Origin of the sequence: Deinococcus radiotolerans, assembly GCF_014647435.1 — a bacterium.
Taxonomy (GTDB): domain Bacteria; phylum Deinococcota; class Deinococci; order Deinococcales; family Deinococcaceae; genus Deinococcus; species Deinococcus radiotolerans.
The window spans coordinates 1-49,847 of record NZ_BMPE01000021.1 but is presented as its reverse complement, the minus strand read 5'-3'; the positions used below and the strand labels follow the sequence as shown (position 1 = coordinate 49,847).

75 protein-coding genes (1 of these 75 running past the window's edge) are annotated in these 49,847 nt (G+C 68.1%); 25 read left to right on the top strand and 50 right to left on the bottom strand.

Translation table 11 applies throughout. The features are described 5' to 3' along the window. The 9 genes in view from IEY63_RS22525 to IEY63_RS19195 are tightly spaced (at most 52 nt apart) and all read right to left on the bottom strand, a layout consistent with a single transcriptional unit that may run on beyond the window. Positions 1-121 carry the 5' portion of a hypothetical protein gene (locus tag IEY63_RS22525; RefSeq protein WP_268239680.1) on the bottom strand. The gene continues 8 nt to the left of window position 1, outside the view, so only the first 121 of its 129 coding nucleotides appear in the window; the start codon lies at positions 119-121; its stop codon lies beyond the left edge, outside the window. A 52-nt stretch (positions 122-173) separates the two neighbouring features. Next, the gene (locus IEY63_RS19230; protein ID WP_189070617.1) at positions 174-503 is read right to left on the bottom strand and encodes a hypothetical protein; all 330 of its coding nucleotides are present in this window, start codon (positions 501-503) and stop codon (positions 174-176) included. Further along, positions 503-2,578 carry an SGNH/GDSL hydrolase family protein gene (locus IEY63_RS19225; protein WP_189070616.1) on the bottom strand — a complete coding sequence of 692 codons (2,076 nt, stop codon included), beginning with the start codon at positions 2,576-2,578 and terminating at the stop codon, positions 503-505. Before IEY63_RS19225 ends, IEY63_RS19230 begins: the two co-directional genes overlap by 1 nt. Continuing rightward, positions 2,578-3,795: a COG1470 family protein gene (locus IEY63_RS19220; RefSeq protein ID WP_189070615.1), complete on the bottom strand. Its 1,218-nt coding sequence runs from the start codon at positions 3,793-3,795 to the stop codon at positions 2,578-2,580. Before IEY63_RS19220 ends, IEY63_RS19225 begins: the two co-directional genes overlap by 1 nt. After that, the gene (locus tag IEY63_RS19215) at positions 3,788-4,546 is read right to left on the bottom strand and encodes a phage tail protein (RefSeq protein ID WP_229784813.1); all 759 of its coding nucleotides are present in this window, start codon (positions 4,544-4,546) and stop codon (positions 3,788-3,790) included. The genes IEY63_RS19220 and IEY63_RS19215 overlap by 8 nt, the downstream gene beginning before the upstream one ends. After that, entirely contained in the window at positions 4,543-5,643 is a 1,101-nt protein-coding gene (locus IEY63_RS19210; RefSeq protein WP_189070614.1) for a baseplate J/gp47 family protein, read from the bottom strand. The genes IEY63_RS19215 and IEY63_RS19210 overlap by 4 nt, the downstream gene beginning before the upstream one ends. Beyond that, entirely contained in the window at positions 5,630-6,028 is a 399-nt protein-coding gene (locus IEY63_RS19205) for a hypothetical protein (protein ID WP_189070613.1), read from the bottom strand. Before IEY63_RS19205 ends, IEY63_RS19210 begins: the two co-directional genes overlap by 14 nt. Beyond that, the gene (locus IEY63_RS19200; RefSeq protein WP_189070612.1) at positions 6,025-6,699 is read right to left on the bottom strand and encodes a hypothetical protein; all 675 of its coding nucleotides are present in this window, start codon (positions 6,697-6,699) and stop codon (positions 6,025-6,027) included. Before IEY63_RS19200 ends, IEY63_RS19205 begins: the two co-directional genes overlap by 4 nt. Next, positions 6,699-8,114, bottom strand: coding sequence for a hypothetical protein (locus tag IEY63_RS19195; RefSeq protein ID WP_189070611.1), 1,416 nt, complete (start codon positions 8,112-8,114; stop codon positions 6,699-6,701). The genes IEY63_RS19200 and IEY63_RS19195 overlap by 1 nt, the downstream gene beginning before the upstream one ends. Before the next feature lie 87 nt (positions 8,115-8,201). On the opposite strand from IEY63_RS19195, the gene IEY63_RS19190 reads away from it, so the two are divergent. Then, positions 8,202-8,639, top strand: coding sequence for a hypothetical protein (locus IEY63_RS19190; RefSeq protein ID WP_189070610.1), 438 nt, complete (start codon positions 8,202-8,204; stop codon positions 8,637-8,639). On the opposite strand, the gene IEY63_RS19185 is transcribed toward IEY63_RS19190, so the two are convergent. The 29 genes from IEY63_RS19185 to IEY63_RS19045 form a co-directional block, all read right to left on the bottom strand. Further along, positions 8,640-9,692 carry a CHAP domain-containing protein gene (locus IEY63_RS19185; protein WP_189070609.1) on the bottom strand — a complete coding sequence of 351 codons (1,053 nt, stop codon included), beginning with the start codon at positions 9,690-9,692 and terminating at the stop codon, positions 8,640-8,642. It lies immediately after the preceding gene. Then, positions 9,689-12,070, bottom strand: a complete 2,382-nt coding sequence (locus IEY63_RS19180; protein WP_189070608.1) for a tape measure protein — start codon at positions 12,068-12,070, stop codon at positions 9,689-9,691. The genes IEY63_RS19185 and IEY63_RS19180 overlap by 4 nt, the downstream gene beginning before the upstream one ends. Next, complete coding sequence (locus IEY63_RS19175) at positions 12,070-12,309, bottom strand: hypothetical protein (RefSeq protein WP_189070607.1); 240 nt, start codon at positions 12,307-12,309, stop codon at positions 12,070-12,072. The genes IEY63_RS19180 and IEY63_RS19175 overlap by 1 nt, the downstream gene beginning before the upstream one ends. Further along, a complete protein-coding gene (locus IEY63_RS19170; RefSeq protein ID WP_189070606.1) occupies positions 12,275-12,670 on the bottom strand; it encodes a DUF6848 family protein in 396 nt (131 codons plus the stop codon). The genes IEY63_RS19175 and IEY63_RS19170 overlap by 35 nt, the downstream gene beginning before the upstream one ends. Positions 12,671-12,755: 85 nt before the next feature. Beyond that, complete coding sequence (locus tag IEY63_RS19165) at positions 12,756-13,211, bottom strand: hypothetical protein (RefSeq protein WP_189070605.1); 456 nt, start codon at positions 13,209-13,211, stop codon at positions 12,756-12,758. Beyond that, positions 13,211-14,641: a DUF2586 family protein gene (locus IEY63_RS19160; protein WP_189070604.1), complete on the bottom strand. Its 1,431-nt coding sequence runs from the start codon at positions 14,639-14,641 to the stop codon at positions 13,211-13,213. The genes IEY63_RS19165 and IEY63_RS19160 overlap by 1 nt, the downstream gene beginning before the upstream one ends. Further along, the gene (locus IEY63_RS19155) at positions 14,638-14,826 is read right to left on the bottom strand and encodes a hypothetical protein (protein ID WP_189070603.1); all 189 of its coding nucleotides are present in this window, start codon (positions 14,824-14,826) and stop codon (positions 14,638-14,640) included. The genes IEY63_RS19160 and IEY63_RS19155 overlap by 4 nt, the downstream gene beginning before the upstream one ends. Further along, the gene (locus IEY63_RS19150) at positions 14,789-15,232 is read right to left on the bottom strand and encodes a hypothetical protein (RefSeq protein ID WP_189070602.1); all 444 of its coding nucleotides are present in this window, start codon (positions 15,230-15,232) and stop codon (positions 14,789-14,791) included. Before IEY63_RS19150 ends, IEY63_RS19155 begins: the two co-directional genes overlap by 38 nt. A 32-nt stretch (positions 15,233-15,264) precedes the next feature. Beyond that, on the bottom strand, positions 15,265-15,768 hold the full coding sequence (locus IEY63_RS19145; RefSeq protein ID WP_189070601.1) for a phage virion morphogenesis family protein: 504 nt from the start codon (positions 15,766-15,768) through the stop codon (positions 15,265-15,267). Next, positions 15,765-16,301, bottom strand: coding sequence for a hypothetical protein (locus IEY63_RS19140; RefSeq protein ID WP_189070600.1), 537 nt, complete (start codon positions 16,299-16,301; stop codon positions 15,765-15,767). The genes IEY63_RS19145 and IEY63_RS19140 overlap by 4 nt, the downstream gene beginning before the upstream one ends. Positions 16,302-16,324: 23 nt before the next feature. Further along, the gene (locus IEY63_RS19135) at positions 16,325-16,627 is read right to left on the bottom strand and encodes a hypothetical protein (RefSeq protein ID WP_189070599.1); all 303 of its coding nucleotides are present in this window, start codon (positions 16,625-16,627) and stop codon (positions 16,325-16,327) included. 62 nt (positions 16,628-16,689) lie between these two features. Then, positions 16,690-17,832, bottom strand: a complete 1,143-nt coding sequence (locus IEY63_RS19130) for a hypothetical protein (RefSeq protein WP_189070598.1) — start codon at positions 17,830-17,832, stop codon at positions 16,690-16,692. Between the two features lie 41 nt (positions 17,833-17,873). Further along, on the bottom strand, positions 17,874-18,272 hold the full coding sequence (locus IEY63_RS19125) for a hypothetical protein (RefSeq protein WP_189070597.1): 399 nt from the start codon (positions 18,270-18,272) through the stop codon (positions 17,874-17,876). Positions 18,273-18,325: 53 nt separating this feature from the next. Then, positions 18,326-19,090, bottom strand: a complete 765-nt coding sequence (locus IEY63_RS19120; RefSeq protein ID WP_189070596.1) for a hypothetical protein — start codon at positions 19,088-19,090, stop codon at positions 18,326-18,328. A gap of 115 nt (positions 19,091-19,205) precedes the next feature. Beyond that, on the bottom strand, positions 19,206-19,742 hold the full coding sequence (locus tag IEY63_RS19115; RefSeq protein ID WP_189070595.1) for a hypothetical protein: 537 nt from the start codon (positions 19,740-19,742) through the stop codon (positions 19,206-19,208). Next, positions 19,739-20,278 carry a hypothetical protein gene (locus IEY63_RS19110; RefSeq protein ID WP_189070594.1) on the bottom strand — a complete coding sequence of 180 codons (540 nt, stop codon included), beginning with the start codon at positions 20,276-20,278 and terminating at the stop codon, positions 19,739-19,741. Before IEY63_RS19110 ends, IEY63_RS19115 begins: the two co-directional genes overlap by 4 nt. 4 nt (positions 20,279-20,282) lie before the next feature. Beyond that, positions 20,283-20,879 carry a hypothetical protein gene (locus IEY63_RS19105; protein WP_189070593.1) on the bottom strand — a complete coding sequence of 199 codons (597 nt, stop codon included), beginning with the start codon at positions 20,877-20,879 and terminating at the stop codon, positions 20,283-20,285. Next, positions 20,876-22,507 (bottom strand): hypothetical protein, encoded by a 1,632-nt coding sequence (locus tag IEY63_RS19100; protein WP_189070592.1) that lies wholly within the window; start codon positions 22,505-22,507, stop codon positions 20,876-20,878. Before IEY63_RS19100 ends, IEY63_RS19105 begins: the two co-directional genes overlap by 4 nt. An 11-nt stretch (positions 22,508-22,518) precedes the next feature. Further along, complete coding sequence (locus IEY63_RS19095; RefSeq protein WP_189070591.1) at positions 22,519-24,114, bottom strand: hypothetical protein; 1,596 nt, start codon at positions 24,112-24,114, stop codon at positions 22,519-22,521. Beyond that, the gene (locus IEY63_RS19090) at positions 24,041-24,838 is read right to left on the bottom strand and encodes a hypothetical protein (RefSeq protein WP_189070590.1); all 798 of its coding nucleotides are present in this window, start codon (positions 24,836-24,838) and stop codon (positions 24,041-24,043) included. Before IEY63_RS19090 ends, IEY63_RS19095 begins: the two co-directional genes overlap by 74 nt. Positions 24,839-25,035: 197 nt before the next feature. Further along, complete coding sequence (locus IEY63_RS19085) at positions 25,036-26,403, bottom strand: hypothetical protein (RefSeq protein WP_189070589.1); 1,368 nt, start codon at positions 26,401-26,403, stop codon at positions 25,036-25,038. A 38-nt stretch (positions 26,404-26,441) separates the two neighbouring features. Beyond that, entirely contained in the window at positions 26,442-26,771 is a 330-nt protein-coding gene (locus IEY63_RS19080) for a hypothetical protein (protein WP_189070588.1), read from the bottom strand. Continuing rightward, complete coding sequence (locus tag IEY63_RS19075; protein ID WP_189070587.1) at positions 26,768-26,908, bottom strand: hypothetical protein; 141 nt, start codon at positions 26,906-26,908, stop codon at positions 26,768-26,770. The genes IEY63_RS19080 and IEY63_RS19075 overlap by 4 nt, the downstream gene beginning before the upstream one ends. Continuing rightward, positions 26,908-27,294: a hypothetical protein gene (locus IEY63_RS19070; RefSeq protein WP_189070586.1), complete on the bottom strand. Its 387-nt coding sequence runs from the start codon at positions 27,292-27,294 to the stop codon at positions 26,908-26,910. Before IEY63_RS19070 ends, IEY63_RS19075 begins: the two co-directional genes overlap by 1 nt. Positions 27,295-27,296: 2 nt before the next feature. Then, positions 27,297-27,524: a hypothetical protein gene (locus tag IEY63_RS19065; protein ID WP_189070585.1), complete on the bottom strand. Its 228-nt coding sequence runs from the start codon at positions 27,522-27,524 to the stop codon at positions 27,297-27,299. Continuing rightward, positions 27,521-27,778: a hypothetical protein gene (locus IEY63_RS19060; RefSeq protein WP_189070584.1), complete on the bottom strand. Its 258-nt coding sequence runs from the start codon at positions 27,776-27,778 to the stop codon at positions 27,521-27,523. The genes IEY63_RS19065 and IEY63_RS19060 overlap by 4 nt, the downstream gene beginning before the upstream one ends. Then, a complete protein-coding gene (locus tag IEY63_RS19055) occupies positions 27,775-28,056 on the bottom strand; it encodes a hypothetical protein (RefSeq protein WP_189070583.1) in 282 nt (93 codons plus the stop codon). Before IEY63_RS19055 ends, IEY63_RS19060 begins: the two co-directional genes overlap by 4 nt. Further along, positions 28,053-28,247, bottom strand: a complete 195-nt coding sequence (locus tag IEY63_RS19050; protein ID WP_189070582.1) for a hypothetical protein — start codon at positions 28,245-28,247, stop codon at positions 28,053-28,055. Before IEY63_RS19050 ends, IEY63_RS19055 begins: the two co-directional genes overlap by 4 nt. Then, a complete protein-coding gene (locus tag IEY63_RS19045; RefSeq protein WP_189070581.1) occupies positions 28,235-28,714 on the bottom strand; it encodes a VRR-NUC domain-containing protein in 480 nt (159 codons plus the stop codon). Before IEY63_RS19045 ends, IEY63_RS19050 begins: the two co-directional genes overlap by 13 nt. A 92-nt stretch (positions 28,715-28,806) precedes the next feature. On the opposite strand from IEY63_RS19045, the gene IEY63_RS19040 reads away from it, so the two are divergent. From IEY63_RS19040 to IEY63_RS19030, 3 genes are all read left to right on the top strand, one after another. After that, positions 28,807-29,439, top strand: a complete 633-nt coding sequence (locus IEY63_RS19040; protein ID WP_189070580.1) for an AAA family ATPase — start codon at positions 28,807-28,809, stop codon at positions 29,437-29,439. Further along, positions 29,436-29,720: a hypothetical protein gene (locus tag IEY63_RS19035; RefSeq protein ID WP_189070579.1), complete on the top strand. Its 285-nt coding sequence runs from the start codon at positions 29,436-29,438 to the stop codon at positions 29,718-29,720. Before IEY63_RS19040 ends, IEY63_RS19035 begins: the two co-directional genes overlap by 4 nt. 296 nt (positions 29,721-30,016) lie before the next feature. Then, positions 30,017-30,412 (top strand): hypothetical protein, encoded by a 396-nt coding sequence (locus IEY63_RS19030; RefSeq protein WP_189070578.1) that lies wholly within the window; start codon positions 30,017-30,019, stop codon positions 30,410-30,412. Positions 30,413-30,458: 46 nt separating this feature from the next. On the opposite strand, the gene IEY63_RS19025 is transcribed toward IEY63_RS19030, so the two are convergent. From IEY63_RS19025 to IEY63_RS18980, 10 genes are all read right to left on the bottom strand, one after another. Beyond that, positions 30,459-30,695 (bottom strand): hypothetical protein, encoded by a 237-nt coding sequence (locus IEY63_RS19025; RefSeq protein WP_189070577.1) that lies wholly within the window; start codon positions 30,693-30,695, stop codon positions 30,459-30,461. Between the two features lie 3 nt (positions 30,696-30,698). Then, a complete protein-coding gene (locus IEY63_RS19020; RefSeq protein ID WP_189070576.1) occupies positions 30,699-31,199 on the bottom strand; it encodes a hypothetical protein in 501 nt (166 codons plus the stop codon). After that, positions 31,189-32,709 carry a hypothetical protein gene (locus IEY63_RS19015; protein ID WP_189070575.1) on the bottom strand — a complete coding sequence of 507 codons (1,521 nt, stop codon included), beginning with the start codon at positions 32,707-32,709 and terminating at the stop codon, positions 31,189-31,191. Before IEY63_RS19015 ends, IEY63_RS19020 begins: the two co-directional genes overlap by 11 nt. Before the next feature lie 277 nt (positions 32,710-32,986). Further along, the gene (locus tag IEY63_RS19010; RefSeq protein ID WP_189070574.1) at positions 32,987-33,388 is read right to left on the bottom strand and encodes a hypothetical protein; all 402 of its coding nucleotides are present in this window, start codon (positions 33,386-33,388) and stop codon (positions 32,987-32,989) included. After that, a complete protein-coding gene (locus IEY63_RS19005; protein WP_189070573.1) occupies positions 33,385-33,783 on the bottom strand; it encodes a hypothetical protein in 399 nt (132 codons plus the stop codon). The genes IEY63_RS19010 and IEY63_RS19005 overlap by 4 nt, the downstream gene beginning before the upstream one ends. Before the next feature lie 67 nt (positions 33,784-33,850). Further along, complete coding sequence (locus IEY63_RS19000; RefSeq protein ID WP_189070572.1) at positions 33,851-34,579, bottom strand: antA/AntB antirepressor family protein; 729 nt, start codon at positions 34,577-34,579, stop codon at positions 33,851-33,853. Beyond that, positions 34,576-35,361: a hypothetical protein gene (locus IEY63_RS18995; RefSeq protein ID WP_189070571.1), complete on the bottom strand. Its 786-nt coding sequence runs from the start codon at positions 35,359-35,361 to the stop codon at positions 34,576-34,578. Before IEY63_RS18995 ends, IEY63_RS19000 begins: the two co-directional genes overlap by 4 nt. Next, complete coding sequence (locus IEY63_RS18990) at positions 35,358-35,519, bottom strand: hypothetical protein (protein ID WP_189070570.1); 162 nt, start codon at positions 35,517-35,519, stop codon at positions 35,358-35,360. Before IEY63_RS18990 ends, IEY63_RS18995 begins: the two co-directional genes overlap by 4 nt. Continuing rightward, positions 35,516-35,797, bottom strand: a complete 282-nt coding sequence (locus IEY63_RS18985) for a hypothetical protein (RefSeq protein ID WP_189070569.1) — start codon at positions 35,795-35,797, stop codon at positions 35,516-35,518. Before IEY63_RS18985 ends, IEY63_RS18990 begins: the two co-directional genes overlap by 4 nt. 14 nt (positions 35,798-35,811) lie before the next feature. After that, entirely contained in the window at positions 35,812-36,048 is a 237-nt protein-coding gene (locus IEY63_RS18980) for a hypothetical protein (RefSeq protein ID WP_189070568.1), read from the bottom strand. A 78-nt stretch (positions 36,049-36,126) separates the two neighbouring features. Here IEY63_RS18980 and IEY63_RS18975 point away from each other — a divergent pair, with 78 nt between their 5' ends. Further along, positions 36,127-36,783, top strand: a complete 657-nt coding sequence (locus IEY63_RS18975; protein WP_189070567.1) for a hypothetical protein — start codon at positions 36,127-36,129, stop codon at positions 36,781-36,783. Beyond that, positions 36,756-37,106 carry a hypothetical protein gene (locus IEY63_RS18970; RefSeq protein ID WP_189070566.1) on the top strand — a complete coding sequence of 117 codons (351 nt, stop codon included), beginning with the start codon at positions 36,756-36,758 and terminating at the stop codon, positions 37,104-37,106. Before IEY63_RS18975 ends, IEY63_RS18970 begins: the two co-directional genes overlap by 28 nt. A 470-nt stretch (positions 37,107-37,576) precedes the next feature. On the opposite strand, the gene IEY63_RS18965 is transcribed toward IEY63_RS18970, so the two are convergent. Then, positions 37,577-39,013: a hypothetical protein gene (locus IEY63_RS18965; protein ID WP_189070565.1), complete on the bottom strand. Its 1,437-nt coding sequence runs from the start codon at positions 39,011-39,013 to the stop codon at positions 37,577-37,579. Between the two features lie 189 nt (positions 39,014-39,202). On the opposite strand from IEY63_RS18965, the gene IEY63_RS18960 reads away from it, so the two are divergent. From IEY63_RS18960 to IEY63_RS18885, 16 genes are all read left to right on the top strand, one after another. Further along, the gene (locus tag IEY63_RS18960; protein WP_189070564.1) at positions 39,203-39,610 is read left to right on the top strand and encodes a hypothetical protein; all 408 of its coding nucleotides are present in this window, start codon (positions 39,203-39,205) and stop codon (positions 39,608-39,610) included. Beyond that, positions 39,607-39,831, top strand: a complete 225-nt coding sequence (locus IEY63_RS18955) for a hypothetical protein (protein WP_189070563.1) — start codon at positions 39,607-39,609, stop codon at positions 39,829-39,831. Before IEY63_RS18960 ends, IEY63_RS18955 begins: the two co-directional genes overlap by 4 nt. 100 nt (positions 39,832-39,931) lie before the next feature. Continuing rightward, positions 39,932-40,252 carry a hypothetical protein gene (locus IEY63_RS18950; protein WP_189070562.1) on the top strand — a complete coding sequence of 107 codons (321 nt, stop codon included), beginning with the start codon at positions 39,932-39,934 and terminating at the stop codon, positions 40,250-40,252. Then, positions 40,249-40,545: a hypothetical protein gene (locus IEY63_RS18945; RefSeq protein ID WP_189070561.1), complete on the top strand. Its 297-nt coding sequence runs from the start codon at positions 40,249-40,251 to the stop codon at positions 40,543-40,545. Before IEY63_RS18950 ends, IEY63_RS18945 begins: the two co-directional genes overlap by 4 nt. Then, positions 40,542-41,732 carry a phosphoadenosine phosphosulfate reductase domain-containing protein gene (locus tag IEY63_RS18940; protein ID WP_229784812.1) on the top strand — a complete coding sequence of 397 codons (1,191 nt, stop codon included), beginning with the start codon at positions 40,542-40,544 and terminating at the stop codon, positions 41,730-41,732. Before IEY63_RS18945 ends, IEY63_RS18940 begins: the two co-directional genes overlap by 4 nt. Further along, complete coding sequence (locus tag IEY63_RS18935) at positions 41,729-42,460, top strand: 3'-5' exonuclease family protein (RefSeq protein ID WP_189070560.1); 732 nt, start codon at positions 41,729-41,731, stop codon at positions 42,458-42,460. Before IEY63_RS18940 ends, IEY63_RS18935 begins: the two co-directional genes overlap by 4 nt. Further along, entirely contained in the window at positions 42,457-42,888 is a 432-nt protein-coding gene (locus IEY63_RS18930; protein WP_189070559.1) for a hypothetical protein, read from the top strand. The genes IEY63_RS18935 and IEY63_RS18930 overlap by 4 nt, the downstream gene beginning before the upstream one ends. A gap of 30 nt (positions 42,889-42,918) precedes the next feature. Further along, positions 42,919-43,095: a hypothetical protein gene (locus tag IEY63_RS18925; RefSeq protein ID WP_189070558.1), complete on the top strand. Its 177-nt coding sequence runs from the start codon at positions 42,919-42,921 to the stop codon at positions 43,093-43,095. Then, positions 43,092-43,622, top strand: a complete 531-nt coding sequence (locus IEY63_RS18920) for a nucleoside triphosphate pyrophosphohydrolase family protein (protein ID WP_189070557.1) — start codon at positions 43,092-43,094, stop codon at positions 43,620-43,622. The genes IEY63_RS18925 and IEY63_RS18920 overlap by 4 nt, the downstream gene beginning before the upstream one ends. Then, positions 43,619-43,906 carry a hypothetical protein gene (locus IEY63_RS18915; protein ID WP_189070556.1) on the top strand — a complete coding sequence of 96 codons (288 nt, stop codon included), beginning with the start codon at positions 43,619-43,621 and terminating at the stop codon, positions 43,904-43,906. The genes IEY63_RS18920 and IEY63_RS18915 overlap by 4 nt, the downstream gene beginning before the upstream one ends. Further along, positions 43,903-44,379 carry an ASCH domain-containing protein gene (locus IEY63_RS18910; RefSeq protein WP_189070555.1) on the top strand — a complete coding sequence of 159 codons (477 nt, stop codon included), beginning with the start codon at positions 43,903-43,905 and terminating at the stop codon, positions 44,377-44,379. Before IEY63_RS18915 ends, IEY63_RS18910 begins: the two co-directional genes overlap by 4 nt. Before the next feature lies 1 nt (position 44,380). Further along, positions 44,381-44,689, top strand: a complete 309-nt coding sequence (locus IEY63_RS18905) for a hypothetical protein (RefSeq protein ID WP_189070554.1) — start codon at positions 44,381-44,383, stop codon at positions 44,687-44,689. Further along, entirely contained in the window at positions 44,686-45,006 is a 321-nt protein-coding gene (locus tag IEY63_RS18900) for a hypothetical protein (protein ID WP_189070553.1), read from the top strand. Before IEY63_RS18905 ends, IEY63_RS18900 begins: the two co-directional genes overlap by 4 nt. Next, complete coding sequence (locus IEY63_RS18895) at positions 45,003-45,557, top strand: hypothetical protein (protein WP_189070552.1); 555 nt, start codon at positions 45,003-45,005, stop codon at positions 45,555-45,557. Before IEY63_RS18900 ends, IEY63_RS18895 begins: the two co-directional genes overlap by 4 nt. Further along, positions 45,554-46,267, top strand: coding sequence for a hypothetical protein (locus IEY63_RS18890; RefSeq protein WP_189070551.1), 714 nt, complete (start codon positions 45,554-45,556; stop codon positions 46,265-46,267). Before IEY63_RS18895 ends, IEY63_RS18890 begins: the two co-directional genes overlap by 4 nt. Before the next feature lie 485 nt (positions 46,268-46,752). Then, on the top strand, positions 46,753-48,432 hold the full coding sequence (locus IEY63_RS18885; protein ID WP_189070550.1) for a P-loop ATPase, Sll1717 family: 1,680 nt from the start codon (positions 46,753-46,755) through the stop codon (positions 48,430-48,432). Positions 48,433-48,618: 186 nt separating this feature from the next. Here the strand turns inward: IEY63_RS18885 and IEY63_RS18880 are convergent, their stop codons facing one another. Continuing rightward, the gene (locus tag IEY63_RS18880) at positions 48,619-48,891 is read right to left on the bottom strand and encodes a hypothetical protein (RefSeq protein WP_189070549.1); all 273 of its coding nucleotides are present in this window, start codon (positions 48,889-48,891) and stop codon (positions 48,619-48,621) included. A gap of 23 nt (positions 48,892-48,914) precedes the next feature. Between IEY63_RS18880 and IEY63_RS18875 the strand changes: the two genes are divergently transcribed. The 3 genes from IEY63_RS18875 to IEY63_RS22315 all read left to right on the top strand — a co-directional run. Continuing rightward, entirely contained in the window at positions 48,915-49,175 is a 261-nt protein-coding gene (locus IEY63_RS18875) for a hypothetical protein (RefSeq protein WP_189070548.1), read from the top strand. A 69-nt stretch (positions 49,176-49,244) separates the two neighbouring features. Next, positions 49,245-49,556 carry a PadR family transcriptional regulator gene (locus IEY63_RS18870; RefSeq protein WP_189070547.1) on the top strand — a complete coding sequence of 104 codons (312 nt, stop codon included), beginning with the start codon at positions 49,245-49,247 and terminating at the stop codon, positions 49,554-49,556. Next, on the top strand, positions 49,549-49,847 hold a 299-nt coding region (locus tag IEY63_RS22315), incomplete at its 3' end, for a hypothetical protein (protein WP_229784811.1). The genes IEY63_RS18870 and IEY63_RS22315, both read left to right, overlap by 8 nt.

The following is a 49,847-nucleotide window of genomic DNA, read 5'->3' as shown; positions in this document are numbered from 1 at the left end:
TGTCGGTGGGCGCCGGGGCGTCCTGCGTGGTAGCGGGGACCTCTGCGGGTGCAGATTGCGTGTTGGGGTCGGTGCTGTAGCCGTCATACGCGCACTCGTAGTACCCAGTCACGGTGTTCATGGTCAGGCGGCGGCCACAGGTCTGACAGCGTGGGGGTAGGTTCAGGCGCATGTCATTCCTCCAGTCCACGTAGGTACTGCGTAATTTCCTCGATCTCATCGAGCAGGTCGGTCTGTTCTTCAGTGGTGGCGCGAGTCGCCAGCAGGCGGGGGAAGAGCGCGATGCGCCCCTCCAACAGTTGCTTCACCTCGGCGCGCTCGACCTTCACCGGGTCGGGTTCAGGCGGCGGGCTCAGGGTTTCCCCGTCCCACGTCCAACCAGGTTCGGCCGTCTCGCTGGGCTCGATGTGATCCCACCCGTTGCGAATGGCGTCGATGGTGAGGGGCGTCGTGATGAGCACGACGCCCACCGTGCCGGCCCTGATCAGTGCGTACCGTTGCATCAGATGCCCTCCGCGATGATGGTCATGGCATCCACAACCATCGATTGAGTGCCGTCCACCGTCCACCCCTGGAGGCGCGCGGTGTACGTCCCCGCGGGCAGCATCCCGGCGTCCCAGAGCAGACTGTGGACGCACAGGGCGTTCGGAACGTAGCCGACGCGGACTGTTTGGCTGGTCTGTCCGTCAATCCGCAGCCGGGCGTACGCGGACCCCTGCGAGCCGCCGTTCCAGGCGTTCACGGCAGCGGAGATTTTCACGCGACGGGTGCCATCCGTTGTGAACGTGACCGCGTACCCCGCGATGTCTGCCGGTGCTGTCGCTGCGCTGGTCTGCGCGCCACTCACCGCCGCACTGCCGAGGTACGTGCCACCGCCCCCTCCAGCGGCCGGGGTGAGATTGGCCGCCCGGAAGGCCAGTGCGGTGTTGCAGTGGTCGTTGAAATCGGCGCTGCCGATGGCGATGCCGGGCAGACCAGCCGGGCCACTGTCCGCCACGTCGAACACCGTCACGCCGTCCAGCTGCGCGACGATGCGTCCGCCGCTGCGTTCCAGGCTCATGGTGTACTCGCGGCCAAGCGCGTAGGGGGTGACATTCGTCGTGAACTGGTTGTTCTGGGGGTCGAACAGGTACGCGGTGCCGGCCACGATGGTCCACCACCACCCGTTCTTCAGCGGGTCGGCGGGTGTTGCTGTCGCGCCCACCAGCGGCCCGATGTAACCGGCGCCGCTGCCTGCGTACCGGTGCGTGAGTTCGGCCCGCTGCGCGGCGGCCATGCCAGTTGCGTTGTTCACGAACCGCACGCTGCCGTTGGTGTGCCAGCAGATGAACTGCCCGCCCACCGCATAGGCGTAGTACGGGGCGTCCAGGCCCGTCACCTGCCACGCGGCCCCCAGGGTCAGGTCACGGGCGCGGCTGAAATCATCCGTCCAGCCGCGTGAGCCGTCCGCCGTGGCAATACCGTGCGCCATGAGCCCGTGCGCCATGATGGCGCCCAGCATCCGGTAGTCCGCGTCCGTGCCGGGATGCACGTTGTCCGGGAGGCTCTGCGCGAGGCGCCGCCCGCGCCCCTCACTGGTCGGTTGGTAGAGCTGCCCGCTGTCGAGCAGGGGGCAGTTGTACCGCTCGGCGATGCCGCGCAGCAGTTGCCCGTACGCCAGCGCGCCTCGCGTCCCAGCCTCGTTGGTGAGGAACGGCACGGGCGTGGCCAGCGCCACGGCGATGCCGCGCCGGGTGAGTTCGGTGACCATGTACTCCACGTTCTCCGTGAACTGCGCGGGCGGGACGCGCGGGCCGTTGCCGTTGCCCACCTGATCGTTCGTGCCGATGGCGATGATGACCGCCTGCGGCGCGAGGTCGAGGACGTCGGCCCCGAAGCGGTTCAGGAGTTCCGTGGTGCGGTTCCCGCCCACGCCCTTGTTCACGACGGTGATGCCCGCACCGTACACGCCGCGCAGGAGGCCCTGGAGCACGCTGGGCCAGGGCGTTGCGCTGATCTGCCCACTGCTGCCCAGGAAGCCCTGCGTGATGCTGTCCCCGAACGCGATGATCGTGGCGTTCCCGCCCTCCTGAACGGTCGCCCAGATGCGCTCCCACAGTTGGCGGCTGCTGAGCGCCGTGCTGATCTGAGTCGTGACGGTCGCGGTGGTGGCGAGCACGGCGCTCGTGGCCGTCACCGCCGCGCCGTCCCAGCTGACCAGCGTGTCCGCCACGCGGTACGTGCCGGCCGGATCGCCCGCCTGCGGGGCGCGGCCCAGGTTGTACACGCCGGCCAACTGGCGCAGCTCATTTGTGATGCCGTCCAGGCCGAGCAGGGCGCCCTGGACGGCCTGGTGATCACTGGCCGCCTGATCCCGCGCGGCCACCATCTGCGCGTACAGCGCCGGGTCGGCGTACTGCACGAGCGCATGCAGCCGCCCGAACGCGTCATTGATGGCGTCGATCAGGTCGAAGTCTGTGGCCGGGTTAAACGGCGTCAGGTTCTTCAGTTCAGGGCGGGAGTCCAGGTACGCCTGCGTGAGGCGCGAATCGTTCGGGCGGCCCAGGTCAGGCTTCGGGACTTGGATCAGTGTCGTCATCAGTAGCTCCTGTTGCCCCAGCGCCACTCCAGGCTCGCGTAGCGCGTGACGGTCTTGCCTTCGATTTCGGCGCTGCCGCGCACCATGCCGAACGTCGCGGTCAGCGGGTAGTTGTCCGGGAGGTCCGCCACCCCGGCGTTCGTCCAGCCGCGGCCCGCGCCATCGGCAATGAGGCGCGCGGTGTTCCCGTACACGGTGTCCCCGCCGATCTTGCCGTTCACGAGGATCAGCGGTTCGGTCGGGGACACCCCGCCGATCACGCGCAGTTCCACGGGCCCGGTGTACCCGTTCTGGCGGTTGATGTAGAGAGTGGCGCCGTTCGTCGTGCGGTAGTCGCCCGCGTCGTACACGACGGTGAGTGTGTAATCATCGTCGCCCGCCTGCTGCGCGGCCGTGACCGTGAGGCTCAGGGCCTGCGTGCGCACGATGCTGCCACTCACGGCCCGCACCTGAATGGTGTACGTGCCCGCTGGCAGGCTCCCCGCTGCCGTGAGGGTCAGCGTGGTCGCCGCTGGCTGCACGGCCGCCGCGCCGGACACCGTGGCCGGGGCGAACGTGGCCGTGATGCCCGCCGGGGGATTCACGACGCTGAACTGGATGTCCGCGCCGAACATCCCGGCGCGGGTCACGCCGAACACGAACGCCTCGCTGGTCTCCCCCGCGCCCCGGTCGATGCTGCCCGACGTGCTGCCCGGACTGATCGTGAAGGTGGGCTGCTGGGTCTGCGCGGTGACCTGCGTGGCGATGAGCGCCTGGCTGATCTTCCCGTCCGCGCCCGTCCCCTGCACCCGCAGGTTGTACGGCCCAGCGACGGCCCCAGCGCTGACGTTCAGCGTGAGGGTCGAGGTGACGGTCGCGCCGGAGAGCACGGCGGGCGTGAACGTAGCGGTGACGCCCGCCGGGAGGTCCAGCATGGCGAGCGTCACGTCGCTCGCGTACCCCGCCTGACGGCCCAGCGCGATGGCCGCCGGGAACGCGTAGGTCTGCCCGGGTTCCAGCGTCAGCCCGGCGGGCGCCACGAGCACGAAGCCCCCCGCCGCTTTCCGCATTTCCTCGACCGTCCGGGTCAGGTCCGCCAGTTGCGCCCGCAGGTACAGGTCATTGCCCAGCAGGTCGGTCATGGGGGCGTTCACGTCCCCGGCGTCGATGCCCTCACCGTCGCGGGGGACGGTGATGGTGTCAGTGAATTCAGGGTTGGCAGTCAGGTCTCTAGGCATGGTGGCCCTCCAGGTCGTAGATGATTTCGGCGTCGCTCTCGCCCCACGCGGCGCCGCTGTCCGTGCGGTCCTCGGCAGGCGTGACCGTCTGGTACCCCGTCCACACGCCCCAGCCGGGCTGCGGCTGCGGGGTCAGGTCGCGGCCCTCGCCCCACTGCGCGGTCGAGCCCCAGAAGCGGCCCCGGGGGAAGTACGTGAGGCGGCGTAACCTCGCGTGCGCGGGCTTGAAATCGCGGATCAGGTCCGGCAGGTACCGGGTGGGCACCGCGTTCGGGTCGATGCCCCAGTGCTGGCCGCTGCCCCACGTGGCGCTCTCCCCCCACTTCGCGGTCGTCACGATGGGATTCAGGGGCTGCACGACCACGCTGAACTCCGCCCAGCGCTCAGGGTCCGGATCGCGGAAGTGCTCGACGATCACCGCCCGGTACCCGGCCTGCGCCAAGATCAACTCCATGCCGGGCACGGTGCCCGCCAGCCGCCAGTAATCCCACGCGCCACGCACGCGGGCCCGGAAGGTGGCGAGCGGCTCGTCCGGGAAGCGGCGCAGGCCGCGCTCTGCGCCCATCAGGGTCAGGGCGTCCTCGGGTGCGCTGAGGATCAGGCGGGTGAGCATCACGGCCCGCGCGCGGGCCTGCACGTCCTCCAGGCTTGCCGCCACGGCGTTCAGGTGCTCTTGCGTACCGGCATCCTGATAGTCGATGGGATTGATTCGACTCAGGCGAGTCAGGTACGCCGCGTACGTCACGGTCACGGAGTGCTCCGGAAGGTGATGGCTGGCGCGAGGGTCACCACCTCCACGCCTGTCGGGTGGGTGTCGCGCAGTGGCGTGGTCACGTCCAGCACGCCAGCGGGCAGCATGGCCGCCTCGATCACGGCGCTGTGATACAGGATCTGGCCGATGCCCAGGCTCCGCTGAAGGGCGGCGAGAGCCTGCTGGATCTGCGCGGTGACACTGACCGGATCAGCGCCCGGCGCGTACACGTCCAGCGGCACCGGCGTATTGATCTCGTGCGCGCTGTACACCTGCACGTCGGCCGTGACGGGCCGCCGCGCCTGAATGTACTCGTCTGCAGCGGTCACGACGCTGCTGCCCAGGCCACCCTCGCCCCAGAGCACCACATCCACGGTGCCCTGCCCGCGCGGGTGTTCGTCGAGCACCAGCACGCGGTCTACGCTGGGGTGCGAGGTCAAGGCCCAGAATTCGTAGGCGCGGCGCGTGGCGCCCCCGCCGAGTTCCGCCCAGCGGCCGGACGCACGGACGCGCAAGGCGTCGTCGGTTTCCGTGTCCGCGCCGCCGCTGAGCAGGCTGCCGGGCGGGTTCGTGACGCTCAGCCCCGGCAGCGGCGTGTGCAGCACGGTGATCGTCCCGGCGGGCACGTTGTACGCCGCGCCGGGACTGTCCGCAACGGCCAGCACGTCGGCACTCGCGCCGGGTTCCAGCGTGACGGCCTCCCGCGTGGTGTACCGCAGGCCCGTCCCGGTCCCCACGATCATCCCGGCGGGCACCTGCAGCCCGGTCGTGACCGGCGCGCTGAACCGCACGAGGAACCGCGCGAACGTGCTGGCCTGACGGGAGAGCCCGTACTGACTCTCCACCAGCGCGTCCAGCCACGCGCCGTGCGCGGTGCTCAGGTACCCGCCCAGGCCCAGCTGCTCGACCGTGCGTTCCACGTCCGCCACGCCCTCACCAGTCAGTTCCAGCAGGGTCCGCAGCGGGTCGCCCGGCACGTAATTCGTGGGCGCGAAGTTCACGGGGTTCACGTCCCCGCGTCCGGCGGCCAGGACGTTCAGCATGCGGCCCACGACCTGCTCGCGCGAGCGTGGGCGGATCAGGTCAGCCAACGCCATACGGCACCCCCTCAGAAACAACGGGCAGTGCGTCCGGTGCGTGCACGGCGTCCACGATCAGGCTGATGGGCCCGGTGATCGTGTCCAGCGTGGCGCGCAATTGCACGCCCTCCAGGGCCACCTGCTCGACGGTCACGGCGGCACTGATCACGCGCGGATCTTCTTCCAGATCCAGCTGGCAGATCGCTGCGGCCTCTGCGCCGGCGTCCTCCACGCGTTCGCCCAGGTAGTCGGGCAGGTAACTCCCGAACTCCGGGTCGTAGAACAGTGCGCCCCGGCGGGTGCGCAGGCGACGCGCGAGGCTTTCGACCAGCAGGTCACGCCCGGCCACCAGCTCGCCGGTCAGTCCCGCACGGGTCGAGAAATCCACTCCTAAATAGCTCACGGTCCACCTCCGAAGTTCATGCCGTTCACGACGTCCAGCAGCGCCGCCTGGATGTCCACGTGTGCGTCCAGTTCCGCCAGCAGTGCCTCGGCGGCACCCTGGAGGCTGGTCAGTTGGTTCAGGCGGTCCAGTCCGGCGCTCAGCGCGCTGCTCACGCCCTGCACCTGCTGCTCGATGCCCGCCAGGGTGCCCTCTGCGTACGCGAGCAGGCCACCCACGGCGGGGCAGGCGTCGGCCACGGCGCTGATCACGTCCCCGGCCAGGGCGCTGCCCCCTGGCTGCCCGAGCGCGGCACGCAGGCCGCTCAGGGTGTCCTGCGCCTGCCCCAGCGCCCCCAGCGTGCCCTGTCCGTCCGCGAGGTCCGCCAGGAGTGGGCCGCGCAGGGTGTCCAGCGTGCCCAGGTAACCCAGCACGGCGCTGCGTGCGCCCGCCAGATCCCCGGTCAGGAGTTGCTGCACACCCGGTAATTGCAGTTGCTCACCCAGCGCCTGCGCCACCTCCGCGCCCAGGGCCGCCGCGAGCGCCTGCGCGTCACAGCCACCCACCAGCGGCGGCAGGCTGGGCAGCTGCAACGGTGGGGGCAGGGGGATGCCTGCCGCCTGCGCCAGCTGCTGCACTTCCCACAGCGCGCCCTGCACGCCACTCAGGCCTGGACTGTGCAGGAGGCCCACTAGGTGGCCCTCACGGTCGGGCTGCCGCTGACAATCTGGCCCGTCTGCAGGTTCACGCTGTCCCCTACGCGCGCCACCGGCGAGCCGCCCGGCCCGCCCAGGTTCACGCTGGTCGCCGTGACGTTCACCGTCGTGATGGCCGTGACGTTCACCGTGCCCGTCACGGGGTTGAGGTCGAGCAGCTGCCCGGCCTGGTCCCGCAGGGTCACGCGTTCCTGACCCGGCGCGGCGTTCAGTTCCAGCTGCTGCCCGGCCTTGTCCCGCACCGTGATCCGTTCCTTCCCGGGCTGCGCCCACAGCTCCACGATCTGCCCGGCGGCGTCCTGCACCCGCACGTGAGGCCGCTGGTAGAGCTTGTCTTCGGGGCTTACTTGTCCCCGATCATCGTCCACGCGGATCACCTGACCGCGCCCGGTGGAGACCTCCAGCAGTTCCAGCTCGCACGCGCCGTAATGCAGCGCCACGGGCCGCGATGGGTCGCCCGCCTGGAAACTCAGCACCACGACGCCCCCGGCCTTCAGCTTCACGCGTGCCCCGGGCAGGGGCTGCACCAGACGCACGCGGGTCATCTCCGGCAGCAGCGGGTGCATGGGCCGCAGATCCAGCTCGTGGTTCCCGTGATCCCGGATCACCTCCGCCTCGTACAGCGCGAGGTAATCCACCCAGCGCACGGCCCGCTGCACCGCCTGTTCGAGGCCCGTGACGCCCTGGTCCTGCCCGTCGCCGGTACCGATCACGGTGCGCTGCTGCACCTGTGGGCGCGGGTACCCGTACACCTCGTCGAGCGCATGGGTCACGCGCGTCACGCGTTTGGCGAGCAGTTCGTCCCCGCGCGCCAGGGTCACCCGCATCCCCGGCAGCAGGCCCGGCGTGAAGGCAACCGTGAACGTCCCGGCCGCCGCGTCCTCGGTCTCCACAGCCACCGCGCCCGGCGCGTCCGGCCAGCCCGGTGCCTCCACGTGCACGCGCCCATCGGGGTCCATGCGCCACACCCGCTCCGGGAATCGCATCATCAGCGCCCGCAGCGCCTCGTGCGCCGGGCCCGCCGCGCGCACCCACGCCGCCAGGGTGCCCGGCAGGTTGATGTCCCCCGGCGTCTCCCCGCAGTCCGCGAGAATCTCGCGCACGACGGTCGCCGCTGGGATCGCCCGGTAGTACCGGGCCTCGATGTCCTGGCTCAGGCCGCCCGTGCCGCCCACCAGGCGCACACGAGCGAACCCGCCACGTGGGCCGATGCGCTCCACAGTCAGGGTGAAGGTCGGGCCGTCCTGCACGGCCACCTGCACGCGGTCCCCCACGGCGAACGGCGCACCCGGCTGAGCGAGGGTCAGGTCCGCCCACGGACGTCCCGTGAGCGGCAGGGTGAACGAACTGGGCGCCCCGCAAGGAACGCCCGCTGCTGAAATGACGGCCATGCTGGGCCTCCTGTGTGGTAAGGCTGGGGGGTGAAACCTGTTGCTCTTGCGTTGGCTCTCGCCGTCACGTCCGCCTTAGCCGCGCCCTTGATCGGTACGGCCACGTCATTCCCAGCCGCGACGTTCTGCAAGCTGTACACCTGCGAACACCAGACGACCGTGCCGCTGTCCTCGACCCTGAAGTCCTACACGTACGGGCTGCGCCCGGAATCCCCGGGGCTGCCCGCCAGTCAGGCATTCGTCCTGAGGGACGGCACGAAGGTCGTGTCCGCCGGGCTGTGGCTGGGCGCGCAGGACTGGCCGTTCAGCGAAACCTTCTTCGAGACGAGCATCCTTTCGGATCTCATTGGACTGGCGACAGGGAAGCGTCCAGCGAACACGTGGACGTCAAAACTGAAGTGCCGGGACATCGATGATGGCGGCGCGGCCCTGAACACGTTCCAGGGGGTGAACCGCGCGTACACGGTGGCCTGCGTGACGAGTCCTGGGCGGGGCTTCGTGAACTTCAACGTCAGCGTGTACTGATCATTTCGGCCCCGGCACGTTGTTGCTGGGTGCGAAGCCCGGGACGCCCACGGGGTACGCGGGGCCCTGCACCACGGGCGCTTTGGGCACCCCGCCGGGCTTGCCGACGCTGGTGGGTTGGCTGTTCGCCGTGCTGAGCTGATCCAGGCGCACGATGCCCCGCGCGTCCTTGCCGCTCGTCTGCTTGGCCGTGACGAGGTTGTTGCCCGCGATGAGGGGCATGCCGTCCGCGTCGCGGCCCACGACGATCCCGGTGTGCCCGAACCCGCTGGGATCGTTCGCCCAGAACACGATGTCGCCAGGCTCTAGGGTGCGCTGGCTGTCCGCCGTCCACGGCTGGCTGAGGCCCGCGCGTTTGAAGTTCCCTTCGGTGGCCAGCGCTGAGGCGCCGAACAGCTTGGGATCGAGTCCTGCTTTGGTGCCCGCCACGCGCACCCACGCCGAGCAGTAGCCGGGCATGGCGGTATTGGCCCGTCCGCCATCCGCCGGCGCCGGGGGCCCGATGAGCGTCTGGGCGGCGGCCTGCGCGACCGCGCGCCCCTGTGCGGTGCTTGCCACGGCTGTAGGTGCGCCCGTAGCACTCGTGCCGCCCGCGCTGGGCACCACGAGCTGCTCACCTCCGATGGCGGTGGCCTGCGCCTTATCTTTCAGGCGCTCGCTGAACTTCAGCGTGGTTTTGTACCCCGTGGCTGGGCTGTACGGCTGCGGTGTCTCGGACACGAAATACAGGCGCTTGACCCGGCGGGCCGTGATCTCCGGGTGCGCACTGGTGAACACGGCGGGTCCGGCCTTCGTGCCCCGGCGGAGCACGGTCAGCAGGCTTTGGTACGCCGTCCACTGCTCGTGCGTGGTCATCGTCACCTGCACCTCGATGTCCGCCGTGGCCTCGTTTAACTGCGTGGCGGCCGTGCCCGCGCCGGGCGTGGCCTGCGTGTCCACGTTCGCGGCGAGGGTGACGGTCACGCGACTCCAGCCGGGAACTGGCCAGCGCTTACCGCCGTCGAGCAGCACCAGGTGGTCGTGCAGGGCGGGCGCGCGCATGGGGCTGGTCACTGCCTACCTCCGGAGCCCTGTTCGAGGGCAATGGTCGTCAGCGCGCCGTGCACGCCAGTGCTGATGTCCTGCACAGCCTGCGGGGTGGTCGGGCCGTACAGGTTCACGGTGAGGTTCGGAGCGAAGGTGCCCGCGCTGGCCTGCCACGCGTTCGCAGCGGCCAGCGCGGCTTCCTGGCTGGTGATCTGCCCGTCCTTGTTCAGGTCGAGCCCCGCGTTGTCCGTGTACGCCTTCCCGTCCTGCTGGGTGTACAGCACGCGCCCCGTCTTGCTGGCGCTGCCCGCGAACACGGCCGCGTAGATCTGTTCCAGGCTGCTGCCCGCACCGACCCCTGCCTGCCGCAGGTACCGCTCGATGTACGGCGCCTGCTGCTCCGGGGTCATGGCGCGGATGGCGTCCGCCGTGGTCCCCAGACCCTTAGCGGTGCTGGGCAGGAACTGGATCAGGCCGCTCGCGCCGCTCGCCGAGTTCAGCGCCGCCGGGTTCAGGCTGCTTTCCTTGAACGCGACGGCCAGCAGCGCCTGCGGGTCGATGCCGAGCCGCTGGGCCACGCCGGTCAGCGCCGCGATGCTGGCACTCCCGCCGGGTCCGGCTGCCGGTGCTGCTGTGGGGCCGGTCATGGGTAGGCCCGTGATTGCCCCGGCTGCGGCTTTCAGCGCCCCTCCCCATCCCTCGCCGCGCAGCAGCGCCAGGCCGAACGCCTGGAGAGTCCGCATGTCCACTGGCATGGCGAACTTCAGTCGCTTGAACGCCTCACTCAGGAAATCGATCACCTTCGTGAACCCCTCGAACGTGCCGTACAGGCGCTTGCCCAGCTGATCCATGGTGGTCAGCAGGGTGATCACCCAGCCGATCACGGGTATGGCCGCCGAGCCTGCCGTGCCAGCGGCGCCCACACCGGTCAGCGCGGCGCGCAGGCCCGCGAGCTTGCCCGCCGGGTTGGTGAGGATCTCGCCGAGCACGCCCCGGGTCAGGAAGCTGCCCATAGCGCCCTTCACGCCGCCCAGCAGGGTGCGGCCCACCCACCCGGCGGCCTTGCCTGCGCCGCCCAGGGTGAGCAGGTTCGCGGCCTTGCCGATCAGCGCGCCGCCCGCGAGAAAGCCCAGCACCTTGCCGACGCCGCCGCTGCCGCTCCCGCCGGTCAGGGCACTCACCTTGTCCACGATCCACCCCAGGGGCTTCACGAGCAGCAGCGCGCCGTCCGCCGCGGCCTTCAGGCCCTCACCGAACCCCTTGACGTTCGCCATGACCGTGGGGCCGTTGACGCTCCACCAGCGGCCCGCCGCTTCGATCTGATCCAGCGCGCGGTTCAGGGTGTCCACGCCCGCGTTCCCGCTTGTGGCATCTGCCAGCGGGCCGAACAGGCTATCCATAAGCTGCTTGCCCAGGCGCGTGAAGCGCCGGGCGATCAGGCTGCCCGGTGGCCGGCTGAAGTCCGTGAGGGTCACGAGGTTCTCCAGCACTTTCTTCGGGGCGTCCAGGCCCCCGGCGTCGAACAGCATGCCCATGAGCCGCTGCGGGCGCGACGCGAGGGTGCTGGTCAGGCCGCTGAACGTTTTGCTCATGCGGTCCATGGCCCCGCCGAACTCTTCGTCCAGGCCTTTCAGGATGGCGTTGATGGCCGCCGTGCCGCTGATCTTCCCGGCCTCCTGAAGCTTGCGGTAGTCCTTGCCGAACGCCGCTTTCAGGTACTTGTCGGTGCCGATCCCGGCTTCGTTCAGCTGCAGGATCTCGTCACCCTGGAGGCGACCCTTGGCCTGGATCTGGCCGAGCGCCCTGTTGATCACTTCCCACTTGAACGCCGCGTCCGCCGTGTTGCTGCCCAGCGCGCTCGCGGCGTCCCCCGTGATTCGCGCGATGCCCTGCACGTCCTTGAATTTGAACTGCGCGGCGAGCAGTTGCCGGACGCTGTTCATGACGTCCGTGTCCTGGAAGGGGGTGATGTCCGCGAACTGATCCACCCAGGAGGCGGCGGCCTTGACCTGCGCTTGGTTGCGGGTCTTGAGCAGCACGCTCAGGCTTTCCAGGCTGCCCTCGCGGGTGCCCATGCCGCCCAGCGCCTTGCCGAGCAGGTACCCGGCCCCACCGAGCACTGCGCCACCCACGAACGCTCCCGTCTGGAGCACCTGGGAGAGGCCCTGGAACTGCTGGTGCGTGGCGCTCACGCGTTTCTGCACCCGCTCGAAGGCCTGCTCGACCCTGCGGGCGCCCTGCTCACCTTGCCGGGCCCAGCCGCCGAACGCGCCGCCGCTGCGCTTGGTTACGGATTCCACGCGCTGCACGGTGCGCTCCACGGCTTCCAACCGGCTGCGGATGGCGCTGGCCGGTTGGCTCACGCGGTCGATCATGCGGAACATCCAGTCCACGCTCTTGCCCATCAGTCCTCACCTCCTTTCGTGAAGCCACGCATGAAAGCCCGGTGGTGCACCTGGTAGTCCGCGGTCCACAGCGCGCCCAGCCGGGCGAGGTCGCTGGGGCTGCCGTCCGCGTCCCGCTCGCAGAACTGATAGGCGAGCAGCGCGCGGCTCAGGTACCCGATGTCACCCTGTTTCGTGCTGCCGTACAGACGATCCCACCTGTCCCTAAAACGTCTCTTCGCGCACCTCGGCGTCCGCACCAGCCATGGAAAGCGCGGGCTCCGCCAGCTTGTCCGCCAGGGCCGGGTACTGATCCAGTGCAGCGGCCAGCGTCGCAGTGTCCGGCGCGAGCGTGCAGGTCATGACCAGCGCGCGGTTCGCGCTCATGGCCTGCGCGACCTTGCCCTCGCGCAGCTTCATCAGGGTCTCTGTGTGCTTCTCGTAGTCCAGGCGGCCGGGCTTACGCAGGATCACCTGGAAGGGGCGACCACCCAGGGGAATGCTGAGGGTCTTCACGGCGTCCTCGCCGTACTCGTTACGCCACGCCTGCACCTGCTGGCGGGTGGCTCCGGCGAAGGTGTCGGGGCGGGCGGGGGTGGTCTGGGGGGTCTGTTCGCTCATGGTGGGGCCCTCCTGGGCTGAAATCGGAAAAAAGAGTGTCTAGGCCGGACGATCAGCGCGTCGCCCGGCTCGTTTGAATGAGGGGTTAGTTCGCGCCAGCGGGCATCTTGCTGCGCGGGTTTTTGCCGTTCCACTTGATGTAGGCGGGCTTGTAGCTGAAGTCGCGGGTGAGGCCGTCGCCGCCGCTCTGGTCGTTCACGCTGCGTTTCGTCCAGCGGACGCCGATCAGCTCGTCTTTCGTGAGCTGGCTGCTGCCGCTCTTCTCGTACGCGACGGACACCGTGAAGGTCTTCTCGTAGAACTTGTCACCGAACTTCTCGACCACCTGAGCGGCCTCGTCGGCGTACAGGCTGATGGTGCCCTCGTCCGCGGCGTACAGGCCGTCCGTGGTGCCGAGGCTCATGCCCGCGTTGCCTTCCACCTGGCTGAACTGCGTGCCGTCACTGTAGGAGATGGACTTGGCGAAGATTTCCTCGCCGTCCACGTTGATGGTGACGCGCGCGAACGTGATGCGCGGGTCCGTAATGTCGATCTTGGGCATCAGCTACCTCCGTCCGTGGGCGCGGCGGGCGCGGCGGCCGTCTGCGCGGCCAGCATGGGGTTCAGGAACCCGACGCGCACGGTGATGTACTTCGCGTACCCCAGTGGGATGACGCTCAGGTCGAACGCGATGGCTTCCGTGCTGAGGATGTTCACCTCGCGGTCGAACCGCACGCGGATGCCGCTGGCGTTCCCGCCGATGCCCGCGCGGATGCGGCCCTCGACGAACGTGTCGAACGCGGCGGCCGTGGTTTCCAGCACGCGGCCTGTGGTGGTGTCCACGGGCAGGTCCTCGCCCAGGAAGTCCATGGCGGCGATGAAGCCCAGCTGCGCGGCGCGGTCCGCCACTTCGCGGCGCTGCACCGCCCCGTAATCGCTGCCCTCGGGCGCGAGCAGCGGCCAGTCGCTGGCGTAGATCCCGTCGCGTCCGTCGTGGGTGCGCAGGCTGGCGAAGCGGCCCGTAGTGCCCACGAGGTTCGCGTCGAACGCCAGCGTGCCGTCCATGGCGGGCAGGGCGCCGCTGCGGATGCGGTACGGGCTCTCACCGATCTCGACCGTGGCGCGGCGGGCCGTGAGTTTCCACGCGGCGTTCCGGGTTTCGACCTGCCGGGTCAGGGGGTTGTACACGCCGCCACCGTCGAGCGCAATGGCGACCCGCACGCTGGTCACCGCGTCGAACTGGGCGTCGATGGCTGCGAGGTAGTCGCTCATGCTCTCGCCTGCCGCGCGGGGGCGCGCTTCGAGCAGGGCGTGCGTGTAGTAGTTGCGGGTTTCACGCTCCACGAGGATTGCGTCCACGGCGGCCACCAGGGCGGGCGTGGCATTCCCGAGCACGTGAACGAACCGCAGGTCCGGGCGGGTGGAGAGCAGAGACTCCAGCGCGGCGGCGATGTCCGCGACCGTGGCCGCCGGGGCGGTGGTCGTGAACGCGTACGTGTCCCCGGCGACCAGGGCAGCAGCGTCGAACGTGACCGTCAGGCCCGTCCCGGCGATGGCGAGCAGACCAGTGCTTGGCACGCTGCGTTCGCTGCCTGCGGCGCCGTCCACCGTGAGGATCACGGCCGCGTCACCGCCAGCGCGCGTGCCGGGCCGGGTAACGGTCACGAGCACACTGTGCACGTCGTTTGGCGTGCCGCCCACGGTCATCACGGCGAGGCCGGTCCCGACTTTCGTGACGGCACTGGGCGCACCCGGCGTGGTGGTGGGAACGCGCACCCCGATCACAGGGCTGGTCTCGATCAGTGCCACGGCGATGGCCCCAGCGAGGGGCCCGCCCTGGTAGGTGTCCGCGACTTGCGTGCCGCGCGTGAACCGCTGCGGGGTGAGCGGCCCGGCCTGCGCGACACCCACCTTCGCGTGCGCGTCGGCCACGGCGGGCACGAGGCCCAGCTGGTAGTCCTGGAACTTCACTTTCACGCCGGGCAGGGTCATGCGATCACCTCACCCAGCGCAGCCTTCAGCGCGGCCTGGAATTCAGCGGCGGTCACTTCGCGGCCCTCAGGCCAGCGCGTGTGCGCCTTCAGGGCAGCGACCTGCCACGCGGGCAGGTCAGTCAGGTGGGTCTCGAACGCGGCGCGTTCACTGGAAGTGGGTGGTTCCTTCTGGTCTTTCGGCATCGTCAGGCACCTCCGGGGTGCTGGTGGGTGGGGTGACATGCACGCGCTGCGTGAACGTCTTGACGTGCACGAGGGCCACGTCATCCCGGGTGAGCACGGCGGGCGTGCTGAACGTCAAGTCCGCGACGCGGACGGTGTAGTCGCCCCACACCTCGCTGCGGAGCTTCACGCTGGCGTCCTTGCCCTGCGCCAGGGCGGCGTACGCGACCTCGGCGAGCAGCAGCGCCTCCTCGAACAGCGCGGCCTTGCAGATCACGGTGGTGTCCAGCTGGACGTCCGCGATGGCCAGGCGCGCTTGCCCGCTGGGCGCCGTGTACTGACCGCCCGTGGGCAGCAGGATCATGAACGGCAGCTGCGGCTGCTGCTCCAGCCACTCGCTGCCCAGGTACACCGGCACGTTCGGCAAGGCGTTCTGCAGCTGTTGCGCGAGGGATTCCACTAGCTGCCCCCGTAGCGCTGGCGGAAGTACGTGCGGAAGTCGTTCTCGATCCGCGCGGCCCACGCGGCCGGAATCGCGCCCTCACGGGGCAGGAATTTCCGGGCGGGCAGGCCGGGGATGTACACGATCCGTACGCTGCGCTTGAGGCGCTGGGTGCTCTTGCGCGTGCGGAAGCGGCCCCGCTTGTTCAGGGGTTGCGTGCGGCCCCGCGTGCCGTCCTGGTGGAACGCTGCGTACTCGTTCGCCTTTCCCGTGGTCCGGATGACGACCGCGCGGCTGTCCGCCTTCCAGCGGATACCGTCACGCAGCGCCTTGCTGTCCACGAGGATCGGGTTGCGGCGTTTCGTGGGCGCCCAGGGCACGCCATCCGGGTCTCGGGCCTGCGCGAAGCCCTGCGCGACCAGCTCGCTCGCCGCGCGGCCCGCGATGTTGTGCAGGTCCTGCATGGTCCGGGGGCTCTCCAGATCCCGCAGCTGGCGCTTCAGGTCACGGAAGAGGGTCACAGGCCACCCACCATCAGCGGGATGCCTGGCTGGTAGTCATCCTCCGGCGTGCCGGGCTCCGCCGGGCCGTCCCCGTCGAACTCCGGGAGGGGGTACAGGCTGGCGGGGATCTGCGTGTCGAGCGCGCGGCCCTGCGCCAGCCACGCACCCACGATCTCCATGCTGTCGCGCCGACTCTCGCTGCTGCCGTCCACCGCGCGGCTGCGCCACAGAGTCGGGTCACCCAGGTACAGCCGCGCAGCCGTGATGTGCGGTCGGTAGTAACTCACGGGCGGGTCCGCCGCGAGGTCCAGCACGCGGTCCAGGGCGAGCGCGAGGTTCAGTTCCTGGTCCGTGCGGCTGTGCGCGGGCCACGTGGCCTCCCGGGGCCGCGTGGGCTGCCCTGGGGGGACGGGCACGCCACCACGGTCGATCTCGGGCCGGTCGCGCAGCAGCATGCGCAGGTACGTGCGGGCGAACTCCCGACTGGTGACCGTGATGCCGTCCAGCAGGGTCTCGTCGTACGTGCGGACGGGTGCGGGTGGGTTCGTCACGCGCTCACCTCCTGCGGGTGGGGTTACGCGCCGTTGTCAGCGGCGAGTTTCACGAGGTCGTCACGTTTGGCGGCATCGGGGATGGTGATGCCCTTGGCGGTGAGCGCGGCGGTCAGCTGGGGCACGGTGCGGCGGTCAGTGGCCTGCGGGGTGTTCGCGCTGCCCTGACCGTTGCCCTGATCGTCGTCAGCGCCCTTGCTGGCGGCGCTGGCCTCGGCCTTCTCACCGTCCACGGGCTTGCCGTTGTGATCGACGGTCTCCCACTTGCCGCTGGGGGTGCGGCGCTGGAAGGTGGGCGTGATGTCCTGCGGGTTCTGTTCGCTCATGGTGGGGTCCTCGCTGGTGGGGGTGAAGGGTCAGCGGTGGGCGGCGCGGTGGCCGCCCCCGCTCACCAGGTGCGGCCGGTGGGGTCCTGGTACGTGCCCGCAGAGGGGCTGTTGAACTGCGCGACGACCGCGCCCCCACGGCGGCGCACGCCAATGCCGAATTCCGCGCCCCAGTAATCGGATTGGAGGGGGAACGTGGTGATCTGGCCGATCATGCGCAGGCCCTCGTCCTCCACGTCATCCGGGTGGCGGATGCCCAGGGCCGGGTCGCTGATGTCCAGCGCGTACCCGTAGTTGCTGAACACCCAGGGTTTCGCCCAGACGTCCGCGCCCCGGTACGTGCCGAGGAAGCGGTTGTTGTTCTGCGCGCGGTCGGTGATGCCGGTGGCCACCGTGTCGTTCACGCTGACCCGCACGTTCACCTCCTGCGCACGGGCAAAGTTGGGGATGGCCAGCAGCGCGGCCTCCTGCATGGCGTTCACGTGCACTTCCACCACGGCGTTCTCGTTGTGCTCGCGCACGCCGTCGATCATGGCGTCGAGGGCCGCAGCGTTCAGAGCCGTGAAGCCAAGGTAGTGGTTGTGCGTGCCCAGGAATTCTTCGAGGTTCGGGCCCATGGGCGGCAGGATGCCGTCCGCGTTGTAGAAGCCCTTCACGTTGAAGATCTTCCCGTCGGTCAGGAAGTCCTCGAAGTCGTAGTTGCTGGGGCTGAAGATCCGGTCGCGGATTTCCTTCACGACGGCCTTCCGGTGCGCGGCCTGCGCGTTTTCCAGCACGCCCACGAAGTCCTTGGCGGTCTTCTTCCGGAAGAAGTCTGCGGTGTACCCGGCGGCGAACTGGTAGCGGCGCAGGGGGAAGTACGTCTCGCCCGGCTTGCCGGTGGTCTGCGTGCGGACGCGGCCGTACTCGTCCACTTCGGTCATGGTGCCCGTGAGTCTCTGGCCGGTGGCGTCCACGCCGTCGCGCTTGTCCACGCGCACGGCGAATGCACTGACCATGGCGTTCATGCGGCGGTTGTGGGCCGCGAGTTCAGTGACCGCGACGCGTTCCAGGTCGGCGGCGGTGATGGTGCTGAGGCGGGTGCTGCCGTTGGCGCGTAGCCACGCGAGGTCGTGCGTGCCGGTGGGGCCCAGGCGGCGGGTGGCGGTGGCGACGCCGCCGCCTGCGCTGATGAGCAGGGGGGCCAGGAACAGGAATTTCTTCATGGGATCTCCTCGGGGGTGGGGTGAGAGGCTCTGGCCGGGGCTCAGGCGAGCTTGCCGATGCGCACGACGGTCAGGTCGTAGGCGCTGACGGCCACGAACGCACCCTGGGCGTCCACGGCGGTGGCCGCGTCGCTGATCTGCCCGGCGGTCGCGCCCAGGTAGTACGTTTTGCCGATCACGAGGCTGCCCGCGTCGCTGGCGTGAAAGCGCTGGCCGAGGCCGTGCACGGTGAGCGCCTGGTTGGCGACCTTCACGGTGCGGGGGCTCACGCCGAGGAACGTGCCCGCGCCGCTCGCCTTGTACAGGCGGCCATCGGCGCGCAGTTCGACCGGCTGGTTCACGTCGATGAGTTCACCGGCGACGCTGCCGGTGTGCTGGGTGGCGAAGTGGCTGGTGGTGGTGTCGTGACCGCCAGCGGTTCCGGGTTTGAATTCGGCCATGGTGTTGCCCTCCTTGGGCTGGTGTGGGTGGGGCCCTCACGGGCACCCGGGGGTTACATCCGGTACTGGCCGGAGTCTTCGAGGCGCTTCTCGGCGTCCTCGACGCTGTAGCCGCGGCTCTTCCCGCCGCCTGCGCCGCCCGTGGGAGTTTTGACCTCCGTGCGGGGTGTGGGCGTCTGCGGGTCGAGGTCGTTGCCGTCAGCGGTTTGCAGGACGGGCAGGAACTTCTTCCAGCGCTCCTCGGCGAACGTGTCGGCGTCTTTCCACTCGTCGCCGACTTTCACCTGGGCCTGCTGGATCTTGTCGTCGCCCTTCCCGACTTCCTGCACGCGCCATTCCAGGCCGGGGGTCATGTCGTTCAGACTGGCGAAGGTCTCGGCGTCCCATTTCGCGGCGGTGGCGACAGAGGCGAGGGCATCGGCCTTCTCTTTCTTCTCGACGGCCTCCCGGTCTTTCTTACCCTGTTCGATGGCCTTGGCGATGTCCTCGGGCTTCCCGAGCTTCTCGAAGGCTTCCCACCGTTTACGCTGCTCGCCGTCCAGCACGAGGCCGCCGTCCGGCGCTTGCTGGCGGCGGAGTTCGTAGTTGTCGGCCTCGACCTTGATCAGCTGTTTGACGACGTTTTCCAGGCTGGCGTCCGCGAGTTCGGTGCGCCGCTGGGCTTCCCACTGCTCTCTGGTCATCTCGCGCTTGCCAGAGCCTTTGTCAGGGGTCTTGTCGTCTTTCTTGTCCGCCGGGGCGGTGCCGTCCAGGCGGGGCCGCAGGGTCACGGTGAGGGTGGTGTTGAGCAGGGCGGTCAGGGTGTGCAGGTTGCGCATATTGGCCCTCCTTGAGGCGTCAATACGGAAAGGCCCCCGGCTGCACTTGCAGGGGGGCGGGCGTGGGGTTGGCTCCGGGAGCCTTGTCCTGTCCCTTGGACAGCGACCCGGCGGCTTACATCGTGTACGGGGCGGGGTCCTGGCGGCTGACGTACTCCGCGCCGCTCTCGTGCGGGTAGCGGTGCAGGTCGTTGGTGATCAGCTGCTGCACCTGCGTGGCCTGCGCGTACGCGCTGCCCAGGAAGTCATCCCAGGTGAGGGTGAGCAGCTCGCTGCGGGCGCTGTCACTGATGATCACGTCATCCCGGCTCCCCATGGGCAGGCAGAGGGCGACCACGTGGAAGCCCAGGCCGCTGAGGCCGTCCACGGTCACCAGCAGGGGCAGGTGCGTGGTGGGCGCGCCGCCCTCGCCGCCGGGTGGGATGGCGGCGCGCAGGCGACCCCAGAAGTCCGGCGGGACGGGCGTGCCCGTGATGGCGTCCGCGTAGTACGTGCGGATCATGCCGCCCTCGTCGTGGATGCGGGCCAGCCAGCGGTTCTCGCTGATGTCCTCGACGTGCGCCAGCCACCCGTGATCCTGTGTGATGGCGTGCAGGGCGTGGTACAGGCAGCCGTACAGGTGCGCCTGCCGCTGATGCATCAGCGCGGTCATGGTTCCACCACGACGGTGAACGGGCCGCGCACACTGCTGACGTACTCCTCGGCAGCGAATCCAGCCGCCTGGAGGCGTCGGCCTGCGGGGAGGTCCCGCGTGACCCACAGGGCGCCGAGTGCCACCTCACAGCCGCTGCCAATGGCATTCCAGCCGCACACCTCCTCTGTGATGCTGAAGTCGTCAGCCATACACCAGATGCGCCCGCGCCAGCCGATCAGCAGGGCGAGGTTCCCGTCCTCGCTGTCGTTGGTGATGGCCACGTGCACGTGCTCTTTCAGGAATTCGCGCAGCGCTGCAGGGAACGTGAAGCGCATGTACGCGTCGTCGCTCTGCCCCTCAGGCACGAGCGGGAACTCGAAACCGTACCGGAAGGCCAGGATTGAGCGAACGTTACCCGCCCCGCCCAGCACCTTGTCACCGGCCTGCCACACCTTCTCGCGGGTGTCGCGGCCCTTCACGTGATTGAAGCCAGTGAACGTGTCGCCCAGCATGTGCACCTTCCCATCCTCGATCACTGCTGCAATGAGCGTCATCCCATCACCTCCTGAAGTACCTCAATCCGTGCCCACACCACGCCTTCTCGCTCCACGGCAGACGCTCGTCGCCCGGGCCTTCGACGTCGATGCCTGCGATGGTCCACGTGCCGTCCACGGGTCGCACGGTGCCCTCGTACCGGCTGTGCGCGCGGGGTTCCCGGACGCCCCGTATGCGGATGAATTCCTTGTGCGTGGCTTCCCCGACGATCCCGGCGGCCGTGCAGCCCTTGCGGGCGGCGTCGGTGACCAGCATCTGCGCGGCCAGCCGGGCGTACGGGCTGATCAGTCCAGCACTGGCGCGGCTGAGAACCTCGACCGCCCGGTCGCGGACGATGGGGGCGCGGACGAACGCCAGTTGCTCCGCGAACGCCAGCAGCTCCGGCGGGTGCGGAGCAGCGGGCCGCAGGTCCCGCTGCTGGACGCGCGCGGCGTCGTCAGCGGCGGTGAACACGCCGAGGCGCACCACGCGGTCGATCTCCGCGAGCAGGGACGCCGTGGCGCCGTGCTGCCAAAGGTCCGTGAACAGGGCGTCCAGATCCCGGGCGACCTGCCGCTGCTGGCCGTCCAGCGTGTCGGGCAGGTCATCCCAGGGGCTCACGCGCCCCCGCCCTCGCCTCCACCGCCCTTGGCGAGGCGGTCAAGCGCGGCCTGCTTATCGTTCTCCGGGGTGCCTCCTGTGCCCTTGCCCTCCTCGATCCGCCCGGCTTCCTTCGCGGCGTCCGTGACGCCGGGTGTGGCTTCCAGCAGGCTGACGAGGGTGAGGGCGCCGGATTCCCACATCTGGAGCTTCACCCGCAGCTCTTCGAGGTTCACGGCGTCCACGTCCAGGTACATCTTGGGTTGGAACGTGACGTCGCGGTACTCGGCCGTTTTCCCCAGGATCTGCGCGGCGAGCATCAGGGCGGCGCGCAGGGCCCAGGCGATGAACGCCCCGGTGTCCTGCGCGGCGAACGCGACACGCCGGTCGTACGGTTTGCGGCTGACGCGCTTGCTCTCGCCCGAGACCTGCACTTCGGGGCTGAGCGTGTACGCTTGGTCGAACACCTCCAGAATCCGCCGTTTCCACGCGTCCTCGCTGGGAATGTGGTACTCGGCGGGGTTGAGGGGTTCAACCACCTTGATGTCCGGGGTGTGCCGGTCGGGTTCATCCGATCCCAGGCCCTGCGTGCCGCTCTTGGGCTTTTTCAGCCCGCGAATGTTCAGCGCCACGCCGGGACCCATGGGGAACGCGACGGGTTGCCCCTTCGTGTTCTTGGGCTGCTCGGCGTTCGTGACGATCAGCTGCCGGTACCCGGTCTGGTCGTCGTTGCGGCCGTGGTACGTGACGACCACGGTGAGGCGGTCCTGGCTGTGCTTCGCGGTCTTCGTGATGGCCGTGCCACCGTCCCGGTCGGCGTGCCACATGAGGTACTCGGCCCGCCGCGCCCGCTGCGGCTGCGCCGGGTCGTGGAAGGGACTGTCGGCTGGGATGTCTTCGAGCGGTTCGAGTTCCCCGTTTCGCAGCTGGAACTTGTGCACGTGCGTGGGCGTGTGCACCTCCACCACGCGCCGGTCCTCGCTGCGGCCCTCGACCTCCTGGTCGTAGGCGTACCAGTAGCCGAGGGTGCGGCCGTGCCGGTCCTGCACGGGGCCACCTTCGCGCGGATCGACGGCCTGCACGTGGATCAGGTCGAGCGCCTCGGCCAGCGTGCGCGGGCGGCCTGCGCTGGTGGGCAGCAGGCGGTCCTGGTACTCGTCGGGAATGTACACGCGGCCCACCATGCGCCCCGCCCAGAAGCGCGAGCGGGCGGCGTCCTTGGCGGCGTCCGTGAGTCCGGCTTCCCGATGCCAGTCGGTGCCGGCGGTGACGATCTCGTGCTTCTCTTCAAGCTTCTCGGCGCCCTTGGTGGCGTCCCATTCGGGGTCCTTGGCGAACTGGTCACTGACCTCGCGGTTCATGGCCGGGCCGATCTGGTCATTCACGACCAGCATGGTCAGGAACTCGTCTTCAGCGCCATCAGCGGGTTTGCGGCCCTTCCAGCGTTCCCCGGCGGGGCCCAGCTGGTCATCGTGCGCGTAGGCGTGCAGCTCATCGAGGTCCGCGCTGAGCGGGCTGTTGAGGCTGCGGGTGAGGGCGCGCTGGGTGGGCAGGTCCAGCAGGTCACTGCGGACGGTGCTGGCGAGTTGCACGCTGATCTGGATGCTGCTGGCGACGGGCACCTGCACCTGGGCGGTTGGTCTGGGCATGGTTCACCTCCTTAGGCGACGTTGCTGGTGACGACGCTGCCGTCTTCGTCGTCGTCGTGATCTGGCTGGTACCGGCCGCTGAGGTACAGGTAGAGCCACGCGTCAGCGTCCGAGAGGTCGTAGGGCGTGTGCTCCGGCAGGCGCTTCAGGGCGCCGAAGAGCACCTCGTGGGTGCCTTCCGCTTCCACGAACTCGCCGCGCTCACGTCCGCCCAGCGCGATCTGCCAGCGTTCCCGCTTGCCGCCCGTGCCGTTGCTGGCCTTGACCTGCACCATGCGGGGCATGCGCGTGGTGCGCGTGAACTGCGGTTCGTCCGGGTCTTCCACGAGGGCGCGCCACACGGCGCGGTACGTGGTGATCCACGTGTCGCCGCCCTGGTTGGTTTCCAGGATGATCGTGCTGGCCTGAACGGCGAGCGCCTGCCGGAACGCGCGTTTCAGGTTGTTCGGTACGCTGTCGCGCCCTTCCCACGAGTACAAGCCCACGATCTGACCGTTGGGTAGCAGGCCGCCGCTGCGGACGCCGTTGCTGTCGCTGTCGTTGGTGTTCGTCACCGCCGGGTCGCAGACGACCACGGTGTCGAGGAACGCGCTGAGCGGCGGGCGCGGGATGGCCTTGAGCTTGAAGCCCTTGTACAGGTTCCCCTGGAGGCGGCCCACTTCGTTCTGCTTTTCCTCGATGAACTGCGTGGGCCCCATCTGGTTCAGCTCGGCTTCCAGCATGTCCAGCGGGCGCGCTTCCGGCCAGCTGCTCTCCCCGGCGGTGATGCGGTACACGGGTTTGCCGTGTTCGTTCACGCCGCTCTGCTCGTATTCCAGGTCGTACACGGCCGGGTAGGGGCCGCTGACGAACCGGTCAAGCAGGAAGTCCGCCGGGTGATCCGGGCAGAGATCCGCGAGCCGGGTGAACACGCCGTGCGGGTTGATGATGTTCTGCAGCCCGAGAATCACGCGGTTCGGAGCGCCAGCGGGCACGATGTCGCTGGTGATGCGCCGGATCTTCTTCTCCGTGGTGCGCAGCGTGTCTTCCTTCCCGTCGATGTCGTCGAGGATGATCACGTCCGGGCGGCTGCCTTCGAGCAGCAGGCCGCGAATGCTGACGTCCAGTCCGGCGGCGTCCACGATGGTCCCGGACGCCGTGCGGATGCGGTCCCGCTTCCAGCCTTTGCTGTGGCCGAACTTGTTCACCTGGCGCTGGCTGAGCAGCGGGTAGTGCCGCTCCACTTCCGGGGATTCCAGCACCGCGGCGATGTTCTGCACGGCGTCGTTCGCCTGATCCTGCGTTTCCTTCACGTACAGGATGTACTTGAAGCCCCGGGCGGCCAGGGCGATCACGGCGCGTTCGGCGTTCGTGGTCTTCGAGAAGCCGCGGGGCCAGATGTAGAACTCTGTGGCGCTTCGCTCTGGGCGCATGTCCCAGATGCGCTCCCAGAATTCCTCGTGGAAGTGCGCGAGGGGCCGGGTGTACGTGCCGGGGAACAGGGTCCGCAGCCAGTCGAGGTAGTGGCTGGGGACGGGCAGGCCCAGGCCGAGGTTAGTGGAGAGTCCCTCTGCCGCCTGCCTCAGCCCCCTGGACTGTGCCGGTAGTGGGGTCGATTCGGACGGCATTCCAGCGCCGTTCAATAACTGCGAGAAGCGCGGTGCGCGCAGTGTCATCGATTCCCACCTCCTTCGCGGCGTACACGACTTCCATCCCCATGCGTTCCAGGGTGGCGTCCAGCAGGGTGAGGCTGATCAGCCCTTCCCGCTGCCGTTTCTCGATGCGTTCGACGATGCCGGTCACGCGGTCGATCAGGCTGATGAACGCACTCTGGTCCGGCAGTTGCCTGGGCTTGCGCTCGAACGACTCCGGGATGGGCGGCGGGGGCGGGCCCTCTTCCGGCTCCATGCCCATCCGCTCGGCATCTTCCACGTACTTCGCCAGGCGCTGACGCCACAGATCCACGGCTTCGAGGTACCCGGTCGTGTGGCTGGCATGCCACGCGATGAGCGCCTCGGTCACCTCACTGTGCCGCTCGATCCCGTCACTGAGCAGCGCGCGGGCGAGCAGCAGATCCGGCATGAGGTTCAGCGGGTCCGGGTCCGCCCGCTGCGCGTCGATGGCCGCGCGCAGGCTCGGGCTGGCGTTCGTCATCTGGTAGCGGGTACTGGCCTTCTGCCCCACCCCGCCGTGGTTCTTGCACTTGCCCTCGCCAGGATGGTCGGTGCCCCAGCCGGCAGGGTGCCCGCAGGCTTTGCCCGCGCGGTTGGTACCCGTGCACTTGGGGAGTGCGGCGCGTTCGGCGCGGGTGGTGCCCTGCTTCCGGGGCGTGCGCTTCGGTGCATCCTTCATGGGGTTGCTCCCGGTGTGCATCCACCATGGGGATGCCCGGTGTGGGTGATGTGGGGCATGCGGGCACCTCCAGGGGGCGTAGGGCGGGGACGCCGTGCACTCGGCGCGGTGTGGGCGTGGGGCGGGGGCGTGGGAACGCTCAGGAATGCGAAAAGCCGCCCGTGGGCGGCCTGTAGGTACACTTCTGAACTCTGACGTTATTCTGCCCTGGTTTTCCTTGACTTTGCAAGCGGACTTGCGAGGGTGCCCTGCGTGAAGAGCATGTCGAGCAGGGCATCGAAGCCCCGGTACGTGTGGGTGTACTTGCTGTCGAGGAGGTCGGGGCACAGGTCTCCGCGTGCGGGGCGGCGCACGTAGTATTCACGCACGGCCTGCTGGTGGTCGGGGGTGAGGGCGGCGAGCGCGGCGCGGTAGGCGTGGGTGGTGATCAGGGCGTCGATGTCGAGGATGACGCCGCTGATGTCGAGCGTGGCGCGGTAGGTGAGGCCGCCGGTGATGCGGGCGCGGGGCGTGTCGCTGGCGGGACCGGTGGGGGTGCTGAGGTTGAGGGACTGCCAGCCGTCCGCATGCGCGATGTACAGCATGCGGGCGAGGTGTTGCACGGCGTGCCGGTGGAGGGCGCGGGCGTGCTGGCTGCGGCGGGGCGGGCGGGCTGGGGGGTCAATGGGGGGCAGGGTGCCGTTCCCGGGTTCGGGGCTGCTGATGATGTGGCGGGCGCGGCTGGGGGCGGGCACGGTGTACGCCTGGGGTTGGGTGGCGGCGGCGGACTGGATGCGGGTCAGGGCTTCCCGGCGCAGCTGCATGGGCGTGGTGAGTTGCACGTGCTCGCGGAGGCGGCCCAGGTCGCGGTCCACGCGGCGCTTGCTGCGGATGACGCGCGTGAGGTCCCGGATCTGCTGGCGCAGGGCGGCGTACACCTGCGCGGCCTCCGGGCTCTCGTGGCGGTGGGGACGGGCAACCCAGGCGCGGCGGATGAGGTGGCGGCGCACGTGGGGGCGGGGCAGGCTGGCGGTGACCTTGGCCGTGACGCGGCACACTTCGCGGGCGGCGTGGCGGTCTCCCGTGCGGCGGGTGTCCCACGCGAGCTGGATGAGGTGGCGGCGGGCGGCGCGCAGGGCTCGGAGGCTGGGCCGAGCGCGGGTGGCGATGAGCTGGGCGCGGGTCACGGCGTCCGCGCCCGTGGGCAGCAGTTCGGGGGCGCCCCAGTGCCGGGCGAGGTCCCGGGTGAGGGGGTCGCAGCCCGTGGGCTGAGCCTTGAGCTGCAGGGATTCCCGGAGGGCAGCCTGCTGGGCGGCGCGCAGGTGGATGGCGTGGGCGCGGCGCAGGGCGTCCAGCGCCAGGTGCACGGGTTGCAGATCCGCGCGGAGCTGGGCGCGGCGGGGCTCGCCGGTCAGGTCCGGGTGGGCGCGGCGCAGGGCGCGGCGGTGGCGGGTGGCCAGGGCGAGCAGCTGGCGGCGCGCGGCGGCGTACACGGGGGGCAGCGGGGCGGGCCCGGCGCGCCGGACGATGCTGGCGGCCCGCTGGGCGAGGTCGCTGGTGTCAGGGGTAGCGGCAGTGTCGCTCAAGGGCAGCTCCGGGCGGGGCAGGGGGCGCAGGGTGGCGGTCACTGGTCACGCTTCCCAAACAGGGTCTCGAACGCGTCGAAGTACCGATCCTTGCGTGTCAGAGTCGTCAGGGTCCATTCGATCTGTGCGTCGTTCAGGACGTCCACGAGCGCGTGGAGGTCCGCGCGGCGCTGCTTAGCGGCCTCCCGTTGGTCGTGCTCGGCATTCATGCGCTGAGCGAGGGCGGTGGCTTCCTGCTGCGGGTCGATCAGGTCGCGGGGGTTGAAGATAGCCACGGCCGGGACCTGACCCTGCGTGATGGCGCTGTCTTCGACGGCGAACACGCCTTCATGGAAGGCCACAACCTGGAAGCGGGGCGCGCCGGTCACTGGGCACCCCGGGCGCGGGCGGCGGCTTCCAGGCGGGCGAGGGTGTGGAGCACCGCGCGGATCTGGTGCTCGCGGCGCACGCGGGGCTGCACGGCCTGGAGGGCGCGGGTGACGTGGCTGGCGCGGGGAGCGGGCATCAGTACCCCCGTCCTGCGGGGTCCCCGGTGTACGGCGTAAGCGTTATGGGCCCGATGCGCTGCACCTTCCGGGGGAAGTACTGGGTGGCCATGGCGATCATCTCCTCGGCGGTGTGCAGGCCGGGCGTCATGAATGCGGCTTTGCAGCCGCCCCGCCGGTCGTCGCTGTAGTCGCAGACGGCCAGGACCGTCCAGCCATTCGGGGTGTGCACGCAGTGGCCGTGGCCCTGGGCGCCGTAGCTGTTGGTGTAGCAGCCGTCGATGCTGTTCACGCCCATCTCGGCTTTGAGAGCGTCGTAGGAGTATTCGCGGCCCGTGAGGCTGTAGAGGTTGTGTCCGGGGCGGCCGTTCGTGCCGAAGAAGTAGAAGCGGGTCGTGTCCGTCATGTTCATCGGGTCTCCAGTGGTGTCAGGCCCAGCTCGGGCAGGTAGTGGGGTTCGTTGTCTGCTATGGGCACGAGGCCGAGGGTGGCGCGGGCGTGGCGGGCGGCGGCGCGCTGGGCGTCCGCGAGGGGGTACCCGGCGGTGAGGTGCGCGCGGATGACGCTGCGGCGGGCAGCGCGGGCACTCTGCCGGAGCGCGCGGCGGGCTTCACGGGCCGGGCGGACGCGACTCACCAGCGCACCGTGTCGTGGGGTTCGCACCCCGTTTCCTGCTGGGTGGGCACGTAGGTGGTGACCGTGTACCCCAGGGCTTCCAGGCGGCGCCGGGCGTCCGGGCTGAGGCGGGGCTGCACCTGAATGCTGGTCTGCCCGCGTTCCAGCGCGTTCGAGATGCGGGTGCGCAGGCGCATGACCTCGCCCTCAGTGCGCAGGGCGCGGCGGTTCTCGGACAGGATGCGGGCCTGGGCGGCGGTGGGCAGGTCACTCATCGGCGGTTCCTCCGGGTGCGGCGGCTGCGGCGGGCGCGGCGGGCGATGTGCTTCAGGCGGGGAATCACCAGCTCCCGCTCGTACCGGTCGTCATTTGGGTTGCGCACTAGGACTTCGGTGAACCCCTGGGCGGCGAGCTGCTGGAAGAGGTGGTTGATCTTCAGGCTCTCCTGCACGCAGTCGCCGCGGTCCTCGTACCCGCCGTGCTGCACCATGCGGTCGAGCGTGGCGAGGCTCTGGGCGTCGAACGTCATGAGCACCGTCTGGGCGCGGCTCACTGGTCTCCCCTCCCCTGCTGGGCGAGCCACTCGCTGAGCACGTCGCGCAGCTGGCGGATCTGCTCATGGGTGTAATCGTCGAGCGTGGTGTTCCCCGCGCCCGTGCCGCTGATGAGGATGCGGGTGCGGGTGCCGGCGCGGCGGACGGTGAGGGTGCCGCCGTGGGCGCCCGTGAGGGTCAGGTCTCGCATGTCAGTTCCTCCTGTGCGGCGCGCAGCGCCTGGTCGAGGGTGTAGGCCACGGTCACGCGGTACCCGCTCTCGCGCAGGCGGGCGTGGCAGTCGAGCTGCGCCTGACTGGGCTTTTTCCCCGGTTGCTTCAGTTCCAGGTAGAACGTGCGGCGCGGCGCGCGGTAGACCTGCAAATCGGGCCAGCCTTTCCCGTACCAGACCTCGCCACCGCGCTCGCTGCCCTTGAGGCTCTCCTGCACGTGCCACCCGAACGCGGCCAGCTCTTTGACGACGGCGGCCTGGAACTCTGCTTCGACGCTGTACCCGTTGCTCTGGCTGGCGGGCAGGTAGTTGGCGTCCGGGTCGCGGCTGGGGCTGGCGTCGGGGAGGCCCAGCTCGCGGCGGGTCTGGGCGCGGCGGTCGGGGTCGCGGATCTTGCCCAGGTACACCTCAGCGTCGGCCACGCTGCTGAATGGCCCGTATCTCATGCCCATTCCTCTTTTCTAGAGTTCTGGCATTCTTCCATTCGTGAAATCATGCACTCTGGACTTCTGGCACTCTGGAATGTCAGAGTGTGGGCATGAAAGTCATCAGCGTGATCGGCCTGAAAGGCGGCAGCGGTAAGACGAGCACGGCGGTCCCCCTGGCAGCGGAGGCTGCGCGGCGCGGGCCCACGGCGCTGCTGGACCTGGACCCGACGCCCAGCGCCTCCCAGTGGGTGGACGCCGCCGAGATGACGGGCGAGCACCTGGTCACGGAGCGCCTCGACCCCCGCGACCTGAACAGCACGCTGCGGCAGGTGCGGCGCAGCGGGGCCGTGGACTTCGTGGTGATCGACACGCCGCCCGTGGCCCGCGACGTGTGTATGCAGGCGGCGGGGGTCGCGGACCTCGTGGTGCTGCCCGTCCACATCGGCAGCGGGGATCTGGCGCAGGTCGTGCAGACCCTGGACCTCATGGAGCTCCCCCGGAAGGGGAACGCGGGGCTGCCCATCGTGATCGTGCTGAACCACGCGGGCACCATGCCCGCCTTGACGCGGGACACGCGCGAGGCCATCGAGGGGGACGCGACGGCGCAGGAGTTCGGGGTGCGGGTGGCAGAGACCACGATCCCCTACCTGAAGCTGTACGCGGCGGCCAAGGGCGCGAAGTACAACCCGGTGAAGATGTGGCACTTCGGGAAGCTGTGGAACGAACTGGAGGCGATGCTGTGAACAACCTGCGGAAGATGATGGAGAAGGGGAAGGAAACGGCGCGCGCGGAGCGCCAGGGCGACGCCAGCCCCCTGCGGGCACCCCGGCAGGAAGCCCAGCGGGAGAAGTTCGGCACCCGCGCGCTGCCCGAGTTGCAGGGCATGCTGCGCCGCGACGCCCTGGAATTGCAGGAGCAGCGGGGGCGGCGCTGCTCGGTCGAGGAGCTGCTGGAAGTGCTGCTGATGGAGTACCGGGATGACGCGGAGCTGCGGGAGCGGGTGCACGCCCAGCTGCGCTCCTAGACTCCAGAGTTCTAGAACTCCTGAACTCTGGCATTACAGGCACCTGCGCTTACGGGCGTAGGTGCTTCCTCTTGCCAGGGCCCGGTGCACGTGCGCGGCCCGCACGCGAGCCTCCCGCACGGCGCACGGGTACAGCTCACGCAGGAGGCCGGTGAGGTAGGGGAGAGGTTCAGGCGGGGCGGCTGGCATACTTCAAGCCTGCCGGACTCACCTTTTTCTCATGTCACACATTTTTCAGGGGGGGTGTCTGTGGGACCAGGCTACACACAGGAGTTCCACACGCTTACAGTGCCCCCATGGCCAAACAGGACTTCGAGACCAGACGCCAACGCCTCGCCAAAGGTGCGTGCCCCATACACGGCATTGGCCTGAGCCAGAGCGGGAGCTTCTACACGAAGGCTGACGGTACGCAGTTCGCCATCTTCTCCTGCCCCCGGCACGACTGTGGCATCACGGTGCGCGGGAACCCCAGCACCAACTTCTGGGAGGCCACGCCCGAGACGGCCGCGCTCGTGGGCGAAGCGCCGGACACAGCAGCAACGTACCGGTACCACGACCTGCAAGGGGCCTTCGGAGCTATCGATAATCACCTGGCCGTCCGCGCCTTTGCGTATTCGAGTGAGACTGGTCAGAGTCCGCAGGCGTTAATTGAGGCAGCGCTGACTGCGTACCTGGACGCCCGCGGACGATAAGGGGTCTGTGCTGGCCGCTGCCGCGCATCTCAGCGCGGACAGCGGCTCACGTCTTGCGGCCCCGGCGACTGCGCCGTTTGCGCTGGGCATCCAGGTACGCGGCGTGCAGGGCTCCCCAGCGGGTGGGAGCGCGCTGCTCATCACTCCCGCCCAGCCCATCGCTCCGGCCGCAGCGGGCGCGGTACAGCAGCTCGCCGTCCGTCCGGCTGACCTTGTACCCCCAGCCCCGCGCGTCCAGCCAGTCCATGAACGGTTCCAGCTCGGTTGGCAGTCGGGTCGTCATGCCTCACCTCCGGCTTGCCCACCAGACATCCGCACGGATGCCGATCTCCTGGGCCACGGCCCGCACGTCTGCCCGTAGGGTCGCCAACAACTCCACCGCCCGCTCCAGGCGCTCCACGATCTCCGGGGTCATCACGTCAGTTGCTCCCTGAGGGACGCTCTGCATGCGGAGTTCGAGCAGTCTGGTTTCGGTGATGCCGAGCGGCAGCAGCGTGTTCAGCACGGCGTTGTACCGCGCCTGGAGTTGCAGGGCGGGGAGATCCTCGGCGGGTGTCACGCGGGCCGCGGGACCGCTCGTGGAGTGCCCGGCGTTATTGCTCGCCCAGCCGAGCCGGAAACGTTGGCCTAGCACCATGACGTGCTGGGTCGTCACCCGTTCCACGGGGGCGTGCTGGGGCGTGAGCGTGGCATATGCCTGGTCTCGGGTGGCCACCGCGTAGTGCGTCACGGTCACGGTGTCGCCGACCTGCAGGCTGGCCAGCCACTCGCTGCGGTCACCCGACATGATCGAAGTCCCGCATGAGTTCCATCGCGTTCACGGTGCGGCCGTCGCTGAGATGGTACAGGGTGGCCTTCCCGGTCTTGGTGGGCTTGTCGCTGGTGCGCTGGATGGTGAGCACGGCGCCACCGTCGCGGGCTTGCCAGCGGGCGCCCTGCCCATAGCGGTCAGTGCTGGCCACGTCCTGCACCTGCTCAGTCGGCTTGAAGCCGTTCAGGCTGCTGCCGTTCGGGGTGACGGTGGCCACCGCGGGGCGGGCGCTGCCGCTGGCGGCCGTGCGGGGTGCAGCCACCGCGCCGATCAGGCGGTCGAGGCCGCGCACGGCGAGCGTGAGCATGTTGCCCTGCGTGGCGCGCGCCTCACCCTGGGCGGTGTCGCGCACCAGGTCCAGCTCGGCGAGCGTCAGGCGCAACCACTGCGTGCGCGGGATGCTGCCCGTGCGGGTGTACTCCTGGAGGTACCCGCCCAGATTCTTCCCGAACAGGGTCAGCAGGGCGCGGTACTCGGCGCTCTCAGGACGGGCAGGAACCCGCGTGCTGAGCTCCGGGGTGGGTATGGGGCGCAGGGCGTCCACGCTGGGGGCCGCAGGGCTGCCCTGATCGCCGGACGGGCCGCCCGCCGCCCCCGGAACCTCTGCCGTGTCCGTGGCCTGACCGTCCTGGCGTCCGGGGTGGCTGGTCTCCATGATTTCAGAGAGCGTGTGACCATTGGCCGCGTCAGCGGCCCCGCCGTCAGGCGGCAACACCGCCACGCTGGCGGCGGGACTGATCTGGCCACCTGCCGTTTCTCGCGCAGCGACCCCCGAGGAGGAGCGGGCAGCTGAGCTGGGCTGGGCGTTCGCCTCGTGCGCATCTCCTCCTGGGAAGGATTCCTGGGAAAGATCCCTGGGAGAGATCCCTGTGGTATTGCTCATCCCATTTGTCCGGATGGAAGCGCCGTTTTGTCCGCTTCCATTCTCCGTTTTGTCCGCTTCGATACTGACAATTGTCCGAATGGGAGGGGAATCCATGTCCACATCGTCTGAGCCGTCCTTTACGGGCCCGGTGACTCCATCCGCCTCACTCGGGTCGAGGTCCGGCGTGGGCCGGGTGCCTGTCCACGCGTCCACGGCAGCCTGTACCGCCGCGCGGTTGAACAGCCACTGCTTTTTCTTGTCCCACTTCTTCGTGGGGTTGTCCCGGACGCTCAGGAATCCGTCTTCGACCAGTTCGGCCATCTTGCGGCGGACCGTCTTCACTTCCGCCACGCCCAGCAGTTCAGCGGCCCACTGTTCGCCGCTCATGAACACCCACAGGCCCTCATCGGCGTCCGGGGTCTCGCCGCCGTCCCGGGCGACCTTGTTGCGGTGCCGCGCCTGCTCGCGCTCTTTCAGTTTGTACTTGTACCAGCGTTCGTTGGCGTTCAGCAGCAGCGCCTTCACTACGTCGTCTCGACTGATCCCCAGGTAGGACTCGCGCAGGGCGAGGGTACGACTGCCCGCAGGCTGGGTGATGATGACCAGATCCTCAGTGCTCATGAACGAACTCCCACGCGTCCTGGGGCACGGGCGCCCCTGCCGGTACGTTGACCGGCCATGACCAGCCGCGTAAACTGGTCACAGGCCCAAGCCTGCGGATTGTCAGATCCGCAAACAATCTTCGAGTTTTTCCCGGAACCCTTCTGCACGCGCGTGGTCGCCAAACTTTGCGCAGCAGGAGGGTTACCCTTTGGCTGGTGTTCGGTTACAGCCTCCGGGGTACCTGAAAGCATAGCGCGTTCAAAGCCGCTCGTGAGGTGCAGCACACTCTGCGCCTTCATGCGAGCTGCCCCGACTTGGCGAGCGCTAGGACTTCATCACGGTCACGTTGGACGTCCGAGGGGTTGCGCTCGGCCTCCAGCTGGGCGATGCGGAGGCCGCAGCGTTCCAGGAGGGCGAGGGCCACGCGGTCGTGCGCGAACGCGCTGCGCATGCGGCGGGTGTGCTGCGCGAGGCTGCTGGGCAGGTCACACGCGGGGCAGGGCACCAGGTACCCGGGGTCGGTGGGCTGGTGGCCCGTGCCCTGGCAGACCGCGCAGGGCGTCAGGGCCGCTCGCAGCTCGCCCAGCAGGCGGGCGCGGTCCTCGGCGCGCAGCAGGGTCTCCCCGCGCTCCGCGTCCGTCTCCAGGGCGCGCAGCAGCAGCTCGGCCGTGCTGACTGGCAGGGCGACGGCGGTCACAGCCACCCCCGGAACAGCAGGGGGCGCAGATCGTTGCGGTGGGGGCCGGACACGCGGCGCTTGTTCTGCCGGGCGACCACGCGGACGCACCAGCAGCCGCGCCACTGCACCATCTGGAGGGCGGGCCACGTGTCGTGCGGCGTGCCGGCCACCGCGCGGGCTGTGCGGTTGTTGATGTACTGGATGGCCGCCTGCCAGTAGCTGTGCAGCCACGTGCCCTGCACGCCGGTCACCAGGGCGCGGGTGGTGTACGTGCCCAGCATGCGCAGGAACTCGGCGTCACGCACGGCGGGAGAGGCCACGGTGAGGTCGAAGAGGTAGCTGCCGTGATACACGCGGGCCGGAGCCTGCGTACCATCGGCGCGCGTGCGGTTCACGCGGGTGCGGCGCCTCATGGCTGCACCTCGGTCAGGCTGGCCCCGTAGTTTCTGAGGGGCTGAACGTAACTGCGGGGGTGGCCGGTCACGCCTGATCACCGCCCAGCATGGGCTGCCCGGTGTACGCGGTGATCTGCAGGCGGAGGAAGCGCAGGCCCTCGTCGTAGCGGTTGCGGGGCAGGTCGCGGTACCCGGCGAGTCCGAAGCGGTTGTTGAACATCCGCCACGCGCGGCCGTAGTCGCCCATGAGCTGCCCGAGGCGGCGCCCGAGGTCGTACACGGCGCGCACCTGGGGGCCCACGATGGGCGTGCTGTCGAGTTCCTCGCGGACAGCGGCCAGTTCCTGTGCCTGGGCTTCGACGCGGGCTTCCATGCCCAGCTGCGCCTCGCGGATCTGGATGACCGTCTGGAGGGCCATCAGCAGGGGATCGGCAGGCGGAGCTTGGAGGGCGGGCGCGGGGGCGCCCTCCCGCAGGGCGCGCTCAGCGTCGATGAAGTACCGGCGCAGGGCCTTGCCCCTGGGTGTGCGTTCCAGCATCGCCACCTCTTTGGCCAGATCGACCGTCAGGTGGTACTGGGTGGCGGGGCGGCCCCCCTCGGGGGTTTTACTCACTTCTGAGTAAAAGTCCTCGCCTTCGGTGGCCAAGGCCTCGACGAGGCGGCGGGTGATCCAGTCACTGAAGCGCGTGCCGACGCCGAGGGCGAGGTGCAGCATGCGGGCGTCCACCCAGATCTCCCCGCGCGCTTCACGCAGGGGGATCAGCTGCCCCAGGCCGGGGTCGTTCGGTTCGCTGTGGTACGCGGGGTGGGTCACGCGGGGTCACCGTCCTCTGCGGGGGGCGCGCTTCCCTCGTCTTCGCCCAGGAGTTCATCCAGGGTGAAGAGCTGGGGGCCGCTGGGTTTGTCCTTGCCTTTCTTGCCCTCGGGCTTGCTGCCCTCGCTGTCGGCTTCGGCTGGGGCGTCCTGTTCGTCCTCGGGTTTCACGGGGTCGTGTTTCTTGGTGGCAAGGACGATCTGCGCGCGGTACGGGGCGTGGATGTCGAACAGCAGGCGGTTGTCCGCGAGGAAGCTCATGACCAGCTCGGCGTCCTTGGTGAGGTGGTTGAACGCGCCGCGGATGGCGTGCACGAACTGGAGGCCCAGCGCGCACTCGCTCTGCTCGGTCATGACGCCCTTGAAGGGCTTGTGGACGTCCGGCAGGGGCACGGGCTCCGGCTCTTCGCCTTCAGGGGCGTCGTGTTCGTAGGGTGGGACGTGCATGATGCCGTCCGGGCTGTGGAGGATGCCGGTGCTGGCCTCCAGCAGGATGTGCTTGCCCTTGACGTACTTGAACAGGTCGCGGATGTGATCGGCGCGGTAGGCGCGGTGCTTCCCGACCGACATGCCGAACAGCATGTCCGCCCCGGCCTCTTCGGTGTGCACGGCGGGCGTGAGCATGGCGCTGTAGCCGTCGGTGGCGAACCAGTGGGGTTCGCCGTTCATGTCGAAGAGGTAGACCCCGGCGCAGGTCCACACGTGCTTGTACCCGGCCTGGGTGAACTGGTGCAGGGGCGGGCGCGCGGTGAGCGGCAGGCCGCTGGGCAGGGCGGGCTTCACGCGCGGCCGTCCAGGGTGCGCAGGCGGGCCTGGAGCAGGCCGAGGGTCATGACCTGCGCGGGCGTGGCGGTGCCCGCCTGGGCGCGGGCGGCGATCAGCTGGTAGTGGGCGGTGAGTTGCTCGCGGCTGAGCAGGTCGAGGTGCAGGGTGTGCGTCATGCGGCGGCCTCCAGGTGGGTGGGGGTGGCGAGGTGCCAGAGATCGGTGAGCAGTTCCTCACCCAGTGCGGTGAGGGCGTAGAGGGTGGATCGGCCCGCCTTGCCCTGGCGGGTGAGGACGCCGAGGCGCACGAGGCGGTGGATGGCCTGGCGCAGGGCCGCGCTGGTGGCCCGCACCCCGCAGCGGCGGGCGAGCGTCGGGCCCGGTAGCGGCTCAGCGCACGCCACCGCCAGCAGCGCGTGCGGCAGCTGACCAGGGAGCAGGGCGGGCTCTTTCATGGCAGGGCCTCCAGTCAGGGGTTCAGCAGGTCGAGTTCGACCTGCGTGGTGGCCGCTTCCACACGCAGCGCGACGTCCACCGAGCCGCTATTCCGGCCTGCGCGCAAGTTCCAGACCTGGGAGCGGCCGGTGCCTGCGAGTTCCGCGACGCGGGCGAGATCGTTGGATTTCAGCGCCTGGAGCCGCTGCGCCAGCGAGGTGAGGGCAGCGGTTACGGCTGTGGGTTCCGTAATAGGCGTGTGATTCATCATGTCCCATTCTAGGGACAAAGAGGGGCGGATACAAGACTGTCCCTAAAATGGGACAAAGGTGTTTACTATGAGGACACGATGACCGATTTGACGGACAAACTCGCCGGTGAAGTGATCCGGAATGCGCGCCAAGCGCGCAAATACACGTATCGCCGGATGGAGATGCTGTCTGAAGAATTGGCCCAGCGGGAGCCTGACCGCTTCGAGAAGGTGTCCAAAACGGTCCTGTGGAACATGGAGACCGGCGGGGAGAAGTTCTTCCTCCAGCGTGCCGTCAGCCCCGGCAAATTGCGCTCACTGATCGAACTACTGTTTAGTGGCGATCACGCGAAATTCGCGCGTGAGACGGGCCTGACGGTGCTGGACGTCATGACGGACGGCGGCCCCACGGAGCGCATGTCGCTGGACGTGCCGATGTTCCTGGAAATGGAGGCGGTGGGGAACATCAGCCGCACGGTGCTGGCCCCGGTGTCCTGCGACTTCGTGATCGAGGTCAGGACCGGCCGCATGCACCCGGTGCTCGCGCAGGGGCAGGCGCTCTACTGCATCCGCGCTGACCGCGCCCAGCCCGGCGAGCTGGCGGTGCTGGACCTGCCGGAAGAGGGTCTGACTGTGGCCACGGCACTGGCCGGCGGGCGCTTCCGGTTTGAGCGCACCCAGCGGGAGTTTGCGCTGGTCGATGGCGGCCGGGTGCATGGGGTGGTGTCGTGGCTGAAGCCCGTCGTGCCGGTGTAAACCTGCACCTGCCCAAGTACCTCGCGGGACGCCTTCAGGCGTACGCGGTGGCGCAGCGCCAGGAGGTCGGCGAGATCATCGAGGCATGGCTGGAGGATCTGCCGGACATGGTGGAGCAGCTGGCGGGCCGGGGAGACGTGGCGTTGCCCGTGGTCAGCCCCGATCAGCCGCGGCTGCTGGTGCGCCTGACGGACGCAGGACGGGGCCGCCTAAACGATCAGGCGGCCCGGCTGGAACGGCTCTTGGGTGGTGAGGACGTCTCAGCTCGCCGGTTGGCCCGCTGGCTGATCGAGGAGCGCCTCCAGGCGCTGGGCGAACTGTAGAAGCTCCTGCCGGATCGGCGCGAGGCCGGGACGCTGGGCGAGCAGCTGCTCTGCCGTGTGCGTGCCCATGAGCAGGCAGGACACGGCGTCGTAGGCGTCAGTTTCAGTGTCGAGGCGGCCAGTGGCATCGGCGGCAGCGAGTACAGTGCGGCCCAGACGATCCATGAGGGTTTCGACATCAAGAGGTGGAACGTCCATGGAATCACACCCTAGTGCGCGACGTTAGTTCGTGCGTTACCTGATTTTACCTCTCCGGTTTACCAGGTGCGTAATCAGCCGCTGGTGCGGCACAGCGTGCAGGGGCGCGGAATGCCGTCGTCAGCGACAGGCGCACTGAGGGCGGGCGCACTGGCCGAGATCCTGGTGACGGCCGTGGTGGCAGCGCCGGCAACGAGGGCGAGAACGAGAAGCACGCGGACGGGAAGTATGGTTTTCATACGCCCTTAGCGTGACTCTCAAATGACCGGCAATCAATCCTCGATTCGGGATAACAGCGCCTCGTCCAGCACGGGACTCGCGCGCCGCAGCCGGAGCATCACGCCCTCCCACGCTTCCGCCACGCCACCCGTCGAGGCCCGCGCCAGCACCTCCGCATACCGGTACAGGTCACCCACGTTCACGATGCGGTGCTCCGTGAGCCCATGCCGTTCCAGCCGGTCACGGTACTTGCCCATGTGGCCGCCGTTGATGACCATTTTCACGCCAATCGACTTATGAATCAGGTGTGCGGCGGCCTGGGGCGGCACACGAATCTTCGCGTGGTTGGTCACGTGCGCGTCCATCAGCAGCGGCGTCGTCAGCCCGCTGAACATGCCCCGCAGGCGCGAGTCCGGCGCGTGGGCCAGCAGCAGGGCCGCGCGGGGCGAGCCCGCTTCCAGCAGGCGGATCACGTGCGCCTGCTGCGGGAGGGCCACCAGGGCTTCAATCGCGTCGTGCATGAGCTGCGCGGGGTTGTCCTCGATCAGGCCGTCAAGGACCGCCATGAGGCGCAGGGCGGTCCAGTACACCCGCTGGTCACGGGCGTGCGGCGCGTCACCCAGCTGCGTGTCAAACGACGTCACGGCCCCGGCGTGCATGCTGCGCAGGGCGTTCAGCAGCCGCCCGTACCCGCTGATCTGCATGCTGTCCGTTTCCAGCACCGGGATATCGGCGTACCGCATCTCTGACGCGGCACGGAAGCCCTCCACCAGACGGTCGGACCATTTCTGTCCCGAGGGCGGCATGCTGAAATCCCCCATCAGGGCGCGGGCGATGCGTTCCAGGTGCGGCAACTTGTGCTTCTGGGCGTAGTCGGCGGCCTGCTCGTAATCTCCGTTGTACAGGCACCCCTCGGCGAGGTTCACGGCACCATGCCACGCCGTCACCGCGTGCGGACTGGCCAGGATGTTTAATTGCACCTGCTTGGGCACGTCCTTACCCATGCTGCGCATGATCGTGGTCCACAGCATCTGATTCACGCGTGTGCGGTGCGGCAGGTCCAGCACGGTGGACAGGCCCAGCGCCTGCCCGATGTGCAGCAGCGCCTCCAGGGGCCGGCCGAGCGCCAGGTGCGAGTACGCGACCGCGTACTGGACGAAGCACGCGGCCTCCATGCTGCGCGGGTTGACGCTGCGGATGATCTGCGCCTCCGCGAGGGTCTCGGCGTACTTGCGGTTCGTGATCAGCAGTTGCAGCCGCATCGACCGCAGCAGGTCCAGATTCGCGCCCGGCTGGCCCTCATACATGCCGATGGCGTTCTCCACCAGTTCGCCCGCCTCTTCGACCTCGCCGGACGCGGCCAGGGCGTGGACGTACCGCGCGTGCCAGTCGGGCGTGGCGTGACGGTCCCGCTGGAGACGCGTCACGAGGTCCCCGGGCTTGTTGTGAGCCCAGAGGTCATCCCAGATTGCAGGGTCGCCGTAATTCATCTGAAAACCGCCTTATGGAGAGCGTATGAGGTGACCGCGCGGCCAGTTGCCTTACTTGCGGTGTGATTGATCTTGTCCCATAATAGGGACAAGCCAAACGGGACGCAACCCAAAAGGCGATCCCCCCTCTCCAGATCCATTGCGGGCAGCGAACGGAAATCACAGGAGAGGGGGGAACCGGAGACCACGATGACGCACTCCACCCCCGCCGTCAACACCCCCGAAATTCCCGCCTCATTCCGCGCGGCGATGGCCCGCGCGATTGGTGACGCTCGCCTGCGCGGCGTGCCCTTCAGCCCCACGCAGGGCGAGCGCGTGACGCTGGGAGACACCGTGTACGCCGTGGAACTGCTGGAAACCGGCGGCTTCGTGGTCGAGAGCGGCAAGGCCCAGTACACCGTGACCATCACGGACCTGAACACCGGCCTGCGCGCGGAGTACGCGAACGCCTGGGCGAAGACGCGGCGCGCGAAGACCGGCGCCGTGAAGCACCACTACAGCCAGAAGAGCGTCGGCGGGCACAAGAGCTGGGGTGCGCTGCTGAGCGCCCTGGTCGCGCACGCCGCGCAGCGCTGGCAGGGGCAGGTGGCCGCGTGATCACCTTCCTGTACCGCCTGCTGGGCCGCCGCCCCGCGGCCACGCCCGAGCCCGAACTGCCCGTGAAGTCCTACGCCCAGCACGTCGAAGAGGAAGTGCGGGGCCTCACCGCGTACGCCGAGCGATTCAGTGGCACCCACCTTGAACCCATGTACCGCGACGCACTGGCCCGCACCCAGGTCGAGCTGAACGCCCTCACCACTCCGGAGGTTGCCGCATGAATCCCTGGCTGATGCTCGCCATCCTGCTGCCCCTCGCGGGCAGCCTGTTCCCCATCGTTTACTACCTCGATCAGCGGGACGCCCGCCAGGGGCGGAAACCATGATGTGGCTTCCCTGGCTGTGCTTGGGCGTGATCATCGGCGCGCTGATCGTCGGCGCGCTGCTGAAACACCTCGCCTCGACCCCGACCGCCGCACGCCCGCACGTCGCCACCGTGTACGCGTTCTGGGAGAGCGACTACCACCCCTGGATTCAACCGCGCATACGCGTCCTGTGGCGCCGCTGCTACGCGACCGCTGACGAGGCGGAGCGCGCGGCCCGCTGGGAAGCCCGGGAACAGGACCATCACGGCTTCGGCCGCTTTGACCGCGACTGCGGGATCGGCTGGGACGTCACCGGCCCCAGGGAGGTCACGGCATGACGAGCCAGCCCCGTGTCTACGCCATGTTCGAGCGCCCCGAGCGCCCCGCCCGCCCCCAGGTCGTGACGCTGCGCGTGCCCGTGCCCAGCCGCCGGGACGTGAGCTGGGTGCTGCTGCTGGTCGCCCTGGCCTGCGCGCTGGTCTGCGCGTTCGGCCTGGACGCCCGCTGGACGCCCGCGCTGCTGCTCAGCCTCGCCCCCTGGGCGCTGGGCGGCCTGCTGGCCACGGCCGCCCTGCTGACCATCCAGCGGGACCGGCTCAGCGAGTACGTGGACCGGGGCGGCGCGGCGTGACCGCTCCCCTCACCCTCTTTGACGACCTGCGGATGGATCTGGACATGGCCATTGAACTGACCGTCCAGGCCATCAACGCGTATGCGCACGTCAGCTCCCACTGGGTCGTGACCTTCAGTGGCGGCAAGGACAGCACGGCCACGCTGACCGTGCTGGACTGGCTGATTGCTCAGGGCCGCATCGCCCGCCCCAAGAGCCTGACCGCGCTGTACGCGGACACGCGCATGGAACTCCCGCCCCTGCATCATGCGGCCATGGGGCAACTCGCGCACCTCGCCGAGCGTGGCGTGCGCACCCGCGTCGTGCAGCCGCCCATGGACAAGCGGTTCTGGGTGTACATGCTGGGCCGCGGCGTCCCCCCGCCGGGCGCGCACTTCCGCTGGTGCACCGGCATCATGAAACTCGAACCCATGCAGGCGGCGCTCGCTGAACTCAGCGCCGACCTGGGGCAGTTCCTGGTCATGACCGGCGTGCGGATCGGGGAGAGCGCCGCGCGCGACGCCCGCATCGCCATCAGCTGCAGCAAGGACGGCAGCGAGTGCGGCCAGGGGTACTTCCAGCAGGACATCCAGGGGCAGGGCGCCATGCTCGCGCCCATCGTGCACTGGCGCGTGTGCAACATCTTCGACTGGCTCACCAATCAGACCGTGGGCTACGCGCACGGGTACCCCACGCTGGACGTGGCCGCCATCTACGGCGGGGACGAGGCCGCTGAGATCAACGCCCGCACCGGGTGCATCGGCTGCCCCGTCGCCAGCCGCGACAAGGGCCTGGAGGTCGTGGTGCAGCTGCCCGAGTGGGCGCACCTGCGGCCCCTGCTGGAACTGCGCGGCCTGTGGGATGAGATGCGCGCCGATAACGTCCGCCTGCGCAAGCGGGGCGAGCGGAAGAAAGACGGCAGCCTCACCGGCAACGGCGACCGCAAGGGCCCGATGACCCTCGAAGCCCGCCTGATGTTCCTGGACCGCGTGCTGGACATCCAGGCCCGCGTGAATGCCGGGAAGCCCGCCCACCTGCCCGTCTTCGAGCTGATCAACGCCGAGGAAAAGGCCCGCATCCGCCACCTGATCAGCGTCGGCACCTGGCCCGACCGCTGGACGGGCGACGAACCCCGCGCCGACGAATTCTTCTACCGCAGCCAGATTGCCGAGGGCGGCCAACTCCCCCTCATCGGAGACCTCGCATGAATCAGCACCTCGACACCGATCTGGACGCCGCGCCCGCCCGTGAGCGCGCCGCGGCCCTCGCCCGCCTGCCGGAACTGCTGGGCAGCCCCACCCTGCGCATCCTGAGCGTGGCCACCACCGGCCTGCGCCAGGCGCACCCCGTGCAGATCGTGGTACTGGACGGCGACGGGCGGACGCTGCTGGACACGCTGGTGCACACGGATCAGCCCATCGAGCCCGACGCGCAGGCGCTGCACGGCGTGCAGGCGGCGCAGTTGGCGGACGCGCCGCGCCTCGCGCAGGTCATGGAGGACCTGGAGCGCCTCACGTGGTACGGGAATGACGTGGTGGCCTTCAACCCGGGCTTCACCATCGACGCGCTGGTGCGGGCCTGCCGCGCGCAGGGCGTGGAGGCGTTCGGGATGGGGCACTGGGTGGACGGGCAGGCGCTGCTGACGCCGATCTGCGGGGTGTACAACTGGACGCGCGGCGCGTGGGGCCGCCTGAGCCTCGCGCAGGCCATCGGGCAGCAGCCCATGCCCGGACACTTCGCGGCCATCGGGACCGCCCTGGGGAACGCGCAGCGCCTCGCGTACCTGCTGCGCTGGCACGGCACGCCCCAGGACGCGCCCGCTGAACCCGAAGCCGAGACCTCGGGCTGCCGGGAGTGCTGGCGGCACGGGCAGCCCGACTGCGGGTTCGCCTGCTACCCGCCCAGCGACGCCCACGTGCACGAGGACCGCGCGTGACCGCCGCCACTTCAGGCCCCGTCTTCGTGTTCGAGCACGGCATGACCCGCCAGCAGAAGGAATGGTTGGCCGGTGCCGACCGGGCCCAGCGTGATGCGTTCTTCCGCGCGGCGCCCGTGCGGGTGGCCGTGCTGGACGTCATCAAGCCCGGCGTGGGGCTGGTGCAGCAGTTTCTACCGGTCATCCACGGTATCCCCGTGGGCCTGGGGAGCCTCACCCCGCACGACACCGCCGAGGCGGCCTTTGAGGTGGGTGTGGCCTTCCAGGCGCGCGCGCTGAGCGCCTCACCGCAGACACCGCTGGATCTGGACGCCCTGGGCATCCGGGGCGCCCACGTGCCCGAGTACGCGAGCGTGACTGGTCCGCAGGATGACCTGCTGGCCAGCATGACCGCCCACGTGCAGGGCACCCCCACGGGGCAGGCGTGAGCACCGCACCCCTGGGAAGTGGCTGACGGCATGAACCTCTCCCACCTCCGCCCCCACGAGGTTGATCTGATCCTGCGCCACTGGGATCGGGGGCGGCTCGTCATCGAAATCCAGCGCCTGAGCGGGCGGCCCCAGCACGTTGTGCAGGCCGTCATCGCCCAGCACCGCGACTACACGCCCGGCAAGGGCAGAGGACGCCGCACATGACGACACTCCTGAACGATCTGGCCACCGAAGCCCGCGAAATCAACGCCGCCAACGGCTGGGGCCTGACCTTCAACCCGGACACCAACCCCGACCAACTGCCCGCCATGCTCGCCCTGGTGACCAGCGAGGTCACGGAAGCCTGGACGGCCGCGAAGCCCGAGAAGGCGAACCGCGAGCTGGGCGACGTGATCGTGCGCACGCTGGACCTGGGGCACCTCATTGAGCCCGGGTACTGGGCCGAGTGCTCGCACGAGGTCTGCGTGATCGGCAGGCCGGACCTCCGCGCGGACAGCTGGCCGCTCAGCATGCTGCAGCTGCACACGCTCGTCAGCGAGGCGCTGGAACACTACCGCAAGGACGGCGACGGGTGGCGCCCCGGCGTCCTGAACCGCCTGCACGTCCTGGTGGCCACCACGTGGCAGACCATGGAGCGGTACCACCCCTGGCAGACTCCGGAGGCCGTCATCCGCGAGATCCTGGCCGCCAACCGGCAGCGCGCCTACCGGCACGGCGGGCGGCGCCTGTGATCACGTACCTCACCCAGCTCGAAACTCGGCTGCTGATCGTGCTGGCGCACCTGCACCCCGGCGCGTGCACGCCCCAGCGACTCACGCAGGCCCTGGACGCCACGCCCACCCAGTACGCCCTCGCCGCCGAGACCCTGCGCGACCGCCGGTACGCCGTGCTGTCCACCCCGGGCCTCGCTGTCACGCAGGCCGGGGAGCGCCTGGTGCGCGCGCACCTTGCCGAGCAGCACGCCGCCACCGCCCACCGCCGCACGCCCACCCCCCGACAGGAGCACGCCGCATGACCACCCCACTGCTGCGCGGCATTACCTTGACCCACCCGTGGGCATGGTGTGTCGGTTTCGCTGGCAAGGACATCGAGAACCGGTCCTGGCATCCCGAGCGGCAGGGCGGCCGGGTGGGCATGTACCTCGCCATTCACGGGGGCGCTGTCCCGGACGGAGGCGCACGGAAAACGCAGCAGCTGGAGGACCTGGCGTACGTGCAGCGGTACCTGCTGGACATTGACCAGCGCGCAGAGGCCACCTGGGAGCGCGTGGCCATCCCGGGCATCGTGGCCGTGGCCCGGCTCGCGGCCGTCACGCAGACCAGCACCAGCATCTGGGCGGCGCACGATCAGTACCACTGGCAGCTCGCGGATGTCGTAACCCTGCCGGAGCCCATCGCCCACCGGGGCGCGCAGGGGCTGTGGCAGGTGCAGCCCGACGTGCACAAGACCCTCGCGCGCTTCTACCGCGACGCACTGAAGGGAGGCTGACATGCCCATCCGAGAAGAGAACCGGAAGCTGTACCCCACGAACTGGAGAGACATCAGCCTGGAAGTGCGCGGCCGCGCTGGGAACCGCTGCGAGGGCAGCCCCGCGTACCCGGATTGCCGGGCGGCCAACGGCGAGCCGCACCCCGTCACGGGCAGCCGCGTGGTGCTCACCGTCGCGCACCTCGACCACGACCCGCGCAACAGCGACCGCAGCAACCTGCGCGCCTGGTGCCAGCGGTGCCACCTGACGTACGACGCGCCCCGCAAGGCGCAGAACCGGGCAGCGCGGGCGCAGGCGGGTGCGCTGTGAAGTCGAAGGTCTGCCCCCTGATGATCGGCGGCATGCCCATGCTGCTGCTCACCGCGGCCTGCGGGGTCCCGCTGCCCAAGGCTGACCTGCTGGGCCGCGCGGAATCCATGTGGGACGTCAGCGGCGGCGACCCGCACCAGTTGCACGGGCAGCTGAACACCCTGGAAACCCTGGGGTACCTGCGCCGGGCGGGCACAGTGCCCAGCGCGGGCCGCCCGAGCGTGCTGTGGGTGATCACCCGGGAAGGTGAAGAAGTCCTGGACAAATGCTGGCCGGAGTTGATGGCGTGGAAGCGCGAGCGGCAGGACGCCGCATGAGGCTCATTGAGTACGTGCCGCCCGCCGCGCAACGGGAGGTGCAGGTGGATGCCGGGTGGGTGCATTTCGACCCCGCCGACGAGCGCACGTTGCACTGGGCGCACACCGTCAAGGGGAAGACCCGGTTTCCCTGCGGCCTGAAGCTCCCCCGTGAGCGGAGCGGCGAGCTGGTGCGCGTGTGGAGTGATGACCCGACGCGCTCGGCGCGGCAGGGCCTGATCTCGCACGGGAAGGTGTTGTGCCCCCGTTGCGTGAGCGAGCTGGTGCGTATGCGGCACGACCTGCCGTTCAAGCACGGGGACGCCGTAGTGTCCCGCGCGTGCGGCATGACGCTGTACGGCCGCATTGCTGAGTTCTTCGAGGATCTGGACGGCCAGCCGCAGCTGAACCTCACGCGGTTCTGGCCGCGTGCCCAGCTCGACGAGTACGAGAACCCGCGCGAGTGGTACCGGGCGGCCAGTGAGTGCCAGACGTACGATGCCAGAAAGAAGCCTGAGCCCCGGAGGAAGCCTACGCTGCGCCCCGTGCCTCTGTTCGGGTGCAGCGCATGACTGCCCCGCTTCTGGAATCCCCGGTCACGTGGACGCACGCGCAGCTGGTGGAACTGGCGCGGCAGTGGCTGTACCGGCAGGACTGCAGCTACGTGTTCACGGAGTACGGGGCGCTGACCGAGAAGCCCGACGCGCTGGGCTATTTCGGGCCGCAGGCCACCATCCTGATCGAGTGCAAGGTCTCGCGCGCGGATTTCCGGGCGGACGCGAAGAAACGCTGGCGGAAAGAGCCGGCCACCGGGCTGGGGCGCTGGCGGTACTACCTGGCGCCGCGTGGCCTCCTGCGGCCCGAGGACCTGCCGGAGCGGTGGGGCCTCCTGGAAGTGCTGCCCACCGGCACGATCAAGTGCGTGCATGGCCTGCGGGTGCATGGGCGCGGCTTGGATGACGCGTGGCGTGCCCGCCTGCAGGCCGACGCCGGGCAACTTGACGGTGAGAACCCGTGGCACGTGAAGCGGCGCCAGCTGCTGGAATGGCGCGCCCAGGTGGCGGCCATGGAGTTCGAGGAACGGTACGCGGCCGGGGAACTGGCCATCATGCACAGCGCCCTGCGGCGGCTGGCGCTGAAAAACTGCATGGGCATCCTGAAAACGAGTGAGTACAGCCGCGTGGCGTGGCGGGAGGAGACCTGGGTGGATGACGCGTGGCGGCCTGTGCCGGGGTCGGGGGTGCCATTTTCCGAGGCAGCGGCTCGGGATTCGAGTGGGTGACTTCTCTTGTCCATGTCGCTTACGCCATTCCTACCTAACCTGACAATCGCAACGCATGCTTTGCTGAATTCAAAAAAGGAGCTCGATGATATGAAGGATCTCTGCAGCCCTATACCACCCTCACCGACAGAATCCGAGTGTCAGCGGTGCGATGAGATGCCCTCAGGCCAGGACGTTCGGCAGCAACTGGTCAACCTGCAAGGCGCAGCGTCACGGGCACTGTATATACTCGACCACTACGAGAACTTCAGAGAAGCGAAGCAGCTCCTGCGGGCAGCGCTGGCTGACGTTCAGCACGGATAATCCAGCCTTTGGGGGTAGGGGAGCATGTGGCCACATGCTCCCCTACCCCATGGCATCATGCGGCAGCACTTCAAGCCGAAGCACGGGGCCGACTGGGGCCCCACACGTCTCCTACTGGTTTCCCTCTGGCGAGGTTCTGAATGGCGAAAAATACGAAGGGGAAGTCGAGATCGAGCAACAATGTGATCAACGTCAACCGTCAGGCAAACGATTTCCGATTCGGCGGGAACACCAACATCGGAACCGCGGATGCTGCAGATGACCGGCTGCTCTCTGAAACCTTTTTCGATAACGGTTCCCTTGATCTGGTCATGAGCGTCGAGGCTCCTGAGAGCATCGTGGTCGGCCGCACCGGCTCTGGCAAGACAGCATTGATCGAGAAACTCAACGAAAAACAGCACAGAGCAATCGATATCAACCCGGATGAATTGGCGTTGGGCTATCTAGTTGATAGCACGCTTTTGAGATTCTTCTACGAGTCCGGCATCAAAATGGATATGTTCTACAAGCTACTGTGGAACCATATCTTCATTGTGCAAATCCTGAAAGTAAGATACAACATAGAAAATGAAGTTACTAGATTGAGCATCTTGGATAGATTTAAAGACTTTTTGAGCGGCAATAAGGGCCGAACCGAGGCCGTTAATTATCTTTTGGACTGGGGAGATAAATTCTGGCTGGGAACGGAGGAGAGAGTTAAAGAGGTTATAAACAAACTGGAATCGCAGGTTCAGCAGAGCGTCGGCGCAGATGCGAAAAAGGCGATGCCCGCAATCCTAGATCTGGGTGTGAAAGCCGAGGTTAAGAACGATCAGAAAATGACTGAAGAGGTCAAGCTAGAAATTATCAACCGGGGTCGTGAAGTCGTGTCTAGGATTCAGACACAGCGTATCCAGGAAATAGTGCGCCTGCTCGACACGGAAATCTTGCAGGATAGGCAGAAGCGATACTACATCACGATTGATAAGTTGGACGAAGGATGGGTCAACGATGACTTGCGTTATCATCTAATCAAAAGCTTGATTGAAGTAGCTAGAGATTTGAACAATAGAATCTCTAATCTGAAAATCGTAATTGCACTAAGAAGGGATTTGATCGCCCGAGTCTTTGAAAAAACACAGGATTCAGGATTTCAAGAGGAGAAATTCAATTCGCTGTACATTGACCTACGATGGAGCCCGAGAGAGCTTGAGAGCCTGTTGAAGCTCCGAGTGGATAAAATGATATCCAGCCGACCCACCAGTCGGCAAATATCAATGAAAGATATTCTCCCTGGATCAGTGAACAACGTCCCGCCACTTGAATATTTGATCACTCGTACCATGCTGAGGCCGAGAGATTTGATCATATTCTTTAATCTCTGTGCGAAGCATGCCGCTGGTAAGCCAAAGATAGCGGCCTCTGACATAACGCAAGCGGAGATTGAATATTCTCAAAGCAGGTTAGAGGCTCTACAGTACGAATGGGGTACGGATTACCCGAATATAGGCACTCTAATCCAGTTTATGAGAAGCTATCCGGCTTCTTTCACTGTAGGCGAAATATCCAAGAAATTTAGGGATTCAGCCCTGGAGCTTCTTACCCGAAAACTATCTATCCAAGACGAAATTTACAAGATTATTAGCGATAAGTTTTCCGATGAAGAGCCGAACCCCATGGTGGAGAGCTGCTTAGCGGTTCTGTATAGGATTGGAGCAATAGGCGTGCGCCCCGTACAGAGCCATACAGTCTATTGGTCATTCAAAAGTCAGAACTCGACCATTCCTAGCTTCAATGTAAAATCGGTCTATTACATTCACCCTTCACTGTGGGCCACTTTGAATATCAAACCTGTTGATTCAAAAATTGGCATTTACGGCTAGGCAGTTAGGAGTCCATCACTCCCCTCAGTGCAAAGGGCCACCCTGCCCGAGCCCCCGGCCATCACGGTCGGGGGCTTGCCTCTGGTATGTGGCGCTCGTCGTTCTCTTACCTAAACGACTTTAGGTAAAGGAAAAATGAAGGGTGACAGCCCATGACAACAGCCCCCGGATCACTCCGGGGGCGCGTCAGTTTTCCGCCAGCCAGTCTTCCGGGCAGGGCTGCGCGAACTCCACGTCCAGCCAGTACTCGGCGTCGCTCACGCTGCGGCCCTCGCTGATCAGCTCATCCCGCCACGCACCCCACACCTCCGCGCGCAGATCCTCGTCACAGCCCAGCCGGTCGGCCAGCTCCGCGCGGGTTGCTGGGTCGGGCGCGTCACCGGGTTCGCCCTGGTCAGCGAGGTACGCCGCGTCCAACAGGTCCGCGATCTCCACGGGGGTCAGGTCTCGCACGTCCATGTCCTGCACCTTACCCTGGTGGCATGCGCGCCATTCAACAGCCGTGTGAGGTCACCCACGTGACGCCGCGGGGCACCCCCAAGGTCATCCGCTGGAATGACCGGACGTACCACCTCACCCAGGAACTGGACCGCTACCGCGCAGGTGGCCGGTGGTGGCTCGGGGAACCCTCGCGCACCTGCTGGGTGCTGCAGTGTGGCTCAGTGGTACTGGAAGTCCACCACTTCGATGAGACACCCGGCGCGCACCCGCAGGGCTGGTTTATCGCGCGGATGCAGGACTGAAGTATCAGCAGAACGTCTCTGACCTTGCACCCCTATCATTGCTTCGTCGTATGGGCTACCATTGTTTATATGACCAACAGGAAGGTAACTCGAAATGCCCTCCAGGTGCTGATTGTGATGGCCAGGCATCCGGAAAAGCATCAGTACGCCCTGGAGTTAAGCCGAGACGCCGAGGTGAATGTGGGCACGATTTATGCCGTGCTGGCACGACTTGAGCAGCAGGGACTGGTAAGCAGTACGGTTGAAGGGATTGACCCAATTGCTGAAGGTCGTCCTGCACGACGGTATTACCTGCTCACCGCTGAAGGCCTTGCTGCTGCGCGAGAAGAAATTAGGAAAACGCAGAGGCTGATGACACTCGGCGGGAGGATTAATGCTTGACCTGGGAAAAGATTTTCTTATGGCGCTCGCCTCTGGGCTCTTTGTTGAGCAGTTACCGCTGATATCGCAGTGGATTATTATTTGTGTTTCCAGTTTTTTGCCTATGAGGATCAGAAAAAGATATAGAGATGAGTGGCTCGCTGATCTCCATGAACAGGAAAAGTCGATCAGTAAATTTATTTTCGCCTTACAGACCATTCCCAACACCATTTCAATTGTAGTATCAACTCAGACGAATCGTGACCGCATTGAAAGAAGACTAATGCTATCGAGATGGTATCATGTTTTTTT

What these genes read in the sequence shown, in the direction of transcription:
- IEY63_RS18985 (WP_189070569.1), bottom strand. Translation starts at nt 35,797, where the DNA reads ATGAAAGAGCCCGCCCTGCTCCCTGGTCAGCTGCCGCACGCGCTGCTG.
- IEY63_RS18895 (WP_189070552.1), top strand. Translation starts at nt 45,003, where the DNA reads ATGAGGCTCATTGAGTACGTGCCGCCCGCCGCGCAACGGGAGGTGCAG.
- IEY63_RS18870 (WP_189070547.1), top strand. Translation starts at nt 49,245, where the DNA reads ATGACCAACAGGAAGGTAACTCGAAATGCCCTCCAGGTGCTGATTGTG.
- IEY63_RS19165 (WP_189070605.1), bottom strand. Translation starts at nt 13,211, where the DNA reads ATGCCCAAGATCGACATTACGGACCCGCGCATCACGTTCGCGCGCGTC.
- IEY63_RS19110 (WP_189070594.1), bottom strand. Translation starts at nt 20,278, where the DNA reads ATGACGCTCATTGCAGCAGTGATCGAGGATGGGAAGGTGCACATGCTG.
- IEY63_RS19040 (WP_189070580.1), top strand. Translation starts at nt 28,807, where the DNA reads ATGAAAGTCATCAGCGTGATCGGCCTGAAAGGCGGCAGCGGTAAGACG.
- IEY63_RS18945 (WP_189070561.1), top strand. Translation starts at nt 40,249, where the DNA reads ATGACGAGCCAGCCCCGTGTCTACGCCATGTTCGAGCGCCCCGAGCGC.
- IEY63_RS18965 (WP_189070565.1), bottom strand. Translation starts at nt 39,013, where the DNA reads ATGAATTACGGCGACCCTGCAATCTGGGATGACCTCTGGGCTCACAAC.
- IEY63_RS19005 (WP_189070573.1), bottom strand. Translation starts at nt 33,783, where the DNA reads ATGAGGCGCCGCACCCGCGTGAACCGCACGCGCGCCGATGGTACGCAG.
- IEY63_RS19090 (WP_189070590.1), bottom strand. Translation starts at nt 24,838, where the DNA reads ATGAAGGATGCACCGAAGCGCACGCCCCGGAAGCAGGGCACCACCCGC.
- IEY63_RS19195 (WP_189070611.1), bottom strand. Translation starts at nt 8,114, where the DNA reads ATGGCCGTCATTTCAGCAGCGGGCGTTCCTTGCGGGGCGCCCAGTTCG.
- IEY63_RS18905 (WP_189070554.1), top strand. Translation starts at nt 44,381, where the DNA reads ATGCCCATCCGAGAAGAGAACCGGAAGCTGTACCCCACGAACTGGAGA.
- IEY63_RS18875 (WP_189070548.1), top strand. Translation starts at nt 48,915, where the DNA reads ATGCGCGCCATTCAACAGCCGTGTGAGGTCACCCACGTGACGCCGCGG.
- IEY63_RS19220 (WP_189070615.1), bottom strand. Translation starts at nt 3,795, where the DNA reads ATGCCTAGAGACCTGACTGCCAACCCTGAATTCACTGACACCATCACC.
- IEY63_RS19120 (WP_189070596.1), bottom strand. Translation starts at nt 19,090, where the DNA reads ATGCGCAACCTGCACACCCTGACCGCCCTGCTCAACACCACCCTCACC.
- IEY63_RS19160 (WP_189070604.1), bottom strand. Translation starts at nt 14,641, where the DNA reads ATGACCCTGCCCGGCGTGAAAGTGAAGTTCCAGGACTACCAGCTGGGC.
- IEY63_RS19075 (WP_189070587.1), bottom strand. Translation starts at nt 26,908, where the DNA reads ATGCCCGCTCCCCGCGCCAGCCACGTCACCCGCGCCCTCCAGGCCGTG.
- IEY63_RS19180 (WP_189070608.1), bottom strand. Translation starts at nt 12,070, where the DNA reads ATGGGCAAGAGCGTGGACTGGATGTTCCGCATGATCGACCGCGTGAGC.
- IEY63_RS19060 (WP_189070584.1), bottom strand. Translation starts at nt 27,778, where the DNA reads ATGAGTGACCTGCCCACCGCCGCCCAGGCCCGCATCCTGTCCGAGAAC.
- IEY63_RS18990 (WP_189070570.1), bottom strand. Translation starts at nt 35,519, where the DNA reads ATGACGCACACCCTGCACCTCGACCTGCTCAGCCGCGAGCAACTCACC.
- IEY63_RS18950 (WP_189070562.1), top strand. Translation starts at nt 39,932, where the DNA reads ATGATGTGGCTTCCCTGGCTGTGCTTGGGCGTGATCATCGGCGCGCTG.
- IEY63_RS19030 (WP_189070578.1), top strand. Translation starts at nt 30,017, where the DNA reads ATGGCCAAACAGGACTTCGAGACCAGACGCCAACGCCTCGCCAAAGGT.
- IEY63_RS18935 (WP_189070560.1), top strand. Translation starts at nt 41,729, where the DNA reads ATGAATCAGCACCTCGACACCGATCTGGACGCCGCGCCCGCCCGTGAG.
- IEY63_RS18975 (WP_189070567.1), top strand. Translation starts at nt 36,127, where the DNA reads ATGACCGATTTGACGGACAAACTCGCCGGTGAAGTGATCCGGAATGCG.
- IEY63_RS18920 (WP_189070557.1), top strand. Translation starts at nt 43,092, where the DNA reads ATGACGACACTCCTGAACGATCTGGCCACCGAAGCCCGCGAAATCAAC.
- IEY63_RS19095 (WP_189070591.1), bottom strand. Translation starts at nt 24,114, where the DNA reads ATGCCGTCCGAATCGACCCCACTACCGGCACAGTCCAGGGGGCTGAGG.
- IEY63_RS18960 (WP_189070564.1), top strand. Translation starts at nt 39,203, where the DNA reads ATGACGCACTCCACCCCCGCCGTCAACACCCCCGAAATTCCCGCCTCA.
- IEY63_RS18925 (WP_189070558.1), top strand. Translation starts at nt 42,919, where the DNA reads ATGAACCTCTCCCACCTCCGCCCCCACGAGGTTGATCTGATCCTGCGC.
- IEY63_RS19015 (WP_189070575.1), bottom strand. Translation starts at nt 32,709, where the DNA reads ATGAGCACTGAGGATCTGGTCATCATCACCCAGCCTGCGGGCAGTCGT.
- IEY63_RS19115 (WP_189070595.1), bottom strand. Translation starts at nt 19,742, where the DNA reads ATGACCGCGCTGATGCATCAGCGGCAGGCGCACCTGTACGGCTGCCTG.
- IEY63_RS19225 (WP_189070616.1), bottom strand. Translation starts at nt 2,578, where the DNA reads ATGACGACACTGATCCAAGTCCCGAAGCCTGACCTGGGCCGCCCGAAC.
- IEY63_RS19135 (WP_189070599.1), bottom strand. Translation starts at nt 16,627, where the DNA reads ATGAGCGAACAGAACCCGCAGGACATCACGCCCACCTTCCAGCGCCGC.
- IEY63_RS19020 (WP_189070576.1), bottom strand. Translation starts at nt 31,199, where the DNA reads ATGTCGGGTGACCGCAGCGAGTGGCTGGCCAGCCTGCAGGTCGGCGAC.
- IEY63_RS19050 (WP_189070582.1), bottom strand. Translation starts at nt 28,247, where the DNA reads ATGCGAGACCTGACCCTCACGGGCGCCCACGGCGGCACCCTCACCGTC.
- IEY63_RS18910 (WP_189070555.1), top strand. Translation starts at nt 43,903, where the DNA reads ATGACCACCCCACTGCTGCGCGGCATTACCTTGACCCACCCGTGGGCA.
- IEY63_RS19025 (WP_189070577.1), bottom strand. Translation starts at nt 30,695, where the DNA reads ATGACGACCCGACTGCCAACCGAGCTGGAACCGTTCATGGACTGGCTG.
- IEY63_RS19210 (WP_189070614.1), bottom strand. Translation starts at nt 5,643, where the DNA reads ATGGCGTTGGCTGACCTGATCCGCCCACGCTCGCGCGAGCAGGTCGTG.
- IEY63_RS19130 (WP_189070598.1), bottom strand. Translation starts at nt 17,832, where the DNA reads ATGAAGAAATTCCTGTTCCTGGCCCCCCTGCTCATCAGCGCAGGCGGC.
- IEY63_RS18880 (WP_189070549.1), bottom strand. Translation starts at nt 48,891, where the DNA reads ATGGACGTGCGAGACCTGACCCCCGTGGAGATCGCGGACCTGTTGGAC.
- IEY63_RS18980 (WP_189070568.1), bottom strand. Translation starts at nt 36,048, where the DNA reads ATGATGAATCACACGCCTATTACGGAACCCACAGCCGTAACCGCTGCC.
- IEY63_RS19170 (WP_189070606.1), bottom strand. Translation starts at nt 12,670, where the DNA reads ATGAGCGAACAGACCCCCCAGACCACCCCCGCCCGCCCCGACACCTTC.
- IEY63_RS18890 (WP_189070551.1), top strand. Translation starts at nt 45,554, where the DNA reads ATGACTGCCCCGCTTCTGGAATCCCCGGTCACGTGGACGCACGCGCAG.
- IEY63_RS19230 (WP_189070617.1), bottom strand. Translation starts at nt 503, where the DNA reads ATGCAACGGTACGCACTGATCAGGGCCGGCACGGTGGGCGTCGTGCTC.
- IEY63_RS19125 (WP_189070597.1), bottom strand. Translation starts at nt 18,272, where the DNA reads ATGGCCGAATTCAAACCCGGAACCGCTGGCGGTCACGACACCACCACC.
- IEY63_RS19100 (WP_189070592.1), bottom strand. Translation starts at nt 22,507, where the DNA reads ATGCCCAGACCAACCGCCCAGGTGCAGGTGCCCGTCGCCAGCAGCATC.
- IEY63_RS19070 (WP_189070586.1), bottom strand. Translation starts at nt 27,294, where the DNA reads ATGACGGACACGACCCGCTTCTACTTCTTCGGCACGAACGGCCGCCCC.
- IEY63_RS19155 (WP_189070603.1), bottom strand. Translation starts at nt 14,826, where the DNA reads ATGCCGAAAGACCAGAAGGAACCACCCACTTCCAGTGAACGCGCCGCG.
- IEY63_RS19045 (WP_189070581.1), bottom strand. Translation starts at nt 28,714, where the DNA reads ATGAGATACGGGCCATTCAGCAGCGTGGCCGACGCTGAGGTGTACCTG.